Origin of the sequence: Paracoccus sp. PAMC 22219 (assembly GCF_000787695.1) — a bacterium.
Taxonomy (GTDB): domain Bacteria; phylum Pseudomonadota; class Alphaproteobacteria; order Rhodobacterales; family Rhodobacteraceae; genus Paracoccus.
In genome coordinates this window covers 1-55,462 of sequence record NZ_BBPH01000021.1, presented here as the reverse complement: position 1 = coordinate 55,462, position 55,462 = coordinate 1, and the positions used below count along the sequence as shown (strand labels likewise).

The following is a 55,462-nucleotide window of genomic DNA, read 5'->3' as shown; positions in this document are numbered from 1 at the left end:
GGTCTTGAGGTGGATGTACCCCTTGAACCCGTGTTCGATCCGCAGCATCCGCGCGATGCGGACCATATCGCCCATCGTCTGGTCCGGGCTGCGGATGATGCCCGACGACAGGAACAGCCCCTCGATCATGTTGCGCCGATAGAATTCCAGCGTCAGCCGGACAACCTCCTCGGGCGAAAACCGGGCGCGTTCCACGTTGCTGCTGACGCGGTTGATGCAATAGGCGCAATCATAGATGCAGAAGTTCGTCATCAGAATCTTCAGCAGACTGATGCATCGCCCGTCCGGCGTATAGGCATGGCAGATCCCCGTGCCCCCGCCCGAGCCGATGCCCCCCGATCGCGAATCGCGTCGCGTCGTTCCGCTGGACGCACAGGATGCGTCGTATTTCGCGGCGTCCGACAGGATCGCCAGCTTGTCCTGCAAGGTGCGCTGTGCCATGTCGGGAAAGATATGTTCCCCATGCGTTCTTCGCAAGGCGTCGCGGATGAAACAAATGATGCGGAACCGTCACGGACGCGCGATGGTTGGCACCGCGTTCATCCGCCAGACGTGATGTGCATCGCAACAGCGAAAGGATATGATCGGGACCATGAACATACGCACCCTCGCCCTTGCGCCCGCCCTTCTTGCCGCCATGGCCTTTCCGGCCCTGGCCGAACGCATCCCGTTGAACGAGATCTCGCGCTATCTCAACAGCCTGACCACGGTTACGTCCGAGTTCACGCAGATCAACCCGGACGGCACGGTGTCGACGGGAACGGTCTATATCCAGCGTCCCGGCCGGGTACGGTTCGAATACGACAACGACCCGACGCTGGTGCTGGCATCGGGCGGCAACGTGGCGATCTTCGACGGCAAGTCGAACGGCGGCCCGCAGCAGTATCCGCTGTCGCAGACCCCGCTGTCGATCATCCTGGACGCCAACGTGAACCTTGGCCGTCAGGGCATGGTCACCGGTCACAGCGAACAGAACAACGGCACCATCGTGACCGCGCAGGACCCGCAGCGGCCCCAGAACGGCACCATCCAGATGGTGTTCACCGCGCCGACCGAACTGCGCCAGTGGGTCGTCACCGACGATACCGGCCAAAAGACCACCGTGATCCTGGGAGAGATGTCCAAGGGCGGCTCTATCCCGTCGTCGCAGTTCTCGATCCAGTCGGAGATGGGGCGCCGCTGACGGCGTGATTGCATCCTGACAATTGCGTGATTGACGTACCCCCATGTCGGGGGCAACGCTGCGGCCGATCCTATCCAAGGCCGCAGCCATGCCTCATTCCCGCATCCTGACACCCGTGCTGATCGGCGGATCACTGATCCTGCTGATCAACTTTGCGCTGCGCGCCAGTTTCGGCGTGTTCCAGATTCCCATCGCCGAGGATTTCGGCTGGCCGCGGGCGGAGTTTTCGCTGGCCATCGCGATCCAGAATCTGGCCTGGGGCATCGGCCAACCGATCTTCGGGGCGATGGCGGAACGGTGGGGCGACCGGTGGGCGATCATCGTCGGCGCGATCCTGTACAGCGCGGGCCTGATCCTGACCGCCTTTGCCACCACCCCGGCAAGCATCCAGCTGCTGGAGATCATCGTGGGTTTCGGCATCGCAGGCACCGGGTTCGGCGTGATCCTGGCCGTGGTCGGCCGCGCCGCCAGCGACGACAACCGCAGCCTGGCCCTGGGCATCGCCACCGCCGCCGGATCTGCGGGCCAGGTGTTTGGCGCCCCCTTGGCAGAGGGGCTGCTGGCCTTTTATCCCTGGCAGACGGTCTTCATCATCTTCGGGGTCATCGTGCTGGCCACGATGCTGTTCCTGCCGATGCTGGGCGACGGCAAGCCCGCAACCCGGTCGCAGCTGGAAGACAGCATGGGCACCGTACTGATGCGCGCCTTCCGCGACCCGTCCTTCATGATGATCTTTGCGGGGTTCTTCTCCTGCGGCTATCAGCTGGGCTTCATCACCGCGCATTTCCCCGCCATGATCACCGAGATGTGCGGCCCCATCGACCCGGCCGGCATGCTGGCGGGCCTGGGCATCACCACGACATCGGCGCTTGGGGCGATCGCCATCTCCCTGATCGGGCTGGCCAATATCGGCGGGGCGATCCTGGCGGGGTATCTGGGCAAGCGCTATACCAAGAAATACCTGCTGGCGGGCATCTATACCCTGCGCACCATCGCCGCCGCGGCCTTTATCTTGACGCCGATGACGCCCGGCACGGTGGTCCTGTTCTCTCTGGTCATGGGGGGGCTGTGGCTGGCCACGGTGCCGCTGACCTCGGGTTTGGTCGCCTATATCTATGGGCTGCGCTACATGGGGACGCTCTACGGGTTCGTGTTCCTGTCCCATCAACTGGGCTCGTTCATGGGGGTCTGGCTGGGCGGCAAGCTGTATGACGCGTCGGGCGACTATTTCCTGGTCTGGTGGATCGGCGTGGGCATCGGGGCCTTCAGCGCCCTGATCCACCTGCCCGTCCGCGAGGCGCCGTACCGCATGCCCGTCCCCGCCGTGTGACGCCTCCTGCCACCAGACCGTCATTTGACCCGGCGGCGCGCGCGGCCTAGCAATGCTGCGCGCGACCAAAGGACAGATCATGCAGCCCACCCGCACGCCTCACGACCACGCCATCGCCGTCCGCTATCAGCAGGCTCGGCCGAGGTGCGCGCCCTGCAGCGGCAATGCTATGCGCTGGCCACCCTGCGCCTGCGGGCCGCCGTGGATCAGGCCGGAGGTGGCGCCGGTCTGGCGATCCTCAGCGACATCGACGAGACGATCCTGGACAACAGCGCCGTCATGGCCGCCGCCATGCACAACGAAGGGATGTTCCAGAACCTGGACACCTGGCTGCTGTGGGAGCGCGAGGGCAACCCCCACCTGATCCCCGGCGCCGCCGAGTTCTTTGCCTTGGCTGACAGCCTGGGGGTCACGATCTTCTACGTCTCGGACCGGTTCGAGGAGAACAAGCTGGCCACCATCGCGACCCTGTCGCGCCTCGGCCTGCCGCAGGTCTGCGCCGAACAGGTGCTGCTGTTCGGGCCGCCCAAGGCGCGCGCCGCGCGCAGGTTGAAAGCGGCCACCGGATCGTCCTGCAGCTTGGCGACACGCTGCACGATTTCCATGGCGCGTTCGCCGGCGCCGCGCTGGAGGATCAGCACCGCCTGACAGACGACCACGCCGACCGCTTTGGTCAGGACTGGATCGTCTTCCCCAACGCCGCCCACGGCACCTGGATGGAGGCCGAGCTGCGCCCCTGGCAGCGCGCCTAGGGCCGCAACCGGCGTGCTGCGCGCGAGACCGCCCGCAACGGCGCCGTCACGCGCCAGGAAGTGCTGGCCATCAGTTCCGCCTCGCGGGCGGTGCCCCAGTGCTGTGCGGAATCGCGTTCGGCCCGCGCTTCCGCCAAGGAGTGCAGAGCCTTTGCCAGATCGTCCCGCAGGCGCGCCCCCTCGGTGGCCATCGCCTCGGCTTCGGCCTGCAGGCAGTCGCGTTCCTTGTGATGTTCGGCGGTGGCCCGTTCCACGCGATCGGCCAGTTCGTCCAGTCTGTCCGCCATCGCATCCGGGTCGTCCAGCGCGATGGCCAGGCGCAGGCGTTCATGCATCTCGCGGGCGCGCTGTTCGGTCAGCTGGCGCAGCTGGACAGAGGCGACGTGCTGTCGACGATCCGTCGCCACCAGGCGCTGCGCCTGATCTGCGATCTCGGCGTCGCGGCGGCCCGCTTCAAGCCCGGCACGGGTCAGGTCCTGACGCACCTGCGCGACCTCTGCCCTCAGGCTTTCGACGCGGCCCGACAGATGCGCCACCTCGCGCGCACGATGCACCGTGCGCAGCGCAAGCCCGTCGAACAGCGGGCCGCTGGCGTCCAGGGCCGAACGCAGTTCATCCAGACGGCCCTGATCCTGCGCGGATCCCGCATCATGCACCCATGCGCCCAGAACATCCTGCAGTTCGGCCACCACCGGCGGCAGGGGCTGCCCGTCGGGCCCGGTCGCCGATGCCCCTCGAAAATGCTGGAGGTCGCGGCTGAGAAAGTCGTCCACCGCCGGTCCGGCCTGATCGGGCGCCTGTGGCCACTCCAGGCCGAGCGCCTGCGCGACGTGTCGCGCGACCGTGCGCCAATCGTCCATCAGCGCCTCGAAGCTGGTAAAGCAGCGCGGCAGCGCGCGGCTGTCGGCCTCGGCGTCAAGGACGTGCCGCGCCCACAGGACCAGGCCGAATTCCGGCTCGTATTCCGCCCAACGCGACAGGGATGCGGCAACGTCCCACGCGGCGCGGTGGGTGTGGACGATCCGCACCCGGGCGCCAAAGCGGTCCAGTGCGGCGATCCAGAACGGCAGCAGGCGACAGATCCTGGGGTCCTTCATGACGAACAGCCGCGCATCGCCGTAATCCGCCCTCAGCACCTCCACCGCCTCGTCCAGCAAGGCGTCCGCCTCGGGGGTGCCGAACCAGGTGGCTGGGAAGCGGCGGGGGTCCCACCAGGTGAACCCGGCCTGCGCCAGCAGGCGGTCGTTCAGCCCGGTGATGCGGTTGGATTCAAAGAACCCCTTGGCGTTCATGTCCGAGGGCGCCATCAGGTCCTGCGGCAGCGCCGCACCCAGATGCCCCAGCACGCCGGCCAGCGCCGAAGTGCCGGACCTGTGCATCCCCAGCACGATCAGGGCGGTTCTGACCGGTGAAACGGTCAGGTCGGTCTGCGGACGGGTCGAGGTCATCTGATGCGTCTCCGGTCGGGGTCAGGGTCAGCGCGCCCTTCCTCCCAAGGGTTGCCGGTCAGCCATTCTGAATGGCACTGCCGGCGGTCTGCCTGATGTTCTGCTGGCATGACAAATGGTTGCCGTGGTTTCAAGCGAAAGATGTCCGGCGCGCCGTACCCCTCATGAGGAATGGCCCAAGACGTCTGCGGCGATCCTATCGTAGTAGGAATAGCCAGACCGCCAGTTCGCGTTCATCTGAGCCGGATTGAGCATTTCGGAAAGGTTCGAGAAATTCCCTTCATCGGGATGAACGCTCATGAAACGCGAGTTGTTTTGAAGAAGAACATGGGTCGGCGCCACCTCCTTCAATAGTGAAACGTCTATGCGACCTGTTCCATGCAGGAATACGGTGCGTTTAAAAGACGGCGTCAGAAATTTGCTCATCCAGTGAAACGAAGAGCCGCCGCTGATAAACAGCGTGCCTTCAGCGCCAGCATCATCCGACTCCCAGATCATAAATCTGCCAGTATTGCCGCCCAGTACGGCATAGTTGTCAAAATTCAAATTAACGTTTTCATTTTGCAACGAAATACCGGGAAAAGCCGCATCATGCTGTCCCAAGAGCTTATCACTCAAATCACCGATGCCGATCGAGAATTCTACACCTATATTCGGCACGACTGTATTGGTCCTGCCGAATCTGTGAAGAACGTCCTTAGCAGCAATTGCTGCGCCTACATCGCTCCAGTGACTGTCCGAGGGCCAGTACGATATATTTGAGTATCGTTTGAACTGATCAATTGGGCACGACATAAACTCCGCAAACCGCGATCGACGTAAAAATACAGCAAGAAAATTATTATCCGACACTGGAAAGGGTGCAAGCTCTGGAACGATAAGCTCCTTGGACGGCGCAATGCAAAAGCGCCACTGGATCTGCATTTCCTGAGCAAGCATGTCGAACCGTTCGAGATAGTCGTCCCAGACCTTCAGGCCGGGCGCGGGATTGAAAGTCCCCGCAGCCTGCTCGAGAATTCCGTTCGATGAACTGAGAAACAGCCAGCCGTTGGCACCCAGCATGACGTTGTCCGGCGCCTCGACCTCTCCGGCAAGTTGCAGCTTGCGGGTGCCATCCTGGAACAGCGCATAGACCTGGAACGGCTGCGCCTCGGTCAGAACGGCGAAACCGTGGCAGTCGTCAGAGGTCTCGACGCCGATACGTCCCAAATGGGCAGTCACGTCGGGCCGCATCAGCGTTTTCGAAACAGCGACGCGATGGGTCGGAAACTCTATCTGCACCTCGGTTACCGAAGGGACGGCCCAACCCGAAAAGGCAAGCGCATCAAGATCCCGGAAAAGTCCGGACTTGGGCTTGTCCAGAAAGACGTCGGTACCGTGTCGGGTAATTCGAATTGCATGAACCATTGCGTTGCATCCGGGCCTATTTCAGACCCGCTCCTCATCGTCCTTGTGCAGAAATACCGACTCCAGCCCCATGCGCGCGGCGATGGCGGGCCACAGGCGCTCGATCAGGTGATACTCGGTGCCGTCGGTCGGGATGGGCTCGTTGGGCCAGGCGTGGTCCTCTCCGAACAGGTCCAGCATCTGCCGGGCGACATCGGCGCGGGTCCAGAACATGTTGCCCACCGGGAACAACAACGGATTCCGCGGCATCGGCCCCGGAAAGCGGTCGGCGATGCCCGGCAGCAGACGCCGCGAATCGTCCCAGGGGACGAAATGCGGTTCGAACGGGGCGACCAGCCCCACGCCGGGTTCGGCGATCCGGCTGATGGCCGACGACAGCATGTCCTGATCGCCCAGCAGGATGCGATGAAGGAAGCGGCGCCAGACGTCGCCATGCGACGTCGTCTGGACCGATTTCTTCTGGTGCAGGTGGCACCAGATCAGGTCGTCGCCCGCCAGCCCGTCGCGGCCGAACAGTCGCAGAAAAGGCAGGATGTCCCGGCCCTGGTTCGGCACCAGCTGCGTCTGGATGGTCAGGCCGCGGTCGGCACCCATCTGGCGGATCTGCGCGGCCTTGAGCTCGGTATCGGTGGTCACGACGATGCGCGAGGCGCGCGCAAAGGCCGCCTGGTCGCGCAGGGCGTCGTCCAGATCGTCGATGTAGAACGCGTGGACGTGGATCGCAAAGTCGCCCACCCCGGCGTCATCAGGCGCGATGGCGCGGTACTCCTCCAGGCGCAGGCTGCGGTGCACCCAGTTGTCCGATGCGGCGATGGTCGTGCGCGCGTCATCCACGTCGCGCCACAGCAGGCGGCGGTCATAGCGGAACAGCTTCTCGCGCTCTCGCTGGCGCAGGGGGCGATCGGCCGTTGATTTGGAGAACAGCAGCGGAATGTCGATCCGGCTTTCGCCGAGGACAAAGTTGCGCTGCCGCGCCAGCCGGTCCTGCAGGGCGCCGCGCATGCGATCGAACAGCAGCGGCCCATCGTTTCGGGCGGTGGTCGCGTCCTGATCGGGAGTGCCCGTCTTGCGGGGCAGCGTCAGCAGGGCCCGAACCGCCGCCGCCGGATCGGCATAGGGCGTGCGCGTGATCCGATCGGACCCGCGATACCGGTCGTCGGCAAAGCCTGTCGCGCCGTCGAAACAGACCATCGTCTGACCGCGCCGCACCGCGTCGAACACCACGTTCGGCAAAGGGTCCAGGCGCGACGACAGGAACATCGAATCAGCGGCGTCCATGAGGTCCAGATACAGCGGGCCCGCCGGCAGCATGAACAGGTTGCCATCCGGCCGGTTCGCACCAACCTGGCGAAGGTGATAGTCGAACCAGACCCCGAATCCCATGTCCTGATGGTTCTGGCCGTCGCCGATCCACACGAAGACGGTATCCGGGTCGGTGTCGGCGCAGATCTGTGCGGCCTGCACAAAGATGTCGGTACCCTTGCGCCACTGGACATGGCCCGCGCCGCAGACGATGCGCGCGTCCGCCAGATCGCGGCCCAGAGCGGAGGAAATCCTTTGCCGTGCCTCGACGAGGCGCTGTTCGGTGACCCGGCCGTCGATCAGCGGATGCTGGGGAATGATGGTGCTGTCATTTGCGGTATCAAAATCGACATCCGCCAGACGCCCCTGCCAGCTGTCGCGGACATGCTCGGACGAGAATATAAGAAGGTCCGCAAAGGCGGCCATGTACAGCGATTTCCACGACGGGAACGTATAGTCGGCATATTCGTGGATATAGGCCGCAAAGGGGATATCCTGGGCGACCAGCGGATGGATGAATGGCGCGCATTCGACCGAGTTGAGGATGGCGTGGTCGATCCCGCGGAACACGTCCGCGTTCACATAGGGCATCTCGCGCAGCGGGTTATCGGTGACCAGGGCACCGCAGCAATGCGGCAGGAACTGGTCCAGCAGATCGCCGCCGCGCAGGGCGGCCACCACAACGTTATGGGTGCGGCTTGCCTCACGGACCAGATCGCGGCCAACGACGGGTGCGCCGGTGCGCGACATCTCGTGAACGCAGATCAGAACGGTCGGCAGTTCGGGGCGAAACACCTGGCGTCCCGAGTGAAACCCCTTGCGCAGGTCCGCCAGCGTGCGGCGACCGCCTTCCATCGATCCAAAGCGCAGATAGTGCATCAGCGGGTTCATGCCCGCTGCCTCGATGTCCGGATACCACTCCAGATATGCCTGCATCGAGAAATCCGAGATGTCCGAATCGACGGGTGCGCCCAACTGGATCGCCTCGAATGCCAGATGCAGGGCATCGGGATGCCGGGCGTCAATCAACGTCCGGATATCGGGGTGGGTGATCAGCTTGTCCAGCGCAGCATCAATATGGGGCGCCTGCCTGCGCAGCAGGCTGTAATAGGTGCCATGGCGTCCCTCGGACCGTCCATGATCGGTATAGTGATGCAGCAATGTTGCATCGTCGCGTCCAAGCTCTGGATAGGTGCGCGCGTAGAATTCGGAATCGAAACGGAAATCGGGTCGTTGGTCGACGATCCCCGCTCGGCCGGCAAGCGTCGTCCAGATGTCGTTGGGATAAGGCATTCAGGCTCCTGCAAAGGCGGCGGCAAGAAAGGTAAAGCGCCGGTCGTCAGTCATCGTCCGCCCAGCAAGATCGCGTGATACCGTTGCCAGCAGCGGGCTGCTGGCGACCATCGGGGCCAAGCGAAATGCTGTCACGCTTCCGTCCGGCAGGGCCGACCATGCGACAGGAGTGTCATCATGTAAGGCGTCCTGTTCGTCCTGAGGTTGATAATAGCGCAATTCGCATAAATGTTCGGCAAGAAGCCGCTGACAGAGGCACAAGCATTCGGCCAACACTTCGAAGGCGGAATGTCTGGGGGTCAGGTGGGAGACACGCAGAACCGCGCCGCCGACCTCGCCCGGCGCAGTGTCCCAGCCGCTTGCATCGAATGCCCCCACCGGACCCGCCAGCACGATGAAATCGTTTTCTTTCAAAAGCTCAGCAGACAGCAATTGTACTGGCTGATCTGCTTTTGCATGTAAAATCACTACCATGCCTGCTCCTTCCAGTCGGCCTGTTCCGCAATGCGGTGCTGCCCAAAGACCCGGATTGCGGCGACCGCAGGGGGCTTATGGCCAGCCCTGCAGTTGTTTGCAATGCAGCATGTTTCCGGTATGGGTGATCTCGCCGAGGCCAGGTTGCGCCGCGCATGTCAGTCACGATCAGTCTGCGTTACGACGGAACACCGCGAAAAAACGGATACCTTATCATGACTCGAACCCTAGTAATTGGCGGCTGCGGCTTCATCGGATCCCATATCGTCGACGCGCTTATCGCCCACGGACACCGCGTGCGCGTGCTGGATATGAAGCCCGAGGCCTTTCGCCCTCCTCTGCCGGGGGTTGAGTACGTCAGGGGCAGCTTTTCATCCGAGGACGTTCTGAAGGTCGCCCTGCGCGACGTCGATTCGGTTATCCACAGTGCCAGCACAACGGTGCCTGCGACGTCGAACATGAACCCCTGCGCCGACATCGAAGGCAACCTGATCGCAACTGTCCGGCTGTTGCACGCGATGCGCACCCGGAACATCAAGAAGCTGGTGTTTCTGTCATCCGGCGGGACCGTCTATGGCGTGCCCCAGTGCGAGGAGGTTCCCGAAAGCCACCCGCTGGTTCCGATCAGCTCGTACGGCATCGTCAAGGTCGCGATCGAGAACTATCTGCACATGGAGCGCAAGCTTCATGGCCTGGACTTCGTCGCGTTACGTGCGTCGAACCCCTACGGCCCACGTCAGGGCAATGCCGGCCTGCAGGGCATCATTGGCACGTACCTTTGGAAGATTGCACAAGGCGAGCAGATCGAGGTCTGGGGCGACGGCAGCATCATCCGGGACTTCATTGATGTGCGCGACCTTGCAAACCTGTCGGCGATTGCCTTGGAAGCGCCGATCAACGGCTGTTTCAACGCCGGTTCGGGTGAAGGTGCTTCGGTCAAGCGCATCGTCGAGCTGACGGCGGAGATCACTGGCCGGGACCTGTCACCCCTCTATCGGCCGGGCCGCGGCTTCGACGTGCCCAGGATCATTCTGGACATCGCCAGGATTCGCAAGGCCGTCGGATGGAACCCCACCATCACGCTGGAACAGGGCATGCGGGACAGTTGGGACTGGATATCCCAGCAGCAGCGGGTTTCGGCCGTCGCCTAGGCGGCTGCCTGTTGGCCTGACCCCCGCACCTCGCTATATCATCGCGCAAGGCACGACGGAATGTCGAACCATGCGCAAAGGCGGGGCGGGGCAATGAGAATTCTATTGGTGGGCGCGGGACTGTCCGGTGCCGTGATCGGACGCGAACTGGCCGAGGCCGGGCATGACTGCCGCATCATCGATGCGCGCCCTCATATCGCCGGCAACTGCCATACGGAACGCGACGCCGATACCGGCGTCATGATGCATGTCTATGGCCCGCACATCTTCCACACCGACGACGAGGGCGTGTGGGATTACGTCAACCGCTTTGCGCGCTTCATGCCGTTCCAGAACCGGGTCAAGACGACCGCGCAGGGCCGGGTCTATTCGCTGCCCGTGAACCTGCTGACGATCAACCAGTTCTTCGGCACGACCCTGCGCCCCGAAGAGGCCCGCGCCTTCATCGAATCCAAGGCCGACACGACCATCACCGATCCGCAAAGCTTCGAAGATCAGGCCCTGCGTTTCGTGGGCCCCGAACTCTACGAGGCGTTCTTCAAGGGATATACCGAAAAGCAGTGGGGATGTTCGCCGACCGAGCTGCCGGCCTCGATCCTCAAGCGGCTGCCGGTGCGGTTCAACTATGACGACAACTATTTCTTCCATCGCTTTCAGGGGATGCCGCAGGACGGATACACCGCGATGGTCGCGGCCATTCTGGATCACCCGCGCATCAAGGTCGAACTGGGCACCGAATACAGCCCCGAGATGGCGTCGGATGCCGACCACGTCTTCTGGTCGGGACCGCTGGACGGGTATTTCGACTATCGCCTTGGCCGGCTTGGCTATCGCACGCTGGATTTCGAACGCTTCAATCATGACGGCGACCATCAGGCTGCGCGGTGATGAACTATGGCGACCGCGACGTGCCATTTACCCGGATCACCGAGCACAAGCATTTCAGCCCGTGGGAAAGCCATCAGGGGTCGGTCTGCTATCGCGAATTCTCGCGCCAGGCAGAGCCGGGCGACACGCCCTATTACCCGATCCGCCTGGTCGAGGAGAAATCCCTGCTGGAGCAGTATGTCGACCTGGCAAACGCCACCCCCGGCGTGACCTTCGTCGGTCGCCTTGGCACCTATCGCTATCTGGACATGGACGTGACGATCCGTGAGGCGCTGGAGACGGTCGCGGCCTTCGACCGGGATGGCGGCGCGATGCCCGCCTTCGTCAAATCCCCGATCTGAGAGGCGTATCATGTTCGGAAAGTCGTCATCCCGCCCATCGGTGGGTACCGCCGCCAAGGATTTCACCACCACGACACCCGGCCACCGCCTGCAGTTCCTGAAGGGCAGTGACACGCTGATCGTGTCTTTTGACAACGCGGCACGGGCCAAGAATACCCCATTCCAAGGTCGCACGATCTGGGGTGAAAAATTCTACCGCGAGGAAGGCCACTCACTGCTGGGTGTAATCGCGGCGACGAACGACTGGTTCCGCTGCCGCCATCTGATCACCGCGCTGGAAGATCTGTCCGGATCGGGATTTTTCCGACAGTTCGAAAACGTGGTGTTTGCCGGCAGCTCGATGGGGGCTTTCGGCGCCGCTGCATTTGCACCGCTTGCGCCGGGGTGCACGGTGCTGTCGCTCAGCCTCAGGCAACGCTGGACCGCGCTCGCGTTCCGTGGGAACGCCGATTCGCCGAAGGTCTGGATCAGGATTGGTCTTTGCCCTACGGGGATGCGGCCACAGGGCTCAGGGCGGCGAAGAACGCCTATGTCTTCTATGATCCGCTGAACCGTCCCGACAAGCGGCATGCTGACATGATCGCCGTCGCGCCGGCCACACGCATGGTGGCTGTTCCTGCCGGGGGCCATGGCGTCCCGCCCATGCTTGTCCAGACAGGCCTGATGAAGCGGATCAGCCGTCAGGTCATCGCGGGTCAATTCCAACTTCCGGAATTCGCCGCCGCCATCCGGTCGCGAAAGACCACCATCCGCTACTACAGAATGCTGGCGCGCGAGGCCCTGCTGCGCGGTCGTCCGTCGCTGTGCCTTCGTGTCTGCGCGGCCGGACTTGTGCGTTTTCCGCATTCCGACCTTAGCGAGACCCGTGCCCTTGCCCTTGCGGCACAGGGCAAACCGGTGCTGGCCTTGCGTGCGATGGACGACGCCCGCGACCGCCTGATGCGCAACGCCTGACAGGCGGCGTCAGTCTTTACTGAACCGCTTGATCATTTCGGCCACGAACGGCGCAACAAGTCGCTCCATGGCAGGACCCGAGAAACGCGGCAATTGCGGTGTCGTCACCGGCTGTGAGGCCTGTGGCAGAGGCGCCAGGAACAGGTCATCGCGACCAAAGAAACGCCGGGCGACCCGACTGTTGCCCGGAGCGTATTCCTGCATGATCGCCATGCGTTCTTCATGCGGGATCATCAGGGTCACTGGGTTTTCGGCACGGAGCTTGCGATCCACCCCTTCGGCCATCGCGATAAGGCGCAGGCGCAGCGGCATCGGCGCGTCGATCAAGGGCAGGTGCCGGACAAATTCGGACACTTCGGGTGTCAGGCTGATGTTCTCTCCGCCCGCCTTCTGCAGGCTTGCCCCATCGGTGAACCCGAACTGTCGGCAGAACGCCGCGATTGCACCATCAGGCATCTGCTCACGTTCGAACACATAGGGTCGGACGCTGCCCTCACCGAAGACGTCTTCGATGTGACGGATGTAACGGTCATAATCGATCCAGTGGAAATCGGCCCGGTTCTGCATGAAGTCCGGCCAGGACATGTGACAGTACCTGCGATCCCACTGCCCCTTCACGTTCTGTGCCCACCAGCTTTCCAGCCACAGGTCCTGTCGGCGCATCGCGAAGATCACCTTGACGTCGAAATCGTCCGCGAAATCGCGCAGGGCGCTGATGTCGCGACGCATGCTGACGTCTTCATCGCTCATGATCAGGGTGTGAATTTTGACCGGGTGCGATTCGGCTCGTGCCAGCAGGGTCTTTGAGACATCCTTGGCGGTCGTGTTGCCGAAAAAGATGTTGTTGAAGGTGCCGATATGCCGTTCGACGCCCAACGGGTACAGATAGCCTTCGTCGCGCAGCCGCGTCCAGTTCTTGAACATCGTCGCCTGGATGGCCGTCGTTGCTGTCCGGTGGACACCGATATGAAGGAACAGGGTTCTGCGGTCGCTCATGATGCTTTCGTGTTCTCTGGTATAGGTCTGGTCAAACGCGTTCGATGGCCGGGCGGAACCCAAGGCCCTTGATGATCGCGCCATAGATCTGGCGGCGCAGGGAGGACGGCACGTCGCCGCGGCGCATCTGCCCCCGCACGCCGTAGGCATAGGCGAGGACGCCCATAAGGCCCATCTCGCGCCGGCGCCATGAGGTTTCGTTGCGGGCGCCGTACTTGAACTTCCATAGGCTCTTGTCGTCGACCAGGCCGAAATTGACACCCCGGTTGTCGGGGGTGTCGTGGACCACGACGCTTTCCGGCACGAAGATGCCCGGATAGCTGCGCGCGATGCGGCGAGTGTATTCGGCGTCGTCGAACCAGATGAAATAATCCGGGATCGGCAGGCCGTGTTCGCTGACCGCCCAGCGCGGGATCATCACCGACACGAAGGACGCGCTGTCCACCAGCGCCCAGGGGCTGCCCGGCCGCACGAAGCGCGCCCAGTCCCAGACCGTGCGCGGACAGTTCATCTCGCACAGCGAGCCGTCGATCCACTCGACCCGCGAACAGGCAAAGCTGGGGCGCCAGCCGTTATCGGCCTGGAACCCGGTCAGGGCGGCGTGCAGGGCCTGGATGGCGTCGGGCCGGGGATAGGCGTCGTCGTCGGACACCCAGAAATACTGCGCGCCCATCTGATAGGCGGCCTTCATCCCGGCATGGAACCCCCCCGCCCCGCCGATATTGGTCGGCAGGCGCAGGTGGCGGATGGTCGGGTCGGCCTCGGCCCGCGCCTGGACCAGGGCGGCGGTATCATCGGTCGAGGCGTTGTCCACGACCAGCACGATGTCGGGGCGCATGGTCTGCGCGGCCAGCGCATCCAGCACGGCCATCAGCTTGCCCGACCGGTTGAAGGTGACGATGACCGCCGCCGTCTTGTTCAGCACGCTCATGCGGTATCCCCCTGCGACAGGCGGCGATAGACGGGCATCAGAACCTCCTCGGCGGTGGGATCGGCGGTCAGGCGGGTCCAGGCGGCCTGCAGGGCGTCCTTGTGCCGTGCCAGCGTCCCTGCGTCGCGCCACATCGCGTCGACGGCGGCCACGGTGCCCGCCACGGCCGCACGCGGCGCCAGCGGGACCAGCAGGCCGTCGGGCAGCACCTCATCCTGGGACCCCACGCGGGTCGAGATGGGGATGCAGCCATGGGCCACGGCCTCGTAGCAGACCAGCGCCAGCCCTTCGTTGTTGGAGGGCAGCAGCAGGATGTCGGACCGTTCCAGAAGTGCCGGAATGTCGGTGTTGCCGGGCAGCAGGGTGACTTTGGACGACAGCCCGTGCTTGCGCAGCAGGCGGGTCAGCGTGCCGTCATAGGGCCCCTCGCCCACGATGGTCGCGGTCAGGGTGACGCCGTTCCGCGCGGCCCAAGCATCCAGCGCGCGCAAGGTCTCGACCACGACCACGGGCCGTTTCTGATAGAACAGGCGCCCGATGAAGCAGGCATGCAGCGTCTTCTGCCCCGCCTGCAGCCGCAGCGGCGGCAGCGCACCGGCATCCTTGCGGTCCAGCATCCGGCCCAGGACCACCTTGCCCGCAGGGGCGTGGAACCGATCGCGGAAATAGCGCACCAGCTCTCCGCTGATGACGTGCTGCATGTCCAGATAGTTGGACCAGACGCCCGATATCCGCGGGTAGCCGCCATTGGCGTATTCGACGATATGCGTGCTGTCGATGGTCTGCACCCAAGGCAGATGCATGCACAGCATGGTCAGGCTTTCGTACAGCGGCGTGCAGTGGTGGATGTGCACGGCGCGGATGTTTTCCGCCATCGCAAGCCGCTGGACATAGCGCGGCCACAGATGATGGGGCAGATAGCGGTCGAGCCGGATGAAGGTCAGGTCGGGGTGGTCGGGCAGCTTGTCCGCCAATCGCTGGATCGCGGGAACCGAGGCCACGACGAACACCCGCAGTCCGGCCGCCAGCGCCCAATGCACGGTGTCGAAACCCAGCTTTTCCGCGCCGCCCATCTCCAGCCAATGCATGCCGATCAGGATCGCGGGACGCTTGTCGCTGTCGGGCGCCATGGGCGCGGGAAACAGCGCGGACCCGTCGCCCAAGGGCATGGCGCTTTGGTCGGTGCGTCGGTCGGCCTGCCGCTTGCGGGCCATCTCCGCGCCGTAGCGCAGCTGTTCGTACCAGAGCGGGCTGGCCCGGAACAGCGCGCCCAAGCCCCGCATGGGCTTCCACGGCGCATCGGTCTGCTTGACCTCTCCGGGCAGGGGCGCACGCGGGATGGCCAGGCGGATGGTCACCTGCGGCGCGCCGTCGTAGGCCCCGGGCCGGGTCAGCGTGCCCAGATAATCCGCGCCCAGGTCCTGGGGCCGCGGATTGTGCGGGCCCTCGATCACCTCGGGGTTGGCCCATATCGGGTTGTTGCCCTGCGACAGGACAAAGAACAGCTGCTGCGTGGGAAACAGCAGCTCATAGATCGCGCGGGCCTCGGCAATGCCGGCGGCCAGATCGGCCACCAGCGCAGGATCTGCGGGCGTGTGCGAGGCAAGGTCGGACATGGGCGTGGTCAATCCGTCTGTCGGGAAGAAGGGTCAGTCGATCAGACGCAGCAGATAGGCCCCATAATCGTTCTTGGCAAACTTTGCCGCACGCGCCCGCAACTGGTCAGGCGAGATCCAGCCGGCCTCGAAGGCGATTTCTTCGGGGCAACCGGTCTGCAGGCCTTGGCGGTTCTCCAGCGTGCGCACGAAATTGCCCGCGTCCAGCAGGCTGGCATGGGTGCCCGTGTCCAGCCAGGCAAAGCCGCGGCCCATGCGTTCGACGGTCAGCGACCCGTCATGCAGATAGCTTTCCAGCAGGGTCGTGATCTCCAGCTCTCCGCGGTCGGAGGGCTTGACGGCGCGGGCCCGTTCCGGCGCGGTGCCGTCCAGGAAATACAGTCCCGTCACGGCATAGTCCGACGGCGGCACGGTGGGCTTTTCGACGATGGCGCGGGCGCGCATCTGGTCGTCGAAATCGACCACCCCATAGCGTTCCGGGTCCGACACGCGATAGCCGAAGACCGTGCCGCCGCTGTCGCGCTGATCGGCCGATGCCAAGAGTTCCGGCAGGCCGTGCCCGAAGAAGATGTTGTCGCCCAAGACCATCGCGGACGGGCTGCCCGCCAGGAAATCCTCGGCCAGGATATAGGCCTGCGCCAGACCGTCGGGGCTGGGCTGGATGATGTAGGTGAAGCTGACGCCCCACTGGCTGCCGTCGTCCAGCAGGCGGCGGAACTGGTCCTGATCCTCGGGGGTGGTGATGATCGCGATCTCGCGGATGCCGGCCAGCATCAGCACGCTGATCGGATAGAAGATCATCGGCTTGTCGTACAGCGGCAGCAGCTGCTTGGACACGCCCATGGTGATCGGATACAGCCGGGTGCCCGATCCACCGGCCAGAATGATGCCCTTGCGCTGTGTCATGCCTTGTCCTTCAGTTGATCCAGAACGCGGGCCAGCCCGGCCCGCCAGTCGGGGCGCACGATCCCGAAATCGCGCGCGATGCGCCCGCAATCCAACCGCGAATTCAGCGGCCGCGCGGCAGGCGTCGGATAGTCGGATGACGGGATGTCGGCAACCTGGGCGGCCAGACCCGCCTGCGCCATGATCTCGCGCGCGAAATCGGCCCAGGACGCGTCGGGGGCGCCTGCGAAGTGATAGATCCCGCCCGTGGTGTCGGGACGGTCGCGCATCACGCGGATCATCCGCAGGGCGGCGCTTGCGATGTCGGCGGCGGGGGTCGGTCCGCCGATCTGGTCCGCCACCACCGTCAGGCGGTCGCGTTCCGCCCCAATGCGCAGCATCGTTTTGACGAAATTCGCCCCGTGAGCGGAGAACACCCAGGACGTGCGCATGACAGCCCAGTTCCCGCCCGCGGCGGCCACGCCCTGTTCGCCGGCCAGCTTGGTGGCGCCATAAACGCCCAGGGGCGCGGTCGGCGCATCCTCGGCCCGCGGCTGATCGCCCGATCCGTCAAAGACATAATCGGTCGAGATGTGCAGGAGCGGGATGCCCAGATCGGCGCAGGGCTGCGCCATCGCGGTGGGGGCGTCGGCATTGACCAGACGGGCGATGTCCGTATCCGTCTCTGCCCGGTCCACGGCGGTATAGGCGGCGGCGTTGATCACCGCGCGGGGACGCGCCGCGCGTATCGCCGCGGCGCAGGCGGCGGGGTCGGTCAGATCGGCCCGGTCACGGCCCAGAAAGGTCGCCTCCGGGGCCAGCGCGGCCAGTTCCCGCGCGACCTGGCCGGTGCTGCCAAAGACCAGCAATCCCTGCATCACGCGGTCCCCAGGCGCTTGCCCACGCCGTCGCGGTCCAGCAGCGGCTGCCACCAGTCGCGATTGGCCAGATACCATTCGACGGTGCGACGCAGACCCTCCTCGACCGTCACGGACGGGCGCCAGCCCAGTTCGGTGCGGATGCGCGTCGGGTCGATCGCATAGCGGCGGTCATGGCCCGGACGGTCGGTGACGAAGGTGATCAGGTCGGCATGGGGGGCGCCCGCGGGGTGCAGGTCGTCCATATGCGCGCAGATGGTGCGGACTAGGTCGATGTTCGTGGCCTCGTTCTCTCCGCCGATGTTGTAGCTGCGGTTCAGCTGGCCCTTTTCCAGGACCAGCAGCAGCGCGTCGGCATGATCCTCGACATAGAGCCAGTCTCGAATGTTGCCGCCGTCGCCATAGACCGGGATCGGCTGGCCCGACAGCGCCTTGAGGATCACCACCGGCACCAGCTTTTCGGGGAAGTGATAGGGGCCGTAATTGTTGGAACAGTTGGTCAGGACGACCGGCAGGCCATAAGTCTCGGCCCAGGCGCGGACCAGGTGGTCGGAGCCCGCCTTGCTGGCCGAATAGGGGCTGCGCGGGTCATAGGGGGTGGTTTCCGTGAACTGCCCCGTCTCGCCCAGCGAGCCGAAGACCTCATCGGTCGAGATGTGGTGAAAGCGGAAGCTGTCAGGCTTGCCTTGGGCGATCCAATAGGCGCGCGCGGCCTCCAGCATGTTGAAAGTGCCGATCACGTTCGTCTCCACGAACGCCGCGGGGCCGTCGATGGACCGGTCCACATGACTTTCCGCGGCCAGGTGCATGATCGCGTCGGGGCGGTGTTGTGCCAGGATGCGGTCCAGCGCGGCGCGGTCGCGGATGTCGGCATGCTCGAACGCATAGCGGTCGGACTGTGCGGCATCGGCCACGTTCTCCAGGTTAGCGGCATAGGTCAGCACGTCCAGGTTCACGACATGATGGCCGCGCGCGATGGCCAGGCGCACGACGGCCGAGCCGATGAAACCGGCGCCGCCGGTGATCAGGATTTTCATGCCTGTTCCTCATAGGTGAAGGGCGATTTCAGGTCGGCCAGCCGTTGCGCGGCGCGGTCCTTGTCCGACAGCAGCGGGTCGGTGACGTCCCAGTCGATGCCGACGCTGTCCCAGGCGACCGCCCCGTCCGAGGCGCGGTCGTAATGCGCCGTGCACTTGTACACGATCTCTGTATCGGGCTCGCGGGTGACGAAGCCGTGCAGGAACCCCGCCGGGATCCACAGCTGGCGACCGTTCTCAAAGCTCAGCTCGGCCCCGAACCACTGGCCATAGGTCGGACTGCCCACGCGCACGTCCACCGCCACGTCGAACAGCCGGCCGCGCCCGCAGCGCACCAGCTTGCCCTGCGCGAAAGGCGGCGCCTGATAGTGCAGGCCCCGGACCGTGCCGGTCTGCGCGGACATGGAATGGTTGTCCTGCACGAATTCCGGCAGCACCACCCCGGCATCGGCCAGCGTCTTGCGGTTCCAGCTTTCGGAAAAGAAGCCGCGCGCATCGCCATGACGGGCCGGTGTCAGCAGCAGCACTCCGGGCAGCGGGGTTGTTTCGATCTGCATCTTTGCCTCGGATGGTTGTTCTTCTGGTTGTCTAGGGGCATCGGCGCGCCTTGTCAGCCCCGTCCGGCACGGAAATCCCGGGATGGCGGCGGTTGCTGCGGAAACGCGCTTCGTGGTATCGCGCTGACCGACCCGGCGACCGCCTGCCGGCAGATGACAGGATCGGCACCGCATGCCCCAGACCCGACCCTCGATCGCCGCCGTGGTGGTCACGCATGACCGGCTGGACAAGCTGACCGTCACCGTGGCCCGCCTGCTGGACCAGCCGGTGGACCACGTGATCGTCGTCGACAACGCCTCGGCCGACGGGACGGCGGCCTGGCTTGCCACGCTGGACGACCCGCGCCTGCGGGTACATCGCAGCGCCACGAACCAGGGCGGCGCGGGCGGGTTCTCGGTCGGCATGCAACTGGCGCGCGACGTGGCCGACGCCGACTGGACCGTGGTCATGGACGACGACGGCCGCCCCGCCCCCGGCGCATCGACGCGTTCCGGGCGATGGATCTGTCGGGATGGGACGCGATCGGCGCGGCGGTGCATCACCCCGACGGCCGCATCTGCGAGATGAACCGCCCCTATCGCAACCCGTTCTGGAATCCGGGCGCGTTCCTGCGGACGCTGGCGCGGATGCCCCTGGGGCGCGGCCGTGCCGGGTTCCACCTAGGCGACGACGACTATCGCGCCGGCGCGCCGGTCGTGCCGGTGGACATGAGCAGCTTTGTCGGCCTGTTCCTGTCCCGCGCGGCGCTGCATCGGGCCGGGCTGCCCGACCCGCGGCTGTTCATCTATGGCGACGATCAGCTGTACACGCTGCAGATGCGCCGGGCGGGGCTGCGCATCGGCTTTGCGCCGCAGGTGCGGTTCGATCACGACACCACCGCCGCGCAGGGAAAGGGTGGCGTCGTGCTGCGCCCGATGTGGAAGGTGTTCTACATGTACCGCAATGCGCTGATGGCGTACCGGGTCGCGGCGGGACCGTGGTTCTGGCCGCTGGTGCCGGTGCTGCTGCGCAAATGGCGGCGCAACGGCGGCGATTACGGCCCGGATGCCGCGCTGTTCAGGACCATCCTGGATCAGGCGGTGCGGGACGGGCTGGCCGGGCGGCTGGACCGCAGCCATGACGACATCCTGCGCCTGTCGCGGTCTGACGCGCCCTAGTCCAGCTGACCCGCGATGGCGCGGCCCAGGGTGAAGACCCGCTGTTCCAGGATCACCGGCGTCTCGCAGACATAGGTCAGCGACTGCTGGCGTTCGGTAAAGATGCGCTGATCCCAGTCCAGGGCCTTTTCCTCGGCGTCGATGGCGTCGAAATCGGGGCTGTCGGCGGCCTCCATCTCGGCCATGCGGGCGCGGCGTTCCTCGATCCGTTCGGACAGGTCCAGTTGCGACTGGCCGTATCGCGCGATGCCCGCGATCAGCGCGCTGCGGTCGGTGTCGATGCGGTCGAAGATCGCCTGCATCAGCGCCACCAGATGCGTGTCGGGGGCCTGGGCGCCGAATTCGGCGATTTCCACCTCTGCCTCCTCGACCGGCAGGCGGCGCTGTTCCAGGCGTTCGGCCAGGCGGGCGATGTCGGGGTCGCGGGCCAGGGCCAGCGTGTCCTCGTCGGGGATCGGGCCGGTCCAGACCTGGCCCATCGACAGATGCGGCTGCTTGCGCTGGATGCAGGGCCAGTCCGGATCGATGCCTGCGGCGCCGAAGGCGGGACCGGCCAGCAGTGTCAGGGCCAAGGCGATGCGGATCATGCGGGACCTCCCTTCCGTCGGGCCCACAGGCCCTTTTGTGGATCATACATGAAGACCGCCGCGCCAAAGAACCCCGCCAAACATCCTAGGACCACCGCCAGCGCCGTCCAGTTCACCTGCATGTACAGCGCAAAGCGGATCAGCTCGACCGCGTGGGTGAAGGGATTGAAGGCGCAGATGTCGTGCAGCAGCGGGCTGCTTTCGCGCATGCGCCACAGCGGGTACAGCGCGGATGACGCAAAGAACATCGGGAAGATCACGAAGTTCATGACGCCCGCGAAATTCTCCAGCTGGCGTATGGCGCTGGACAGGAAGAGCCCCATCGCGCCCAGCATCAGCCCCGACAGGATCAGCGCGGGAATGACGGTGACATAGCCCCAACCCGGCGGGCGGATGCCCCACCAATACGCGATGGCCAGAAAGGTGAAGACCTGGATGATCGACACGATCACCCCCGCGATCAGCTTGGACCCCAGCAGGTACCAACGCGGGAACGGGCTGACCAGCAGCGTGCGCATCGCCCCGGTTTCCCGGTCATAGACCATCGACAACGACGACTGCATCCCGTTGAACAGCTGGATCATCGCGACCAGGCCGGGCGTCACGTAGACCTCGTACAGCACATAGGTCTGATAGGGCGGCGTGATCGACAGGCCCAGCACGGCGCGGAATCCGGCAGCAAAGATGAACAGCCAGACCAGCGGGCGCACAAGGGCCGCCAGGAACCGCCCGCGCTGGTTGACGAACCGCAGCGTTTCTCGCCGGGCGATGCCCAGAAACGCGGTCAGCCAGCCGCGGGCGCGGTCGGTGGGTGCGGTCATGGCGCGACTCCGGTCAGGTCCAGGAAGGCACGCGTCAGCCCGTGCGGTCCCGCGATGTCGGCGGCGCGACCGTCGCGCAGCACCCGGCCGCTATGCAGGATCACCAGGTCGTCTGCGGGGTCGATCTCGTCCATGATATGGGTGGCCCATAGGGCGGACACGCCGTCCCGGGCGATCAGGCGGCGGGTCAGGGCCAGCACCTCGGCCCGCGACTTGACGTCGAGCCCCACCGTCGCCTCGTCCAGCAGCAGCAGGTCGGGGCTGTGGATCAGGCGCGCGCGATCTCGGCCCGTCGGGACTGGCCGCCGGACAGGGCGGTGACGCGGGCATCGGCCTTGTCGGCCAGATCGACCTGGTCCAGGACCTGGTCGATGCGCGGCCGCGCCAGGCGGCCCGGGATCCCGTGCAGGCTGGCGTGATAGATCAGGTTCTGGCGGACCGTCAGGTCGGCATCCATCGCACGGCTTTGGAACACCACCCCCAGACGGGCCAGCGCCTGCGACGGTTCGCGCCGCAGGTCGTGCCCCGCCACCCGGATCGTCCCGGATCGGTTGTTGTAAAGCCGCGTGACCAGAGAGAACAGCGTGGTCTTGCCCGCACCGTTCACCCCCAGAAGGGCGGTGAACCCGCCGCGCGGCACCGTCAGTGACACATCGTCCAGCGCCTGCACGGCACCGAAATTGTGGCTGACATGGTCGATCTGCAACGCGGCGGTCAATGAACCCTACTGGATGTTGAAGACGGCTTGCAGACTGTCGCCCGAAGAGCCTGGCACTGACAAGGTATATCGACCGGGCAGCACCGCGACAAAGCTGAGGACCGCCGTGCCGTCGGCATCGAATTCGATGCTGTGCACGCCCATTGGCCGGATCTCGGTGTCGCCGATGACGATCTCGTTGATCCAGATCGCGCGGAAGAAATCGCCGCCCGACAGGGCCAGCTCCTGGCTGCCATCAGCCACGATGTTGATGCGATAGTAGCCGCCCGACTTGATCGTATATTCCCCACCCGCGACCGGCTGTCCGGATGCCAGGGTCAGGGGTGCCAGGTCAGTACGGTTCTCGCGGGCCAGAAGGCCGGAAAAGCCATATTCGTGCATGCCCGACGCCTCAAAGACGCCATCGCTTGCGGCCTCCTCCTCCTCGTCATCATCGTCATCCGCCTCGACGGCCTCGCCCGATTGGGTGCCTGCCTCGGCCGGTTCGCCCACGACGGCATCGCCACCCGGGACCTGTTCGGCGGCGGCGTCCTGGGCCACGGCGGGCACCGCCAGGATCAGGGCCAGCGCGGCGCCGGACATCAGTTTCGTCAGCGTGGTCATGGAAAGTCTCCTCCTCAGGAATGTGCAGGGATGCCGGATCAGTCCGGGGCGACGACGACACCCCAGGGCTGCTGCCCCACGGGAACCGAGCGGACGACCTCGTTGGCGGCCACGTCGATGATCGACACGTCGTTGGAATTGCCGTTGGTGGTGTACAGGTATTTTTCGTCCGGGCTGAAGGCCAGCTGCCAGACGCGCTGCCCGACCAGCAGATAGTCGATCACCTCGTCGGTGGCGGCATCGATCACCGCGACCCGGTTGGCCGGCCCCAGCGCCACGAACAGCTTGGTCCCGTCAGACGTGACACGCGCGCCCACCGGCTGGATCGCCTCGGGCAGGACGCCCGGAATCTCAAAGCTGATCTTCTTGGTGATGGTCCGGGTCTCGGGGTCGATGACGCTGACCGTGCCGCCGATTTCGGACGTCACGTACAGCTTGGACCCGTCGGCGGTGTACTGGGCAAAGCGGGGACGGCTGTCGACCAGCACGTTCGCGACGATCTCATAGGTTGATGTGTCGATGAAATGCGCCATGTTCGTCGTTTCCGACGTGTTGATGACAAAGGCACCATCGGGGCTGACGCCCATGCCCTCGGGTTCGACGCCCACGGGGACTTCTGCCAGGACCTGGTGGGTCTGGGTGTCGACCACGGTGACGATGTTGTCGTCCTCGTTGGCGATGAACAGCGGGTTTCCGGACGGGTGCAGCACGAACAGTTCCGGGTCGGGCCCGGACGGCAGGGTGTGCAACTCCTCCATGGTGTTCGGGTCGAACACGCGCACCAGGTTGTCGTCGGACGCGCAGACATACAGTTCCGTCCCGTCGGGGCTGATGGTGATGCCGCGGGGGCGGTTGCCGACGGGATAGGTCCCGATGACCTCGAATGTCTCTCCGTCCAGGACGGTGACGTCGTTGCTGCGCTCGTTGGTGACGAAGACGCGGTTGGCAAGGGCAGGTCCGGCGGCAAGCAGGACGGCAAGCCCGGTGGTGGCACTTAGAAGATGTCGCATGCGGCCTCTCAGAATTGACATTGGGTTTCGGGGCGGTCGATGCCCAGCGTGTCCAGCTGGCTGGTCTGGTGCAGATACTGGTCCTGCGGACTGACCGAGGTGGTCAGCACGCCGGTGGTCAGCAGGATCGGCTGGCGCACCTGGTGGTCCCAGTCGCGCACCGTCAGGGCCTGGCCCTTGAATCCCGCCACGTCGAAATCGGGGGACAGGATGAAGTCCTTGAGCGCGGCGGGATCGCCGGAATTCGTGCGGGTCGCCGCCTCTCCGACGATGCGCAGCGACAGCCAGGTCTGATAGTCCTCCTCGCGGATCGGGCGGGCGGCCAGCTTTTCAAAGCGGTTCTGGAACTGGGTGCCGCCCCAGGCCTCCATCGCGGGGTGCCAGCTGCGCGGGACCAGCCCGGCGGACCCCGCGACCGGGCGCGCGTCCCAAGTCAAATAGGGCAGGTAGGCGGCAAAGACGTCGGCCTCGTCGGCGGTGATGACGACGTCATGTTCGGCGGCGCGTTGGGTGAAGACGGGCATCTGCGCCTGGACCTGTACATGGCCGCTGTCGGTGCGGCGTGCGCCGCCGGTGTCGGTGTATTCACGCTCCTCGACGATCTGGGCGCCGAACTTGGCGGCGCTGGTCCGCCAGGCCTGGGCCAGGGCCTGGTCCTCGGGGTGGCTGCCGTGAATCAGGAACCAGCGGGGCCAGTTCTTCCACATCAGGAATTGCGTCAGGGCATCGGTCATCATGGCGCGGCTTGGCGCGACGTGGATGGTGTTGAACCGGCAATCGGCTCCGCGCAGGTTGTCGCCGCGCGCCATCGCGTTGAAGACCATCGCCCGGTCGCCCGCCTGATCGGCCAGCGTCAGGGTCGTCGCGTCATCGGCCAACAGGACGATGAACTGCACCCCGTCGTCCAGCAGGCGGGCCATCTCGGCCTCCGCGGTTTCGGGGGTGGCGGCCACCTCCTCGGCCTCGAAGTCCTGGCCCATGAAGCGGCCGGTCGTGTCGTTGTCCTCGATCGCCAGGCGGCGCCCGCGAATCCCAGATCGGCGGGCGGCAGATCCAGCCGCGAGATCGGCGGCAGACCGGGGTCGTCGACCCGCAGGACCGCGGCGCGGATCTGCACCGGTTCAGGTGCCTGGGCCGCAGCGGGCTGGGCCAGTGCCACGGCACCAGCCAAAAGTCCTATGATTCCCTTGAACATTTCGTCTCTCCCTGACGGCATGGTGCGGGGCGATTCGGGATGCGGCAACCCGGTTATTGTTCCCGTTTCGTGCGGGAACTTTTCCCTCAACCCAAAGTCGGGGGCGGTTGCACCTTTTGTCTTAATGGACGCGTGGGCGACCCCGGCGCATGGTCGGGGGATGACCCGTTTTGGCCTGATATCGATCCTGTTGCTGGCCCCCGTGGCCGCCCTTGCCCAGCCGGCACCGCCCGCCGGGACGGCGACCTGGTTCGGCCTGCATTACATCGACACCTCGACCGAGGGCGACATCAACGGCGTCCGCGCCGACGAGACCGCCCGCATCGCCATGGTCGAGGAATTCATCGCCGACGACCTGACCCAGCGCGGCTTTGTCCTGACCGCACCCCCGCCTGATGCGGTGGCAAGCATCCTGAACCCCGTTCGGTCGAACGGCGCCGATGCCAGGATCGCCCGCGACATGGGGTCGGACTATGCCATCGCCGGAGAGGTGCAGAAGGTGTCCAACCTGATCCAGTCGATCAATCTGCAACTGCGCGACGCCGAAACCGGAGAGACGCTGCGCGCCGGTTCGGTCGAGATCCGCGGCAACACCGACGACGCGTTCCGGCGCGGCTACAGCTATTTGCTGAGAAATGTGATCTTTCGGGAGGAACGGAAGGAATGAGGACGACGACAGTTCTGGCTGGCGCGCTTGGTGCGGTGCTGGCCTTGACGGGGATGGCGGGGGCGCATGGCCCGTCGCGCCTGAAGACCGAACAGACCGTGACGCTGGACGCCACCCCTGCCGAGGTATGGGAGGTGATCGGTCGTTTCGACGACATGAGCTGGCACCCGGTGATCGCCTCGACCGCGATGACGCCGGAAGGGGCCGCCGCGGATGTTCCCGACGAATCGACCCGCGTGCTGACGCTGAACGGCGATGGCGCGCCCACGATCACCGAACAACTGATGGCCATCGACAACGACAAGATGAGCTACAAATACATGATCACCGAGGTGGACACCGCCGTCCTGCCGGTGACCAACTATTCCTCGACGCTGCAGGTCAGCGACAAGGACGGCAAGGCCGAGGTCCTGTGGAAGGGCGGATTTTACCGCGGTTTCCCGAACAATGAACCCCCGGCGGAACTGAACGACGACGCAGCCATCGCCGCCGTCGACGGCGTCTATCAGGCCGGTCTGGATGCGCTGGCCGAGCGTTTCGGCCGCGTCGAATAGGTGCTGCGCCCGTTTCTGGTGCTGTTGCTGACAGGGTCCCCGGTCCAGGCCGGGGATCTTGCGTTCGTGACCTCGCAGAATGGCGATGCGCTGTCGGTGGTCGATCTGGAAACCGGAACCATCGTGGCAGAGGCCGACATTCCGGACGCGCCTGCCCCTGTGGCCTATGACCCACAGGCCGGGCGCGTCTATGTCATCGCCGCCGATACCGGTCGCCTGCACGTGCTGGACGAAGACGCCCAGCCCTTGACCCATCGCGACCTGGGCGCCGGGGCATTCGGGCTGGCCGCAGGCGATGGCGGCGTGTTCGTCACGGACTGGTACGGCGCGCGCCTGACGCGGCTGGACGCCGATCTGCAGCCGGTCTGGACCGCGCCGACCGGGGCCGCGCCCGCAGGCGTGGCCATCGACGGCCAAGGCCTGGTTGCGACCGCCGACCGGGATGCGGATCAGGTCAGTATTTTCGACGCCGCGACCGGCGCGCTGTTGCATCGCGTGGCCACGGCGGGGGCGCATCCCTTTGGCGTGACGTTCCATGACGGGCGGCTGTTTTCGGCCGATGTGCAGGGCGACGTGGTGTCGGTCATCGATCCGGTCGCGGGGCGCCTGACGGGTCAGGTTCCGACCGGCAGCCACCCCTATGCCGTGGCCTTTGCCGCAGGGCGGGGGTTCGTCACCGACCAGTATGACGGCACCGTCACCGTGTTCGACGCCGCCACGCTGGCCCCCGTCGCAACCGTTCCGGTGGGCGACTATCCCGAAGGCATCGCGCCCTTGCCCGACGGCAGCGGGGTGGCGGTGGCAAACTGGGATTCAGACACATTGGTGGTGCTGGATGCCACGACGCTGGCGGTGACACGCACGATCGACATGCCGTCAGGCCCGCGCGCCTTCGGCAGCTTTACGGGGCGACAGGGTCCACCGTGACAAGGGGCTGACCGGCCTGTTCCCAGGCATCCGTGCCGCCGGGAAACCAGATCACCGGGTCGAACCCCCATTCGATCGCCCGCCGCGCGGCATTCCAGCTCATCCAGCAATCGGCGCGACAGAAGATCACCACGGGCCGGGTCGGGTCGCCGGCCTTGGCTTGGGTCAGACCGTCGCGCAGGCGCGTTTCTTCGGCGGGGGACAGCGCCTGATAGCCGGTGTCCCACAACCAAACCGCACCGGGAATCGAGCGGTGCGGGGGTTCGTTCCAGATCGTGCCTTCGGGCAGACCCGCGGGCTTGGCCTTGGGCCGCGGCAGAACGTCCAGAAACGCCGCCTGACCCTGAAGGGCGATGGCCTGATCCACGTCGACGACCTGCGCCCCCGCCAGCGTCGCAGGCACGGCCCCGCGATAGGGCTCGCCCCGATAGGTATCGGGTTCGGGCACGCTTTCGGCCCGCGCTGCGGGTGCCAGCAACAGCGCCAGCACCAGCAGCCGGATCACGGCAGCACTTCCTTGCCATAGTCGTCGACCAGCGGGACGCCGGCCTCGTGCAGGATCTGGTTGATGCCGTCCTGATTGCGCCGGATCATGCTGTTCAGGTCGCGCTTCCATTCCTGCTCCTCGGGGCGCACGCCCATGGTGATGCGGAAGAACAGCCGCGGCGAGGCCTCTTCGTGCAGCAGCGGCACGAACTGCAGGTCCGGGTCGTCCTTGACGCGCGGCCCGGCCAGCGGTCCCCACAGCACGGCGGCGCCCGTCTCTCCGCTGCGGACATCGTCCAGCAGATCCCCCATCGGATCCTCGACCCGGCGGTCGACGAACAGATCGACGCCGCGCATGTTGGGCGCCAGGCCTGCGCGGGCCAGATGCGTGGCAGGCGGCGTCCCCGCCACCACGCCGATGCCGTGATCCTTTAACGCCGGGTCGGTCAGCCGGTCCACCTGCGCCAGCGGCCCGTCTTTGCGCGTCACGATGCCATAGACCGACGTGTAATAATGGTTGGTGTTCTGGACCAGCTCGTCCCCCTGGGCATAGCCGATCACCACGTCGCAGTTCCCCTCGCGCAAGGTGCGCTGGACGAACCCCATGCCCGATGGAAACCAGTAATACGTGACCGGCAGTCCCAGCTGTTGGCCGAAGAAATCGGCCAGCGTGTTCTCGAAGCCGCTGCCGTCGCGGCTGGACATCGGGGAATTGGCAGGGTCGGCGCAGACGCGGAACTGGGTGGTGGACCGCAGGTCCGCCACCTGTGCGGCTGCGGGGGTGGCCAGCACCCCCGCAGCCAGCATCAGTCCTGCAAGGCGTCCCAGGACCGTCAACTGGACATGCAGGAATCTTCCTGCGCGGTATAGTCCTCGGACTTGTCGGCGCGTTCCGCCGGGCGGCCGCGACCGATCGTGTCGGTGCCATGCGCCAGCAGATAGACATAGATGTCGTCGATATAGCACCAGACGTTCTTGTTGGTGCCGAACGCGGGCATCACGGAATTCGACCCCTGCCGACCGGACGCCACGACCTGCATGAAGTCGTAGTAATCCATGCGCAGCACCGATTCCTTCAGTGCGGGGGCATAGGTCGACCCCTCGCCGTCGGGACCATGGCAGACATGGCATTCCGCGTGATAACGGCGGAAACCATTGAAGGTGGCGAAATCGACGACGCCGTCCTCGACCTTGAAGGTCGGAATATCCTCGGCGTTGCGCCAGCGGCCATCCACCTCGGTCACGGCGGTCATGTCCTGGCCATTGGGCAGGACATGGGCGCCCGCTGCGGCGGTATCGGTGGGTTCGGCCGCCGGATCGGCGGCAGCGCCGGCCGGTGCCTCGGCCGCGGTATCGCCCGACACGGCGGCGGCCGCACCAGCGCCCGCATCCGCCGGGGGCGTCGTTTCGGTCTGCGCCCAGGCCATGCCGGCCAAGGATGCGCCCAGGACCAGCGCCGTGAGGCTGGTGATGGCTTTCATGTCGGAAGTCCTCCCAAAGTCGTCTGTCTCCTCAGACGGTTCCGCCCCAGTCTAAGGCTGGGGCGGCGCCGTCATAGGTCACGCTTGCGTATGCGGAACGAAAGTATGAGACGCCCCGCGGCCGGAAAGATCAGTCCGGCAGTTCGAACACGGTCAGCTGACCGCCCAGTTCGGTGTAGTCGCTGAGGGCCGCATAGCCGCCCACGGCACCCAGACCGTCATTGGGGTTGGTCAGGCCCGCGGCCAGACCGATCCCGGCCCATCCGCCGACTCCCGACAGAACCGCGACATATTGCTTGCCGTTGTTCTCGTAGGTCATCGTGTTGCCGATGATGCCCGACGGGGTCTTGAAGCTGTACAGCTCCTCTCCCGTTTCGGCGTCGACGGCCTTCAGGTAACCTTCCAGCGTGCCGTAGAAGACCACATCGCCCGCGGTCGCCAGGGCGCCCGACCAGACAGAGAACTGTTCCGGCAGCGACCACTTGATCTCGCCCGCGACGGCGTCCCAGGCGATGAAGTTGCCCATGCCGCCGTGGCTTTCGGGGGCCGGGTACATCGACAGGGTCGCGCCGACATAAGGCTGGCCGGCGGTGTAGGCGACACGGAAGGGCTCATAGTCCATGCAGACGTGGTTCGTCGGCACGTAGAACAGACCGGTCTTGGGCGAATAGGACGCCGGCTGCTGGTCCTTGGTGCCAAGGGCCGCGGGGCAGACGCCGGTGGTGTTCGTGTCCTCGCCGTTCTGGGCGGTCGAGAATTCCGACACGACCAGCGGACGACCATAGGTCTCCGAGTCCTTGTTCATGTCGACTTCGGTCGCCCAGTTGACGGCCGGGTCGAACTTTTCGGCGACCAGCAGTTCGCCCGTCTCGCGGTCCAGCGTATAGCCGAAACCGTTGCGGTCGAAGTTCACCAGCAGCTTGCGCATCTGGCCGTCGATCTCCTGGTCGACCAGGATGTTCTCGTTCACGCCGTCATAGTCCCATTCGTCATGGGGCGTCTTCTGGTAGAACCACTTGGCCATGCCGGTATCGGCGTCGCGGGCCATGATGGTCATGGACCAGCGGTTGTCGCCCGGACGCTGCGACGGGTTCCAGGTCGAGGGGTTGCCGGTGCCGTAATAGATCAGGTTCAGGTCCGGATCATAGGAATACCAGCCCCAGGTCGAACCGCCGCCGATCTTCCACTGATCGCCTTCCCAGCTATTCAGCGAGCTGTCGGCACCGATGGGCTTGCCCAGATGCATGGTGGTTTCGGGGTCGACCAGCATTTCTGCGTCGGGGCCGGTGGAATAGGCTTTCCACGCCTCGGTGCCGTCGGCCAGGTTATAGGCCGTGATGCGGCCGCGCACGCCGTATTCGCCGCCCGACACGCCCACGATCACCTTGTCGCCCACGGGCATAACGGTGGCGGTGTTCGTCTCGCCGATGGCCGGGTCGCCGGTCTTGACCGACCATTTGACTTCGCCGGTCTTGGCGTCCAACGCCAGCAGCGTGGTGTCAGCCTGGTGGCTGATGATCATCCCGTCGGCATAGGCCGGGCCGCGATAGACGGTGTCGCAGCACATGACCGCGATGACCTCGGGGTCCTGCTGGGGCGTGTGCCGCCACAGGATCTTGCCGTTGTCGTTCAGGTCCAGCGCAAAGATGTTGTTCGGGAACGGCGTGTGGACATACATCACGTTGTCCACGACCAGCGGGCCACCCTCATGTCCGCGCAGCACGCCGGTCGAGAATGTCCAGGCGACGCGCAGGTCGCCCACGTTCTCGCGGGTGATCTGGTCCAGTTCCGAATACCGCTGGTTGGCATAATCGCCGGTCTGGATCGCCCACTGCCCGGCTTCGGCGGTTTCGGTCAGGACGCTTTCATTCGCGTAAGCCGATGCGCCGGTCAGAAGCAGCGCAATAGCCGCGCTGTTCAAGAGATGTTTCATCGAGTGCTCCTCCGCTCCCTTGGATAAGTGCCGCGGATTTCCTCCCCCCGCGGCGCTCCATATCCAAGTTGTTGGTCGGGCACCCCCTTGCGTCAATCGCGGCCCCTGCCCTTTGCCCCTAAAGTCTTATGGGAAAATGGCAGGGGCATCGGGAATGTTCGGCAATCGGATCAGACCAGCCGTTCGGCGTGCCAGAAGACGTGGTCGGCCATGAAGCTCTGCACGAAGAAGTAGCTGTGGTCGTAACCCGGATGCATCCGGAACTGGCCGGGCTGGCGGCGCGCCATCATCGCATGGGCCAACGATTCGGGACGCAGCAGGTCCAGGAACTGATCGTTGCGCCCTGGTCGATCAGCACCTCTCCGGGATAGCCCTTCTCGGTCATCAGCAGGGTCGCGTCATGGGCGCGCCAGGTGTCGCGATCGTCGCCCAGATAGGCCGTGAACTGTTTGCGGCCCCAGTCCGATTCCGTCGGGTTCGCGATGGGGGAAAACGCCGAGACCGACTTGTAGCGGTCGGGATGGGTCATCGCGATGGTCAGCGCGCCGTGCCCGCCCATCGAATGGCCGGTGATCCCCATTGCGTCGCGGTCGATGGCGAAATTGTCGGACACCAGTTCGGGCAGTTCGTGGACGATGTAATGCCACATCTGGAAATGCGGCTTCCACGGGTCCTGCGTCGCGTTGACGTAAAAGCCCGCGCCCTGGCCCAGGTCAAAGGCCTCGTCATTGGCCACACCCTCGCCGCGGGGCGAGGTGTCGGGAAAGATGATGGCGATCCCGGCCTCGTCGCACCATTGCTGGGCGGCGGCCTTGGTCATCGCGTTCTCGTGGTTGCAGGTCAGACCGGACAGGTACCAAAGCACCGGCACGGGCCCGTGCAGCGCCATTTCCGGCAGGTAGACCGCAAAGGTCATGTCGGTGCCGGTCGCCTGCGACTTGTGGCGATAGACGCCCTGGGTGCCGCCGAAGCTGCGGGTTTCGGACAGGGTCTCAAGGCTCATCGGGCTCTCCCTTCAGGGTGTGGAACATGACCAGCGCGTCGACCGGCCCAAGCTGGGGATGACGAAACGCCCCCGGCAGCCGGCCCACAATGGCAAAACCGGCCTTCTGCCACAAATGGACGGCATCGGCGTTGGTCGAAACCACGAAATTGAACTGCATCGCGGTGATCCCTGCGCCGCGGCCCAGGATTTCGCGTGATCGACCAGCGCGCGCGCGACGCCACGGCCGCGCGCATCGGGATGGGTGGCAAAGGACGCGTTGGCGACATGCGATCCGCCGGCCGGGCGGTTCGCGCCGACATGGCTGGTCCCCAGGATGCGACCGTCCAGGACCGCGACGAACCCCGTGAAGGGAGGCGCGAACCAGTCGGCGATCGCCTCGGCCCGGGTGACATCGCGGGGGATGCAATAGGTCTCTCCGGCGCGGTACACGGGCTCCAGGATGGCCCAGATCGCGTCGTGGTCGTCGGGGGTGGCGGGGCGGATCACCACCCCGCCAGACCCGCTCATTTCAGGTCGTCCACGGTGCGGATGATCTGGCCCAGAAGGCCGTAATCCAGCGCCTCCTTGGTGTTCAGCCAGAAGTCGCGCTGCGTGTCCTTCTCGATCCGCTCGACCTTCTGGCCGGTCGCCTCGGCGAAGATCTGGTTCAGGCGGTCACGCATCAGGCGCACCTGCTCCGCCTGGATCATCATGTCCGACGACGTGCCGCCGATCCCGCCCGAGGCTGGTGGATCAGGAAGCGCGTGTTGGGCAGGCAATAGCGGTTTTCCTTCTTCGCCGCGACGAAGATCAGCGCGCCGGCGCTGGCGACCCAGCCCGACCCGATGGTGCGCACGGTGGGGCGGATGAACTTGATCACGTCGTGGATCATGTCGCCCGATTCCACGTGCCCGCCGGGGGACGAGATCAGCATGTTGATCGGCTTGTCGCTTTCCTCGGCCAGGGCCAGCAGGTGGGCCACGGTGCGCTGCGCCAGCTTGTCGTTGATGGCGCCCGCCACGATCACCGTGCGCGACTTGAAGTACAGCTTGCCGATCTTGTCGCCTTCGGGCAGGCCCAGCCCGCCCTCTTCCTTGTGGCGGCGGTCGTCTTCTTGCGGTTCGTCGTCGTCATCGTCCAGCCACTGGTGACGCATCGGCCTGCTCCTTGTTCTCTCTCATGGCGACGGCGGGGCCCGGAGGTCCCGCCGTTCTTTTACCTAAGCAGCCATGAAGGATCAGTAAAGGACGACCGAGCGAATGGATTCGCCATGATGCATCAGATCGAAGCCCTTGTTGATGTCGTCCAGCGGCATCGTGTGGGTGATCATCGGGTCGATCTCGATCTTGCCGTCCATGTACCAGTCGACGATCTTGGGCACGTCGGTCCGTCCGCGCGCACCGCCGAATGCCGTGCCCTTCCAGACCCGGCCGGTGACCAGCTGAAACGGGCGGGTGCTGATTTCCGCGCCCGCCGCCGCCACGCCGATGATGACCGAAACGCCCCAACCCCGGTGGGTGCATTCCAGCGCGTCGCGCATGACCTTGGTGCTGCCGGTGGCATCAAAGCTGTAATCGGCGCCGCCGATCTGGTCGAAGGGGGTCTTGGTCATCTCGACGATGTGCTGGACGATGCCGCCGTCGATTTCCTTGGGGTTGACGAAATGCGTCATCCCGAAGCGTTCGGCCATCTCCTTGCGGTCATTGTTCAGATCGACGCCGATGATCATGTCCGCGCCCGCCAGCCGCAGGCCCTGCACGACGTTCAGCCCGATTCCGCCCAGACCGAAGACGACGGCCTTGGCGCCGATCTCGACCTTGGCGGTGTTGATCACCGCGCCGATGCCGGTCGTGACGCCGCAGCCGATGTAGCAGATCTTGTCGAAGGGCGCGTCGTCGCGGACCTTGGCGACCGCGATTTCCGGCAGGACCGTGTGGTTCGCGAAGGTCGAGCAGCCCATGTAGTGATAGATCGGCGTGCCATCCAGCATGCTGAATCGGGTCGTGCCGTCGGGCATCAGCCCTTTCCCCTGGGTCGCGCGGATCTTGGTGCACAGGTTCGTCTTGCCGGACAGGCAGGACGCGCATTCGCGGCATTCGGGCGTGTACAGCGGGATCACGTGATCGCCGACCTTGAGCGAGGTGACGCCGGGGCCGACCTCGACCACGACGCCCGCGCCCTCATGGCCCAGGATGGCCGGGAAGATGCCTTCCGGGTCGTCGCCCGAGCGGGTGAATTCGTCGGTGTGGCAGATTCCGGTGGCCTTGATCTCGATCATGACCTCGCCGGCCTTGGGGCCTTCCAGGTTGACCTCCATCACTTCCAGCGGTTTGCCGGCCTCTAGGGCCACGGCGGCACGGGTTCTCATGGCAATTCTCCTGTTCCCTCACGGGCTTGTCGGTCGGGCGTTTCAGTCAGGTCGAAGGGGCCGACGAAGCGGCCCCTTGGCTGTTCTTCCCGTCTAATGCGCATCCCCGTCAAGCGGGCAGCGCACCGGAACGCTTGGCGACGCTGGTGGCGATCGCGTCCATCAGCGGGGGCGACAGCGCGTCATAGGGCTCCAGCCCCAGTTCGCGCAGACGCGAGCGGATGCCGTCCATACGGCCCGGCTCCACCCCCGATTCGATGACGGAGCTCACGAAGGCCGCGAATTCCGGCGCCGCCCAGCCCTGTTCCCCGGACAGTTCGGTATGCACGAAATCCAGTCCGTAGAACGGATGATCCTTGTTCTCGATCCGGCCATACATGTGCACGCCACAATCGCGGCAACGGTGGCGCTGGATGGCGGCACCGGCATCGACGATCTCCAGCTTGTCGGCGCCTTCCAGCACCTCGACGGAATCGCGCGACACGACGGCGATCTGGCTGAACACCGCATCGTCCGGTTTCCAGCACTTGGTACAGCCGCAGACGTGGTTATGGGCGGTCTGTGCGCTGACCCGGACCTTGACCGGGTTTGTTGCGCAATGGCACGTCAGGACTCCGCCCGAGAAACCCGGACTGCCTTTCGCGATGCCGTGATCGACGGCAGGGTGGATATGCACCCCCTGAGTGCTGGTCATCATCCCCTCCTCTGGCTGACCGGATGTGACCAAGCGTCACGCCATCGGGAACTTTCAGCAAGTCAGCGGAAGGTAGCAGCCCGGCGCACCGGCCGGGCTGCGAATCACTCAGCTGGCGGGGGTCGAGGACACGCCGACCTTGGCCGGGCGCAGCAGCCGGTCATGCAGCATGAAGCCGTTGTCCATCACCTGGATGATGTGACCCGCGACGGTGCCGGGGACCGGGGCCTCGAACATCGCCTCGTGGTGGGTGGGGTCGAACTTGTCGCCGGCCTCGGGGCGGATGATCGTCACGCCGTGCTTGATGAACACGTTGGACAGCTCGCGCAGGGTCAGCTCGACACCCTCGATCAGGGCTGCGGCGGCGGTGCGCTGTTCGTCGCCCGCGGCGTCCAGCGCGCGGGTCAGCGCATCATGCACGGGCAGCAGGTCGCGTGCCAGGCGCGATCCGCCGTAATTCTCGGCGTCGCGGCGGTCCTTGTCGGCCCGCTTGCGCGAGTTCTCGGCATCGGCCAAGGCGCGCATCCACTTGTCGCGCAGTTCGTCGCGCTCGGCGGTCAGCCGGGCCAGGGCGTCATCGGGATCGGCCAAGGGGTCGTCCATGAATTCGTCCATGGGCTGTTCATTCTGCTCGGTCATTTCACTTCATCCTTTCCGGCCGGACAGCACCCGCCCGACCAGCTGCGCGGTATAATCGACGATCGGCACGATCCGGCCGTAATTCAGCCGGGTCGGACCGATGACACCCACCGCGCCCACAATTTTCCGGTCGGCATTCATATAGGGTGAAACCACCAGAGCGGAACCCGAAAGTGAAAAAAGCTTGTTCTCGGAGCCGATGAAAATGCGCACACCCTCTCCGCGTTCGGTCAGTTCCAGGAACTCGACGATGTCGCGCTTGCGTTCCAGATCGTCGAACAGCACGCGGATGCGGTCCAGATCGGCGGCCTCGCGGTCCAGCAGGTTGGCGCGGCCCCGCACGATCAGGCGCGGATCGGCGGCCTCGGCCCCCCACAGCGCGATGCCCGATTCCACCAGCTCGGCCGCCAGAACGTCCAGTTCGCGCCTGCGGACGTTGATCTGCTGGGACAGATGGCCGCGCAGTTCGGCCAGTGTCTTGCCCTCGGCCATGGCATTCAGGAAATTCCCGGCCTCGCGCATCGAGGACGGGGTCTGGCCGGGTGGCGGGGTGAAGATGCGGTTCTCCACATGCCCGTCGGCAAAGACCAGCACCACCAGCGCCCGGTCCGGCCCCAGGCTGACGAATTCGATATGACGGATCGGCGCCTCGTGCTTGGGCATCAGGACCAGCGACGCGCCGCGCGTGATCGACGACAGCGCGGTGCTGACACGGTCCAGCAGCACCCCGGTTTCGGGGTCGTCATTGCCAAGCGTCTGGTCGATGGCGGCGCGGTCGGTCGAATTGACGGCGTCGATCTCCATCATGCCGTCCACGAACAGGCGCAGGCCCATCTGCGACGGCAGACGCCCGGCCGATGCGTGCGGGCTGTCCAGCAGGCCCATGAATTCCAGGTCCTGCATCACGTTGCGGATGGTCGCGGCGCTGACCTTTTCCGACAGCGCGCGCGTCAACGTGCGAGAGCCGACCGGCTCTCCGGTTTCCAGATAGGATTCGACGACCCGGCGGAACACTTCGCGGGAGCGGTCGTTCATCTCGTGCAGCAGTGATTCCTGGCTCATGCGCCCTGTCTTGTGACCCCCGGTGGGGTTGCGTGATGGTGCCCCCGGGCGGTATGGGCATCCTAACTTCACGAAAAGGAACAGTCATGCGCCCGTCCGGCCGGAATCTAGCCCAAATGCGTCCGATTTCAATTGAAACCGGGGTGATGCGCCACGCCGAGGGGTCGTGCCTGATCAAGTGCGGCGACACGCATGTCCTGTGCACCGCCACCATCGAGGACAATCCGCCGCGGTTCCTGAAGGGCACCGGCCTAGGCTGGGTCACGGCCGAGTACGGCATGCTGCCACGCGCGACGAACACGCGCAACCGCCGCGAGGCCGCACAGGGCAAGCAATCCGGCCGCACGCAGGAAATCCAGCGGCTTATCGGGCGCAGCCTGCGCGCCGGCATCGACCGCAGCGCGCTTGGCGAACGCCAGATCAGCATCGACTGCGACGTGATCCAGGCCGATGGCGGCACCCGCTGCGCGTCGATCACCGGGGGCTGGGTCGCGCTGCGGCTGGCCGTGAACAAGCTGCTGAAGGCCGGCGCGATCTCCAGCGACCCGATCCTGGACCACGTGGCCGCGGTCAGCTGCGGCATCTATGCAGGCCAGCCGCTGCTGGATCTGGACTATGCCGAGGACAGCGAGGCGGGGACCGACGGCAATTTTGTGCTGACCGGCGCGGGTCGCCTGATCGAGGTGCAGATGTCGGCCGAGGGCGCGACCTTCTCGCGTGACGAGATGGGCCGCCTGCTGGACCTGGCCGAGGCCGGGATGGCCGATCTGGTCGCAGCCCAGAAGGCCGCCGTCGCATGAGGCAGTTCACCGACAAGCGCCTGCTGGTCGCCACCCACAACGCGGGCAAGCTGGACGAGATGCGCGCGCTGCTGTCCCCCTATGGCGTCGAGGTGGTCGGTGCGGCCCAGATGGGCCTGTCCGAACCTGCGGAGACCGAGGACAGCTTTGTCGGCAATGCCCGCATCAAGGCCCGCGCCGCCATGCAGGCGACCGGCCTGCCCGTCCTGTCGGACGACAGCGGCATCTGCGTCGATGCATTGGGCGGTGCGCCCGGGGTGCAGACCGCGGATTGGGCCGAAACGCCCCAAGGGCGCGATTTCGCCATGGCCATGGAGCGCACGTGGCGCGAGCTGGAGGCCGTGGACGCCCCTGCCCCGCGCCGTGCGCAGTTCCGCTGCACGCTGGTGCTGATGTGGCCCGACGGCCACGAAGAGGTGTTCGAAGGCGTCCTGCCCGGCCAGGTCGTCTGGCCGCCGCGCGGTGCCGAGGGTCACGGCTATGACCCGATCTTCCAGCCCGACGGACACCCGGTCACCATGGGTGAGATGCCCGCCAAGACCAAGAACAGCCTCAGCCACCGCGCCCGCGCCGTGGCGCGCATGATCGAGGCCTGCTTTGCATAGGCTGACCACCGGATCGCCCTTCGAGGCGCGGCTGGCCTACAGCCGTGCCGTGGTCAAGGGCGACTGGTGTTTCGTGTCGGGTGTGACCGGCTATGACTATGCCGACATGACCATGCCGAACGACGCCTGCCAGCAGGCGCGCAACTGTTTCACGACGATCTTCTCCGTGCTGGATCAGGCGGCCTTTGCGCCCGCCGACATCGTGCGGGTGCAGTACACGATCACCGATGCCGCACTGGTCGACGTGATAGCCCCTGCCCTGTCAGACGCGCTTGGCAACATCCGGCCCGCCGCGACGATGGTTGTGGCGGGCCTGATCCGCCCGGAAATGCGCGTCGAGATCGAAGTCACGGCGTTTCGCGGATGACGGTTCCGGATGAGGACTGGCGCGCCGGGGGGTTCGGCCTGTACGTCCACTGGCCATTTTGCGCGGCCAAATGCCCCTATTGCGATTTCAACAGCCATGTCGTGGCCCATGTTGATCAGCGCCGATGGGCCGATGCCCTGTCGTCGGAGATCGCCCGCTTGGCCGCCGAGACGCCGGACCGGCATCTGGGCAGCATCTTCTTTGGCGGCGGCACGCCGTCGCTGATGCTGCCAGAGACGGTCGATGCGGTGATCCGCGCGGCACAGGCCGGGTGGGGCTTTGCCAACGATATCGAGATCTCGTTGGAGGCCAATCCGACCAGCGTCGAAAAGGGGCGCTTCCGCGGCTTTGCCGATGCCGGCGTGAACCGCCTGTCGATGGGCATCCAGGCGCTGAACGACACCGACCTGCACCGGCTTGGCCGCATGCACTCCGTGGCCGAGGCCCGAACGGCGTTTGATGTCGCCCGCAGCGTGTTCGACAGGGTCAGCTTTGACCTGATCTATGCCCGTCAGGGCCAGGATCGCGCCGCATGGCGGGCAGAGCTGCACGAGGCGCTGTCCATGGCGGTGGATCACCTGTCGCTGTACCAGCTGACGATCGAGCCGGGCACGGCCTTTGGCGCGCGGGCTGCGGCCGGAAAGCTGCGCGACTTGCCCGATGACGACCTGTCCGCAGACATGTATTTCGACACGCAGGACCTGTGCGACGCGGCCGGCATGGGCTGCTATGAGATTTCGAACCACGCCCGCCCCGGCGCAGAGAGTCGCCACAACTTGGTCTATTGGCGCCAAGGGGACTGGGCAGCCGTCGGTCCGGGCGCGCATGGTCGTCTGACCCTGCCTGGCGGTCGCGTTGCGACCGAAGCGCATCACATGCCCGGTGCTTGGTTGCAGGCGGTGGAGTCGGCTGGAACAGGGGAGATGCCGCGGGACATGGTTCCCGCCGCGGAACAGGCGACCGAGTATCTGCTGATGTCCCTGCGCCTGACCGAGGGTCTTGACGAGGCCCGCTATGCGGGCATTTCTGGCCAGCATTTGGACGAGGACACCCTGAAATCGTTGATCGACCTAGAAATGATCGAACGCAGCGAAGGCCGGATCCGAGCCACCGGGCAAGGGCGACCCGTGCTGAACGCGATCTTGCGCGAATTGGCGGCCTGACAGATGCGGCGCAGGATCTGGCTGATGATCGGCTGGCTGTTCGCCCTGTTCGGGATCGTCGGCGTCGCCTTGCCCGTGGTGCCGACCGTTCCCTTCCTGCTGGTTGCGGCTTGGGCCTTCGCACGGTCCTCTCCGGCGCTGGAACGGCGCATCTTGGATCACCCGACCTATGGCCCCCCCGTGCGTGCCTGGCAGGAGCGTGGGGTTGTCGGGCCGCTGGCGAAGGTCTGGGCCATCACTGCGATGACATCCGGCGTGGGGATATCGTGGTGGGTCGGGATGCCGCTATGGGTGGTCGGCACACAGGCGGGCGTGTGTGGTTTGGTCGCTGTGTTTCTGGTCACGCGTCCTAGCCGATAACCAAGATATAGTGGTTCTGACCCTAGTTGGCACTAGATGTGCCTATCGGTTCCCGCCCAGAAGCTGACAAAGCTCGTCCAACTGGTCCAGATCACGATAGGTGATCGTCAGTTGACCCCCGTCCGTTCCAGCATGCGAAATCTGTACCCGCATCTTGAGATGCGCCCCCAAATCAGCTTCCAGAGCCTTGGTGTCGGCATCCTTGGCAAGGGTCCGCGAACCCTTTCGCGGCTTTTCACCATCGGTCTGCGAGAGCTTGCGGACCATCTCTTCGGTATCGCGCACCGAAAGGCCCTTTTCACTGACCCGGCGCGCAAGCTGTGCCGCATTGGGCGCCGTGATCAACGCCCGGGCATGACCGGCGCTGAGCTTGCCGTCCTTGACCATGTCCTGCACTGAATCGGGGAGTGACAGGAGCCTGAGCAGGTTGGCAATATGGCTGCGGCTTTTGTTCAACGCTTCGGCCAGCTTTTCCTGCGTGTGGCCGAACCGATCCATCAGTTGGCGAAACGATGCCGCCTCCTCGATGGCATTGAGGTCGGCGCGCTGGATGTTTTCGATGATGGCGACTTCCAGAACCTCGGTGTCCGACATTTCACGGATGATGGCCGGCATTTCGTGCAACTGCGCCATCTGACCGGCGCGCCAGCGCCGCTCACCAGCGACGATCTGAAACAATTCTTTGTCCTGGGGGTGCGGACGAACGATCAGCGGCTGAAGAACACCCCGTTGACGCAGTGACGCGGCAAGTTCCTGCAGGGCATCGGGATCAAAGCTGCGGCGCGGCTGATCGGGGTTTGCTGTAATTTGCTCGATCGGGATCATCATCCGATCCCGTGTCGGGGCTGCAGGCGGATTGTCCCCGAGATCCATGTCCGCCATCAATGCCGAAAGACCTCGTCCGAGGCCCCGTTTTGCAATCTTGTTGTCCGACATCACGCAATCTCCGGGATCAGTTTCAGGCGTGCCGTGAATTCGGCCGCGAATTGACGGTAGGCGATACTGCCCTTGGAGGTAGGATCGTAAACAAGTACGGGCTGCGCATGGGACGGTGCCTCAGATACCCGAACATTCCGGGGAATTACCGTGGGATATACAAGATCACCTAGGGTTTCGCGTGCATCCGCCTCAACCTGCTGGGACAGGTTATTGCGGTAATCTGACATCGTCAGCAGAATGCCGTTGATCCGGAGCCTTGGGTTGGCCCCTTGTCTGACCTGTTTGACCGTTCCGAGCAGTTGCGACAACCCCTCCAACGCGTAGAACTCCGCTTGCAACGGAACGAGCACACTGGACGCCGCAACCATGGCATTGACCGTCAGCAGACCAAGCGCCGGAGGGCAATCGATCAGCACAATCGTTCCCGCAGGCGCAGCAGCCAACTGCTTCTCCAGCAGCTTGGTGCGATCTGCAACTTGGGCCAGCTGCACATCGGCAGATGCCAGATCCGACGTTGATGGAACAACCCTGAGATTAGGCAAGGATGTCGCCACAGCCGCCGACATGAGATCAGTCTCGCCAGTCAAAAGATCGTAGACTGTGTAGTCGCGTTTATCCGCCGTGATTCCCAGCCCTGTAGAGGCGTTTCCCTGGGGATCCAGATCAATGAGGATAGTCGGATAACCAGCTTCGGCCAAAGCCGCGCCCAGATTTACAGCAGTCGTGGTTTTACCAACGCCACCCTTCTGGTTTGCGATTGCCACAATGTGTTGGTCAGGCATGCGAGACTCCGCTGATTTTCAGAATGGCCGCTTCTGGGTCGGTTTTACTTTGAAAGCTGCGGAGATCAAATTGCCAATGTTTTCGAGCGTCCGCACATTCACTCTCCCACGCACGTCCTTTCATCAGCAGGGCTGTGCCATCTGAGAGCATATGCCTGTCCACCATGGACAAAAGAACGGAAAGTGGCGCTAATGCGCGCGCGGAAATATAGTTGGCTTCTAGCGGCTGTAGCTGCTCAATACGCTCGGAAATCACGGACGTATTATGCAATGACAATTCGCGTATTACAGTCCGCAAGAACGCAGACTTTCTTAGGTCACTTTCGACCAGAGTTACCTTCAATTCGTCTCCGGCCATGATTGCGACGACAACTCCTGGAAGTCCACCCCCACTACCAAGGTCAGCCCAGTGGCCCGATAAATCGTCAAGATGGTCGAGGATCTGAACGCTATCAGCAACGTGCCGAGATGCAAAGTGAGGTATCGTTGTCGGGGATACAAGATTTATCTTTGTATTCCATTTCTCGACCAACGATTGGTAACTTGAAAGTTTCTCAAGTGTTTCACGTGAAACATCCATCATGCAACGTCGACCTTTTTCGACCGGGATGCCGCTATCAAAAGCGTCAAGGCCGCAGGGGTCACACCTTCGATCTTAGCCGCCTCCGCCACATTGCGCGGACGAACAGCCGACAACTTGGCCTTTAGTTCGGTGGAAAGACCGCCGAGCGTTCTGTAATTCAAGTGCGGGTCAAGTACCACTTGCTCACTATCTTTCAATGCGGCAGCATCACGAGCTTGGCGTTCAGTATATTGGCTATACAGCGCGTCGGTTTCCAGCTGAGAAAGTGTTACAGAAGAGATATCTTTCAGCTCAGTAACAATCTCAGCAAGTTTGTTGGTATCAATATCGGCTTGACCGAGAAGACTGAAGACAGACTTTCTTTGTCCGTCCTGCGTAACATTGAACCCAGCACGCAAAAGCTGCGAAGGCGAAAGAAGAATTTTCTCAGTCGTGCTGCGTGCCTTCGCATAAGCAGTTTGGCGCAACTCAAATGCCTCTATTCGCTCATTCGAAGCGCACCCCAATGCCACTGCAATTGGGGTAAGTCGCTGGTCCGCGTTATCTGCTCTGAGCGAGAGTCGGAATTCCGCGCGGGACGTAAACATCCGATATGGTTCTGTAACACCACGAGAGACAAGGTCATCGATCATCACGCCGATGTAACTTTCTGCTCGGCTAAAGGTAACCGATGGTCTTTCAAGCGCTGCACAGGCGGCGTTCAATCCAGCAACCAATCCCTGAGCAGCCGCTTCTTCGTATCCCGTCGTGCCATTAATCTGGCCAGCAAGGAACAGTCCGGAAACTGACTTCACTGCCAAAGTTGCATCGAGTGCGGTAGGATCAATGTAGTCGTACTCTACGGCATAGCCAGGCTGAGTGATTTCAGCATTCTCCAAACCGCGAATGGACCGTACATAGTCCAATTGCACTGCTTCCGGGAGCGACGTCGAGATTCCGTTGGGATATATGATATCACTATCGACACCCTCCGGTTCGAGGAAGATTTGATGCGAACTTTTGTCCGCAAATCGAATAACCTTGTCCTCGATAGAGGGGCAATACCGCGGACCACGGCCGCTAATATGCCCTCCATACATTGCAGATTTCATGATGTTGTCACGAATAATCTTGTGCGTCGTTTCGTTCGTATGGGTGATCCTGCACTCTATCTGCTGCGCCAGTCGGCCTGCCGGAAGATAGGAAAACGTTACCGGAACCTCGTCACCTGGCTGCGCCTCTAGGGATTCCCATGCGATTGAGGACTTTTTCAATCTGGGTGGCGTGCCCGTTTTCAGGCGACCGCGCGGAAGATCGAATTTGGAAAGACTATCCCCCAGACGATTCGCAGCTTTATCGCCCCACCGACCGGCTGGCCGGCTAACATCACCTACATGTATTGTCCCGTTCAGAAAGGTTCCACTGGTCAGGATCACGCACTGAGCAGGAACCTTCGTGCCGTCACCCAAACGCAGCCCATTGACTCTTCGTGTGTCACCAAGAAGGTCAGTAACCTCCCCAAAAACAATATCAATGCCCTTGTACTTGGATACCAGTGACCACGCCGCTGCGCGATAGAGACCACGATCCATCTGTGCCCGAGGTCCGTGCACGGCAGGTCCCTTACGACGGTTCAGCAGCCTGAACTGAATACCGGCTTGGTCAGCCAGGCGGCCCATGACACCGTCCATTGCGTCGATCTCACGGACCAGATGGCCCTTACCAAGCCCACCAATGGCCGGATTGCAGGAGAGTGTTCCGATATCCTCCTGACGCATGGTGACCAAGGCGACGCTCGCGCCAAGGCGGGCTGCGGCCGTTGCCGCCTCCAGACCGGCATGTCCAGCGCCGATCACCGCTACGTCATAATGTTTCACGTGAAACAGCCTCACTTACCGATGCAAAAGGATGAGAAGATCAGATCAAGATAGTCATCCGCGCCGATTCTGCCAAGAAGCCGGTCCAAAGATCCGTTTGCCATCCTTAGCTTTTCGGCGACAAGCTCTCCGGGCAGACCTTCAATGCCATCCAATGCCGCCACTGCATCGATGAGTTCCGCCCGTTGCCGTTCGTGGCTAATCAGCCCGGCAGATGATACCCGGTGTGACAGAGCGCCCGCGACCGCGTCCAACAATTCGCCGATACCCTGCCCGGTCACTGCAGAGATGGCCAGACTAGATCCGACGCGACCAAGATCAGCATGACCTGAAACAACGATGTCGCCATCCTGCCACAGGTCTTTGACAGCCGTCGCATCGTCCGACAAATGAATTCGAAGATCAGCACATCTGGCCCGCTCAAACGCGCGGCCAATGCCGATCTCCTCAATTTCGTCAGCTGCCTCTCGAAGACCCGCCGTATCCAGAAAGCTAACTGCCAAGCCATTCAGATCATATTGCAATTCGATCACATCGCGTGTCGTTCCAGCGCGATCAGATACGATAGCGACGTCGCGTTTCGCCAATCTGTTCAGGAGGCTCGATTTTCCGGCGTTCGGAGGTCCGATGATCGCCACCTCGAACCCTAGGCGAATGCGTTCCGCAGACGAAAACCCATCCAACTCCGCTTGCAGTGCCAACCGCAGCTCCGCAACGGCATCGAACACGCGGTCAGGAATGTCATGCGGAACATCCTCATCGGCGAAATCGACGCTGACCTCGACCAATGCTCCTGCTTCGATCAGCAGCCACGCCAGGCCTCCGCTTTCCGAGCTAACTCACCGCTGGTTGTACGCAGCGCCAGCTTGCGCTGCGCTTCCGTTTCGGCAGCCAGAAGATCGCCAAGACCCTCGATCTCCGCAAGATCCATACGGCCGTTCAGAAACGCCCGGCGCGTGAATTCGCCTGCTTCCGCCGGCCGCGCCCCCATGCTCAACAATGCAGAACCAACGCGACGCACAATGACGGGTGCACCATGCAGGTGCAGTTCGGCCACTTCTTCTCCGGTAAAGCTTTGTCCCTTGGGAAACCACATCGCCAGAACCTGGTCGATGGGTTCTTCGTTATCAGCCAAGGTCCGGAAGTACGCGTGGCGGGCCGTTGGCATTTCCCCGACAAGGCGCTCAGCGGCATGCCGCGCACCTTCGCCGCTCAGACGAATGACGGCAACTCCCCCCCGCCGGCGGGGTGGCTTCCGCAAAGATCAGGTCCATGGCTGCCTCGTCAGGCGTTCATCGAGTCGAAGAACTCGGCGTTGCTCTTGGTCTGTTTCATTTTCGAGATCAGGAATTCCACCGCATCGGTGGTGCCCATCGGGTTCAGGATCCTACGCAGCAGATAGGTCTTCTGCAGGTCCTTGCTGTCGACCAGAAGTTCCTCTTTCCGGGTGCCGGACTTCAGGATGTCCATCGCCGGGAAGACGCGCTTGTCGGCAACCTTGCGGTCCAGCACGATCTCGCTGTTACCGGTGCCCTTGAACTCCTCGAAGATCACCTCGTCCATGCGCGACCCGGTATCGATCAGCGCTGTCGCGATGATGGTGAGGCTGCCGCCCTCTTCGATATTGCGCGCTGCGCCGAAGAAGCGCTTGGGGCGCTGCAACGCATTCGCATCGACGCCGCCGGTCAGCACCTTGCCCGAGCTTGGGACAACAGTGTTGAACGCCCTACCAAGTCTTGTGATCGAATCCAGAAGAATCACAACATCTCGTTTGTGCTCGACCAGACGCTTGGCCTTTTCGATGACCATCTCGGACACGGCCACGTGACGGCTGGCCGGTTCGTCAAAGGTTGACGACACAACCTCGCCGCGCACGCTGCGCTGCATGTCAGTGACTTCCTCGGGACGCTCGTCGATCAGCAGGACGATCAGATAGCATTCCGGGTGATTCTTCTCGATCGAATGCGCGATGTTCTGCAACAGGACCGTCTTGCCGGTCCGCGGCGGTGCCACGATCAGCGACCGCTGGCCCTTGCCGATCGGCGCGACCAGGTCGATGATCCGCGCGCTGCGGTCCTTGGTCGTCGGATCCTCAAGCTCCATGTTCAGGCGCTCGTCAGGGTACAGCGGCGTCAGGTTGTCGAATGCAACCTTGTGACGAGCCTTCTCCGGATCCTCGAAGTTGATCGTCTCGACCTTGGTCAGCGCAAAGTAGCGCTCGTTGTCGCCCGGTGCGCGGATGACGCCATCGACCGTGTCGCCGGTGCGCAGCGAATGCTGCCGGATCATGTCAGGGCTGACGTAGATGTCGTCCGGTCCGGGCAGATAGTTCGCCTCGGTCGACCGCAGGAAGCCGAAGCCGTCCTGGACGACCTCCAGCACGCCGCCGCCACCGATTTCCCAGCCCTCTTCCGCATGCTCCTTCAGGATCGAGAACATCATCTCGCCCTTGCGCATGGTCGAGGCGTTCTCGATCTCCCATTCCTCGGCCATCGACAGCAGGTCGGCGGGGCTTTTTGCCTTGAGGTCGGACAGATTCAGGCGTTCTTCGGTCATTCTGATGCAAACTTTCGGCCGCGCGACGTATCGGACGGAGCAGACAGGTGTTCAAGGGAATCCCGCACCGGACGGCCGGGGTTGGGGGCGCAGATAAGGCCCCGTCGGTCGTGAGTCAATCTTTTCGATCAGAACTTGACGATCACCGCGGTCACGATCCCGACCATCAGCAGGGTCGGAACCTCGTTCATCATCCGGTATGACCGCCCTGTCCGCGCGGTTCCGACCGACAGACGCCGCCGCTCGCCCGCGCACCACATGTGGAACACGCTCATCGCGATCACGCAGGCCGCCTTGACCCAAGGCCAGGTCATGTCCCAGCTGACGATGCCCGGTGTCATCACCAGGGCCAGCCCGCTGATCCAGGTGGCGATCATCGCCGGGTTCATGATCACGCGCAGCAGCTTCTCTTCCATGATGACGAAGCTGGCCACAGGCTCTGTCGATCCGGCCCGCCGTTCGGCGTGATAGACGAACAGCCTGGGCAGATAGAACAGCCCCGCCATCCACGAGATGACAGCCATGACGTGGAACGCCTTCACGTAGGGATAAATCAGCGCCAGTCCGTCGAACATCGCGAAACCTCTCTTCGGTCTTCTCTTAAATAAGAAAGATAAAGAAAGGAATGTTGTTGAAGTAGGGCCTGTGGATAGCAGGAAATGGACTCTGTTCACCGTGATTTCCTCAGAATCGGTCGTTGTGGACAAGCATGTGCGAAAGCGGCAAGGCGACCTGAAAATCGTTTGTAAACAAAGCGATCATATGTGGATAACTTTGCGGATAATGATTTGACCGCTGATTCCTCCACAGGACGCCCGATCGAGCCGCCCGATTCGTCCCCCTGTGGAAAAGCCTCTGCCGTTTTTGCTTTGTTCCAGGGCGAAATCAGTGCACGACGGGGATTGACGCCAGTTGCCACCAAGCCCGGCGCCGATTCCCCCGAAGACTTGTCCACAGCGGGTCCGCGCCGTCGCTACCACAGAAAGATCGCGGCATGCCGACAGGGGCTTTCGCCACGCCCTGACTGTGCCTAGTCTGCCCCGAAAGACGCCATGTGATGATCAAGCCGATGCAAGACGACCTGCCTGCCAGCCAGATCACCCACGCGCCCCTGGCGGGCGTGATCGGCATGCCCATCGCCCATTCCCGCTCTCCGCGCCTGCACGGGCACTGGCTGGCGCGCTATGGCCTGCCCGGCCATTACGTGCCGATCCCGGTGATGCCCGAACACTTGGCCGAGGTTCTGCGCATCCTGCCGCGCGCCGGCTTTGTCGGTGCCAACGTCACAATTCCGCACAAGGAGGCCGTGCTGACCCTGGCGGACACTGTCACCGACCGCGCCGCCCTGATCGGGGCCGCCAACACGCTGATCTTTCGGGCCGACGGCAAGATCCATGCCGACAACACCGACGGCTATGGCTTCATCGCGAACCTGCGGCAGAACGAACCCGACTGGCAGCCCGATCTGGGTCCTGCGGCGGTGATCGGCGCGGGCGGCGCGGCACGCGCTGTGGTCGCGTCCTTGCTGGACAGCGGCGTCAAGGAACTGCGCATCGCCAACAGGACGCGGTTGCGGGCGGAACAGATCAAGGCCGAATTCGGCGCGCGGCTGGTCGTCTATGACTGGGCGCAGGTCGGCAACATGCTGGAAGGCGCCACGACCGTGGTCAACGCCACCTCGCTTGGCATGCAGGGCAAGCAGCCGCTGCGTGTGCCGCTGGACGCGCTGTCACCCGACGCATTGGTCACCGATCTGGTCTATACCCCCCTGATGACCCCCTTCCTGACCGAGGCGCAGGCCCGCGGATGCCGGGTCGTGGACGGCTTGGGGATGCTGCTGCATCAGGCGGCGCCTGGCTTTGAACGCTGGTTCGGCCAACGCCCCGATGTCGACGACGAAGCGCGGCGGGTCGCGCTGGAATGACCTTCCGCCTTGGCCTGACCGGCAGCATCGGCATGGGCAAATCGACCACCGCGCAGATGTTTCGTGACCTTGGGCATCCGGTCTGGGACGCCGATCAGGCCGTCCATCGCCTGTACGCCCCCGGCGGGTTGGCCGTGGCGCCGGTCGCCGCGGCCTTTCCGACTGCGCTCTGTGACGGTGGCATCGACCGTGGCGCGCTAAAGACCGCGCTGGCCGCCGATCCCGGCGCGCTGGCCCGGCTGGAGGGGATCGTCCACCCCCTGGTGGCCCAGGACCGGCAGGATTTCCTGGCGCGACATGTCGGCGCACCCCTGGTCGTCCTGGACATCCCGCTGCTGTTCGAAAGCGCGTCGCCCCCGGACCTGGACGGGGTGGCGGTGGTGTCCACCGACCCCGAAACCCAGGCCGCCCGCGTGCTTGCGCGTCCGGGGATGACGGGCGATACGCTGGCCATGATCCTGACGCGCCAGATGCCCGATGCGGACAAGCGTACGCGTGCAGACTGGATCATTCCGACCGACAGCCTGGACGGCACCCGTGCCGCCGTCGCCCGCATCGTGAACGAGGTTGCCCCCCATGCGTGAGATCGTCCTGGACACCGAAACCACCGGATTCGACGCCGAAGGCGCCGATCGCATCGTCGAGATCGGCGCGCTGGAACTGATCAACCACCTGCCCACCGGGCGCACGTTCCACGTCTATATCAACCCCGAACGGTCGATGCCGAAAGAGGCGTTCGACGTCCACGGCCTGGGCGACGACTTTCTGCGCGACAAGCCGAAATTCGCGGCAATCGTCAAGGATTTCATCGATTTCATCGCCGATGACGCCAAGCTGGTGATCCACAACGCCAGCTTCGACATGAAATTCCTGAACGCCGAACTGAAACGCGCCGGGCACAAGCCGCTGCCTTGGGCGCGGGCGCTGGACACGCTGATGCTGGCGCGCGAGAAATTCCCGGGATCGCCCGCGACGCTGGACGCATTGTGCCGCCGCTTTGGCGTGGACAATTCGGGCCGCGAACTGCACGGCGCGCTGCTGGACAGCGAATTGCTGGCCGAGGTCTATCTGGAACTGATCGGCGGCCGCCAGCCCGATCTGGTGCTGGACAAGCCCGGTGCACAGGACGACGCCGACCGCAGCCCCGATGGCCAGATGCGTCCGCGCGCCGCACGTCCCCGCCCCCTGCCGTCCCGCCTGACCCCGGAAGAGGCGCAGGCCCATGCACAGTTCGTCGCCAAGCTGGGTGACGACGCGGTCTGGGCGCGCTTCGCCGCGACCTGACGGCAGTCTTGCGCGGGCGCATTTCGCGGACCATGCTGACAAAAAGGGATGCGGGGCGGGATGCTGGACTGGCTGCGGGATCTGGGATCGTTCTGGGGCGCCATCTTCGAACGGATGGACAAGACCCACATGACGCTGATCGCGGCGGGAGTCGCGTTCTATGCGATGTTCGCGGTGTTTCCGGGCCTTGCCGCCATCATCGCGTTGTGGAGCCTGTGGTTCGATCCGCTGGTGGTCCTGACCTATCTGGATGTGGCGCATGAATTCCTGCCCGACGGTGCGTCCGACATCGTTGACGACCAGGTGACGACCCTGACCCAGAACGGCCAGACATCGGTCGGCTGGACGTCGTTCATCTCGTTCATGATCGCGACAATCGCGGCGCGGGCCGGGGTGGACGCGCTGATCCGGGGGCTGAACGCGGCCTATGGCGTGCGGGCGCATTCGACGATCTTCGGTTTCGTGCTGGCCTATGCCCTGACACTGGTGATCGTGGGGATCTCTCTGGCGGGGCTGGCGACCATCGTGGTGGTGCCGGTGCTGCTGAATTTCATGGTATTCGCGCCGGTGCGGGCATCGCTGCTGACGGTGCTGCCTTGGGCGGGGATGTTCCTGCTGGTGATCGTCACCATCGGCGTGCTGTATCGCTATGGTCCCAACGTCAAGACGCCGCGGACGCCGATCTTCACCTGGGGCGCGCTGTTCGCGGCCGTGCTGTGGTCGGCGGGGTCGATCGCGTTTTCGGCCTATCTGGGCAGCTTCAACAGCTACAACCGCATCTATGGCTCGATCGGGACCGTGGTGGCGCTGCTGATGTGGTTCTATCTGGCGGGGTTTTCGGTACTGCTGGGCGCGCTGATCAACGTGGAACTGGCGCGACGCCGCCGGATGCGTGCGGCACGCGAGGCGCGGCGCGGCTTTGACGAGCTGCTGGCCGAGAAGGCCAAGTGAAAAGGGGCGCCCGGTCGGGGCGCCCCAGTCCTTATCTTCAGGCGCTGAGCCCTGCGGTCGAGGCAAAGAACATCGCCTGGCTGACCGCCGAACGCACCTGCTCCTCGCTGTAGGGCTTGGAGATCAGGAAGGCCGGCTCAGGACGGTCGCCCGTCAGCAAGCGCTCCGGGAAGGCGGTGATGAAGATCACCGGAATGTCGCCCATGCTGCCCAACAGCTCGTTGACCGCGTCCACGCCCGACGATCCGTCGGCCAGCTGGATATCGGCCAGGATCAGATCCGGGCGATGCTTGCCCGCCAGCTCGATCGCGGCGGTGTGGGTGCGGGCGACGCCGGTGACGTCATGGCCCATCGCCTGCACGATGCCCTTCAGGTCCATCGCGATGATCATCTCGTCCTCGATGACCATGACCTTGCCGCGCAGGGCCTGGCCCATCTCGTTCAGGGCGATCTGGACCAGCTCTTCGGCCTCGGCGGCGTCGATCTGCATCACGCGGGCGATCTGGTCGGCGCGCAGCTCCTCGATCGTGCGCAGCAGCAGCGCCTCGCGCGAGTTGGGGGTCAGGCCGCGCAGATGGCCTTGGGCGCGACGCTCGCGTTCGGACATGTCGGCATCATCCACCGGCTGGCCCGAGCTTTGCCAGATCACGTGGAACGTCTTGAACAGCGCGATGCGCAGGTCGTCTTCGCCGTCCAGAACGCTGCGATCGGTCAGGATCGCCTCCAGCGTGGCGGCTGCATAATTGTCGCCGGCGCGCTGGCTGCCGGTCAGGGCGCGCGCATAGCGACGCAGAAACGGAAGCTCGCGCCCGATGGATTGGGCCAGATCGGCAACAGTCATTACACAGTCCTCTTAAATCGCGTATTGCAGGGAACCAACTGAACCCCCTATCGGTTGCATGCTGTGCGCACAAGTTTGTCGGGACTGACACCAATATGACACCAAAGCGAGACGACCGCAGGAGAGCGGCTGTGGAAAAGCAGATCGATGAAAACCTGAAACGCGTCTATGAACAGGACGCAACGGACCAGATCCCGGATCGGTTTCTTGAACTGCTGAAGAAGCTGAAGGAACAGGAATGATCCGTTTCCCGGCCCGGCGTTCCTCGATCCCCAAGCTTACCGGTGTTTCATTTCCATGACCAATCCTTCCTCGGTTCACCCGCGCGACCAGCTGGTCGATCACCTGCCCGCCCTGCGGGCCTTCGCGCTGTCGCTGACCCGCGAGGGGGCGTCCGCCGACGATCTGGTCCAGGACACGATCGTCAAGGCGTGGACGAACATGGACAAGTTTCAGGCAGGCACCAACTGCGCGCCTGGCTGTTCACGATCCTGCGCAACACCTTCTATTCGTCGCGTCGCAAGACGAAACGCGAAGTCAGCGACAGCGACGGCATTCATGCCGCCCGTCAGGCGACGCGGCCCGACCATGACGGCCGCCTGGCCCTGCGCGATTTCCGCGTGGCCTTCGACAAGCTGCCCGACGAACAGCGCGAGGCGCTGATCCTGGTCGGCGCATCGGGTTTCTCCTATGAGGAAGCGGCCGAGATGACCAAGGTCGCGGTCGGCACCGTCAAGTCTCGCGCCAATCGCGGGCGCCGCAAGCTGGCCGAACTGCTGCACCTGGAACAGGGCGAGGAGTTGAGCATGACCGACCAGGCGACCCTGGCCGTCATGGCGCAAAACAACTACAGTTCTCGCTGAGGCAGGGGGTGTGCTGAGGCGGATCACCCAACGGATGGAATTCACGCGGCGTCTCGGGTTTCGGCTCGGGGCGCTGTTGTCCATCGCGATCCTGCCGATCGGCCTGATCTCTCTTGTCCAGAACCTGCACCTGTCCCGCGAGGCCGAACGCAGCGCGGAAATCGCCCTGCTGGGCCGCACGGCCTCCGCCGCCGCCGGGGAACGGGCGCTGCTGCAAAGCGCCCTTGGCGCGGCCGACGCCTTGGGGCCCGCCATTCTGGAAAGCACCGGCCAGCCCGGCATGTGTTCGGACCTGCTGCGCAATTTCGTCCAGCGCAGCGGCACCTATCGCCATGCGGCCTTCGTGCCGGTGGATGGTCGCGTCGGCTGCAGCTCGGCCGGTCCGGACGACCTGCAGCTGGACCTGTCGGACAGCGACATGCTGCGTGACTTCATGCAGAACCCGATGACCGCCGTGACCGCCATGGCCCAGGGGCCGGTCAGCAACGAACCCGTCGTGGTCGTGCTGCAGCCCCTGTATCGGGACCGCGAATTCCTGGGCCTGACCGCCCTGTCGCTGACGCAGGAGCTGCTGCGGTCGACCCATGCGATGGATTTCGGGACCGAAGGCGCGCGCATCCTGACCTTCAACAATTCGGGCCGGGTGCTGATCGCCGATACCACCCAGGGCGACGATCCGGCCGACCTGCTGCCCCGCGACGTGCCCCTGGTCAGCCTGCCCGGACAGGGAGAGGCAACCTTCCGCACCCGCGCCAACAACGGAGAGATGCGCGTCTTTACCGTCGTGCCCGTGGTCCCCGGCCTGGTCTATGCCCTTGGCAGCTGGAGCCCCAGCATCGCCGGCGTGGGCCTGTTCCAGCTGTCACGGTTCGGCGCGGTCATGCTGCCGGTGGCGCTGTGGGTGGTGTCGCTGGCGGTCGCGTATTTTGCGGTGTTCCGGCTGGTCCTGCGCCACATCACCGTCCTGCGCGGGCAGATGCGGCGCTTTGCCATCGGCAACCGCGACAGCCCGCCGCCTGTCCTGACGGACGCGCCGACGGAAATCGCCGATGTCAGCCAGACGTTCCACAACATGGCCCGCATCCTGATCCGCGATGAAGAGGCGATGGAACAGGCTGTCGCCGAAAAGACCGTCCTGCTGAAAGAGGTCCATCACCGGGTCAAGAACAACCTTCAGCTGATCGCCTCGATCATCAACATGCAAAGCCGCCTGATCGATGACCGCGACGCCAAGCGCGTGCTGCGCTCGGTCCAGGACCGTGTGGCGGCGCTGGCCACGATCTATCGCAACCTGTACCAGGCCGAGCAGCTGGATCAGGTCTATGCCGACCGGCTGATCACCGACATCATCGCCCAGCTGACCACCGCATCGGCCAGCGCAGGTCGCCACTTGAAGGTGCAGACCGACATCCAGCCGCTGACGATGCTGCCTGACCAGGCCGTGCCGCTGACCCTGCTGACGACCGAAGCCTTTACCAACGCCATGAAATACGCGGGCACCCCCGCGGACGGAAGCGATCCGTGGGTGCGCGTGTCGCTGACCTCGCCCACGCCGGGACAGGGCCTGCTGGAGGTCGTGAACTCCACCGGCCCGGACGAGGCCGCGGGCGGCACCGGTCTGGGCAGCCAGCTGATCGAGGCGTTCTCGATGCAGCTGGAGGGCGACGTGTCATCCGACAGCCAGCCCGGCTGCTATCGTCTGGCGCTGGCCTTCAGGCTGGGTCAGGGCAGTTCGGCGGCGGGCAACAACCCCAGACAGGTCGTCCTGACATCGGCCGCCCGTGCCGGATCGCGGCATTAGCGCCGCGCCTGCGTGCAATTCTGCGTGCCCTGTTCGCGCCATGCTTGCACCGCGGGCCGGCGGGCTTATCTTCGGGCGCATGGAACGCGAACAAACATACGACCTGTCGACCGGAGAGGGGCTGATCGCCTGCCCGCTGTGCGACGCCCTGCACGTCCAGGAGGATCTGGACGCCGGAGAGACGGCGCGCTGCATCCGCTGCGGCACGGTGCTGGCCAAACCGCGCGACGGTGCATTCGCACAGCTGATCGCGCTGGCCTTCACCTCGATGGTGCTGCTGGTGGGGGCGGTGTTCTTTCCGTTCCTGGAAGTGTCTGCGATGGGCTTCGGCAACGCCAGCTCTCTGTTCGACGTGGCGCTGGCCTTTGCCGACGGGGTGCTGCTGCCGCTGGTGCTGGCCGTGCTCGCGATGATCATCGGCCTGCCGATCCTGCGGTCGTTCCTGCTGCTTTACACGCTGGTGCCGCTGGCGCAGG

57 protein-coding genes and 6 pseudogenes (1 of these 63 cut by a window edge) are annotated in these 55,462 nt (G+C 64.4%); 25 read left to right on the top strand and 38 right to left on the bottom strand.

Annotation, left to right across the window (positions count from 1 at the left end):
- A protein-coding gene (locus tag TY51_RS03685; protein WP_042246013.1) for a putative DNA modification/repair radical SAM protein crosses the window boundary here: on the bottom strand, positions 1–441 show its beginning. It extends 792 nt beyond the left edge of the window; 441 of the gene's 1,233 nt are visible here — the first part of the coding sequence; the start codon lies at positions 439–441; its stop codon lies off the left edge, out of view.
- A gap of 151 nt (positions 442–592) precedes the next feature.
- Between TY51_RS03685 and TY51_RS03680 the strand changes: the two genes are divergently transcribed.
- From TY51_RS03680 to TY51_RS03670, 3 genes are all read left to right on the top strand, one after another.
- The gene (locus TY51_RS03680) at positions 593–1,183 is read left to right on the top strand and encodes an outer membrane lipoprotein carrier protein LolA (protein ID WP_042246044.1); all 591 of its coding nucleotides are present in this window, start codon (positions 593–595) and stop codon (positions 1,181–1,183) included.
- A gap of 88 nt (positions 1,184–1,271) precedes the next feature.
- Entirely contained in the window at positions 1,272–2,513 is a 1,242-nt protein-coding gene (locus tag TY51_RS03675) for an MFS transporter (protein ID WP_042246010.1), read from the top strand.
- 144 nt (positions 2,514–2,657) lie between these two features.
- A complete protein-coding gene (locus TY51_RS03670) occupies positions 2,658–3,161 on the top strand; it encodes an HAD family acid phosphatase (RefSeq protein WP_052649738.1) in 504 nt (167 codons plus the stop codon).
- Positions 3,162–3,261: 100 nt separating this feature from the next.
- Here TY51_RS03670 and TY51_RS03665 read toward each other — a convergent pair whose 3' ends face one another.
- From TY51_RS03665 to TY51_RS03650, 4 genes are all read right to left on the bottom strand, one after another.
- On the bottom strand, positions 3,262–4,713 hold the full coding sequence (locus TY51_RS03665; RefSeq protein WP_042246007.1) for a sulfotransferase family protein: 1,452 nt from the start codon (positions 4,711–4,713) through the stop codon (positions 3,262–3,264).
- A 162-nt stretch (positions 4,714–4,875) separates the two neighbouring features.
- Positions 4,876–6,120, bottom strand: a complete 1,245-nt coding sequence (locus tag TY51_RS03660; RefSeq protein ID WP_042246004.1) for a hypothetical protein — start codon at positions 6,118–6,120, stop codon at positions 4,876–4,878.
- A 21-nt stretch (positions 6,121–6,141) separates the two neighbouring features.
- A complete protein-coding gene (locus tag TY51_RS03655) occupies positions 6,142–8,715 on the bottom strand; it encodes a rhamnan synthesis F family protein (protein WP_042246001.1) in 2,574 nt (857 codons plus the stop codon).
- Positions 8,716–9,189 (bottom strand): hypothetical protein, encoded by a 474-nt coding sequence (locus TY51_RS03650; RefSeq protein ID WP_042245998.1) that lies wholly within the window; start codon positions 9,187–9,189, stop codon positions 8,716–8,718. It abuts the gene before it with no gap.
- 215 nt (positions 9,190–9,404) lie between these two features.
- On the opposite strand from TY51_RS03650, the gene TY51_RS03645 reads away from it, so the two are divergent.
- The 4 genes and pseudogenes from TY51_RS03645 (at position 9,405) to TY51_RS03635 (ending at position 12,523) form a co-directional block, all read left to right on the top strand.
- Positions 9,405–10,340 (top strand): NAD-dependent epimerase/dehydratase family protein, encoded by a 936-nt coding sequence (locus tag TY51_RS03645; protein ID WP_052649736.1) that lies wholly within the window; start codon positions 9,405–9,407, stop codon positions 10,338–10,340.
- A gap of 93 nt (positions 10,341–10,433) precedes the next feature.
- Positions 10,434–11,569 (top strand): annotated as a pseudogene (glf, locus tag TY51_RS03640) (UDP-galactopyranose mutase).
- A gap of 10 nt (positions 11,570–11,579) precedes the next feature.
- Complete coding sequence (locus TY51_RS21645; protein WP_197054630.1) at positions 11,580–12,119, top strand: hypothetical protein; 540 nt, start codon at positions 11,580–11,582, stop codon at positions 12,117–12,119.
- A gap of 92 nt (positions 12,120–12,211) precedes the next feature.
- Positions 12,212–12,523: a hypothetical protein gene (locus tag TY51_RS03635; protein WP_197054629.1), complete on the top strand. Its 312-nt coding sequence runs from the start codon at positions 12,212–12,214 to the stop codon at positions 12,521–12,523.
- Positions 12,524–12,532: 9 nt separating this feature from the next.
- Here TY51_RS03635 and TY51_RS03630 read toward each other — a convergent pair whose 3' ends face one another.
- From TY51_RS03630 to rfbC, 7 genes are read right to left on the bottom strand one after another with little or no spacing between them, the layout of a single operon-like run.
- Positions 12,533–13,519: a hypothetical protein gene (locus tag TY51_RS03630; RefSeq protein WP_042245990.1), complete on the bottom strand. Its 987-nt coding sequence runs from the start codon at positions 13,517–13,519 to the stop codon at positions 12,533–12,535.
- Between the two features lie 31 nt (positions 13,520–13,550).
- Positions 13,551–14,450, bottom strand: a complete 900-nt coding sequence (locus tag TY51_RS03625; protein ID WP_052649734.1) for a glycosyltransferase family 2 protein — start codon at positions 14,448–14,450, stop codon at positions 13,551–13,553.
- The gene (locus TY51_RS03620; protein WP_042245987.1) at positions 14,447–16,066 is read right to left on the bottom strand and encodes a glycosyltransferase; all 1,620 of its coding nucleotides are present in this window, start codon (positions 16,064–16,066) and stop codon (positions 14,447–14,449) included. The genes TY51_RS03625 and TY51_RS03620 overlap by 4 nt, the downstream gene beginning before the upstream one ends.
- A gap of 33 nt (positions 16,067–16,099) precedes the next feature.
- Positions 16,100–16,972, bottom strand: a complete 873-nt coding sequence (gene rfbA, locus TY51_RS03615) for a glucose-1-phosphate thymidylyltransferase RfbA (protein ID WP_042245985.1) — start codon at positions 16,970–16,972, stop codon at positions 16,100–16,102.
- Positions 16,969–17,829, bottom strand: a complete 861-nt coding sequence (gene rfbD / locus TY51_RS03610; RefSeq protein WP_042245982.1) for a dTDP-4-dehydrorhamnose reductase — start codon at positions 17,827–17,829, stop codon at positions 16,969–16,971. The genes rfbA and rfbD overlap by 4 nt, the downstream gene beginning before the upstream one ends.
- A complete protein-coding gene (gene rfbB, locus TY51_RS03605) occupies positions 17,829–18,866 on the bottom strand; it encodes a dTDP-glucose 4,6-dehydratase (RefSeq protein ID WP_042245979.1) in 1,038 nt (345 codons plus the stop codon). Before rfbB ends, rfbD begins: the two co-directional genes overlap by 1 nt.
- Positions 18,863–19,423 carry a dTDP-4-dehydrorhamnose 3,5-epimerase gene (gene rfbC, locus TY51_RS03600; RefSeq protein ID WP_042245976.1) on the bottom strand — a complete coding sequence of 187 codons (561 nt, stop codon included), beginning with the start codon at positions 19,421–19,423 and terminating at the stop codon, positions 18,863–18,865. Before rfbC ends, rfbB begins: the two co-directional genes overlap by 4 nt.
- A 172-nt stretch (positions 19,424–19,595) precedes the next feature.
- On the opposite strand from rfbC, the gene TY51_RS23140 reads away from it, so the two are divergent.
- Together TY51_RS23140 and TY51_RS03595 are read left to right on the top strand one after the other, a co-directional pair.
- Positions 19,596–19,991, top strand: a complete 396-nt coding sequence (locus TY51_RS23140; RefSeq protein WP_231558897.1) for a glycosyltransferase — start codon at positions 19,596–19,598, stop codon at positions 19,989–19,991.
- The gene (locus tag TY51_RS03595) at positions 19,922–20,581 is read left to right on the top strand and encodes a hypothetical protein (protein ID WP_231558896.1); all 660 of its coding nucleotides are present in this window, start codon (positions 19,922–19,924) and stop codon (positions 20,579–20,581) included. The genes TY51_RS23140 and TY51_RS03595 overlap by 70 nt, the downstream gene beginning before the upstream one ends.
- Here TY51_RS03595 and TY51_RS03590 read toward each other — a convergent pair.
- The 6 genes and pseudogenes from TY51_RS03590 to TY51_RS03565 all read right to left on the bottom strand — a co-directional run bounded on the left by TY51_RS03590 (position 20,578) and on the right by TY51_RS03565 (position 25,515).
- On the bottom strand, positions 20,578–21,168 hold the full coding sequence (locus TY51_RS03590; RefSeq protein WP_042245974.1) for a hypothetical protein: 591 nt from the start codon (positions 21,166–21,168) through the stop codon (positions 20,578–20,580). The two genes, TY51_RS03595 and TY51_RS03590, sit on opposite strands and share 4 nt — an antisense overlap.
- Complete coding sequence (locus TY51_RS03585; protein ID WP_042245971.1) at positions 21,165–21,989, bottom strand: ABC transporter permease; 825 nt, start codon at positions 21,987–21,989, stop codon at positions 21,165–21,167. The genes TY51_RS03590 and TY51_RS03585 overlap by 4 nt, the downstream gene beginning before the upstream one ends.
- Positions 21,986–22,707 (bottom strand): annotated as a pseudogene (locus TY51_RS03580) (ABC transporter ATP-binding protein). The gene TY51_RS03585 and the pseudogene TY51_RS03580 overlap by 4 nt, the downstream one beginning before the upstream one ends.
- 6 nt (positions 22,708–22,713) lie before the next feature.
- Positions 22,714–23,088: a hypothetical protein gene (locus tag TY51_RS24475; RefSeq protein WP_373960314.1), complete on the bottom strand. Its 375-nt coding sequence runs from the start codon at positions 23,086–23,088 to the stop codon at positions 22,714–22,716.
- Between the two features lie 260 nt (positions 23,089–23,348).
- Positions 23,349–24,320, bottom strand: coding sequence for a YVTN family beta-propeller repeat protein (locus TY51_RS03570; protein WP_042245968.1), 972 nt, complete (start codon positions 24,318–24,320; stop codon positions 23,349–23,351).
- Between the two features lie 8 nt (positions 24,321–24,328).
- Positions 24,329–25,515: pseudogene (locus TY51_RS03565) on the bottom strand (ABC transporter substrate-binding protein).
- Between the two features lie 160 nt (positions 25,516–25,675).
- Here TY51_RS03565 and TY51_RS03560 point away from each other — a divergent pair.
- The 3 genes from TY51_RS03560 (at position 25,676) to TY51_RS03550 (ending at position 27,663) form a co-directional block, all read left to right on the top strand.
- Positions 25,676–26,182 (top strand): DUF3280 domain-containing protein, encoded by a 507-nt coding sequence (locus tag TY51_RS03560; RefSeq protein ID WP_042245965.1) that lies wholly within the window; start codon positions 25,676–25,678, stop codon positions 26,180–26,182.
- Positions 26,179–26,736 (top strand): SRPBCC family protein, encoded by a 558-nt coding sequence (locus TY51_RS03555; protein ID WP_042245962.1) that lies wholly within the window; start codon positions 26,179–26,181, stop codon positions 26,734–26,736. Before TY51_RS03560 ends, TY51_RS03555 begins: the two co-directional genes overlap by 4 nt.
- Before the next feature lie 66 nt (positions 26,737–26,802).
- Positions 26,803–27,663, top strand: a complete 861-nt coding sequence (locus TY51_RS03550; RefSeq protein ID WP_231558894.1) for a PQQ-binding-like beta-propeller repeat protein — start codon at positions 26,803–26,805, stop codon at positions 27,661–27,663.
- On the opposite strand, the gene TY51_RS03545 is transcribed toward TY51_RS03550, so the two are convergent.
- The 11 genes and pseudogenes from TY51_RS03545 to hrcA form a co-directional block, all read right to left on the bottom strand.
- Complete coding sequence (locus TY51_RS03545; RefSeq protein ID WP_373960312.1) at positions 27,638–28,165, bottom strand: PQQ-dependent catabolism-associated CXXCW motif protein; 528 nt, start codon at positions 28,163–28,165, stop codon at positions 27,638–27,640. The two genes, TY51_RS03550 and TY51_RS03545, sit on opposite strands and share 26 nt — an antisense overlap.
- Positions 28,165–28,956 carry a quinoprotein dehydrogenase-associated putative ABC transporter substrate-binding protein gene (locus TY51_RS03540; RefSeq protein WP_042245953.1) on the bottom strand — a complete coding sequence of 264 codons (792 nt, stop codon included), beginning with the start codon at positions 28,954–28,956 and terminating at the stop codon, positions 28,165–28,167. Before TY51_RS03540 ends, TY51_RS03545 begins: the two co-directional genes overlap by 1 nt.
- A 26-nt stretch (positions 28,957–28,982) precedes the next feature.
- The gene (locus TY51_RS03535; RefSeq protein ID WP_042245949.1) at positions 28,983–29,630 is read right to left on the bottom strand and encodes a c-type cytochrome, methanol metabolism-related; all 648 of its coding nucleotides are present in this window, start codon (positions 29,628–29,630) and stop codon (positions 28,983–28,985) included.
- 130 nt (positions 29,631–29,760) lie between these two features.
- Positions 29,761–31,563, bottom strand: a complete 1,803-nt coding sequence (locus TY51_RS03530; RefSeq protein WP_042245946.1) for a methanol/ethanol family PQQ-dependent dehydrogenase — start codon at positions 31,561–31,563, stop codon at positions 29,761–29,763.
- A 170-nt stretch (positions 31,564–31,733) separates the two neighbouring features.
- Positions 31,734–32,566, bottom strand: a pseudogene (gene fghA / locus TY51_RS03525) (S-formylglutathione hydrolase).
- A 12-nt stretch (positions 32,567–32,578) separates the two neighbouring features.
- Positions 32,579–33,076 carry a GNAT family N-acetyltransferase gene (locus TY51_RS03520; protein ID WP_231558893.1) on the bottom strand — a complete coding sequence of 166 codons (498 nt, stop codon included), beginning with the start codon at positions 33,074–33,076 and terminating at the stop codon, positions 32,579–32,581.
- Positions 33,073–33,704, bottom strand: a pseudogene (locus TY51_RS03515) (ATP-dependent Clp protease proteolytic subunit). The gene TY51_RS03520 and the pseudogene TY51_RS03515 overlap by 4 nt, the downstream one beginning before the upstream one ends.
- A gap of 81 nt (positions 33,705–33,785) precedes the next feature.
- Positions 33,786–34,916: an S-(hydroxymethyl)glutathione dehydrogenase/class III alcohol dehydrogenase gene (locus tag TY51_RS03510; protein ID WP_042245943.1), complete on the bottom strand. Its 1,131-nt coding sequence runs from the start codon at positions 34,914–34,916 to the stop codon at positions 33,786–33,788.
- A 109-nt stretch (positions 34,917–35,025) separates the two neighbouring features.
- Positions 35,026–35,613 carry an S-(hydroxymethyl)glutathione synthase gene (gene gfa, locus TY51_RS03505; RefSeq protein ID WP_042245939.1) on the bottom strand — a complete coding sequence of 196 codons (588 nt, stop codon included), beginning with the start codon at positions 35,611–35,613 and terminating at the stop codon, positions 35,026–35,028.
- Between the two features lie 105 nt (positions 35,614–35,718).
- Entirely contained in the window at positions 35,719–36,249 is a 531-nt protein-coding gene (locus TY51_RS03500; RefSeq protein ID WP_042245936.1) for a nucleotide exchange factor GrpE, read from the bottom strand.
- 6 nt (positions 36,250–36,255) lie between these two features.
- On the bottom strand, positions 36,256–37,311 hold the full coding sequence (hrcA, locus tag TY51_RS03495; protein WP_042245933.1) for a heat-inducible transcriptional repressor HrcA: 1,056 nt from the start codon (positions 37,309–37,311) through the stop codon (positions 36,256–36,258).
- Positions 37,312–37,397: 86 nt separating this feature from the next.
- On the opposite strand from hrcA, the gene rph reads away from it, so the two are divergent.
- From rph to TY51_RS03470, 5 genes are read left to right on the top strand one after another with little or no spacing between them, the layout of a single operon-like run.
- Positions 37,398–38,111, top strand: coding sequence for a ribonuclease PH (gene rph / locus TY51_RS03490; protein WP_042245930.1), 714 nt, complete (start codon positions 37,398–37,400; stop codon positions 38,109–38,111).
- The gene (gene rdgB / locus TY51_RS03485) at positions 38,108–38,716 is read left to right on the top strand and encodes an RdgB/HAM1 family non-canonical purine NTP pyrophosphatase (RefSeq protein ID WP_042245926.1); all 609 of its coding nucleotides are present in this window, start codon (positions 38,108–38,110) and stop codon (positions 38,714–38,716) included. The genes rph and rdgB overlap by 4 nt, the downstream gene beginning before the upstream one ends.
- Entirely contained in the window at positions 38,709–39,083 is a 375-nt protein-coding gene (locus TY51_RS03480; RefSeq protein WP_042245922.1) for a RidA family protein, read from the top strand. The genes rdgB and TY51_RS03480 overlap by 8 nt, the downstream gene beginning before the upstream one ends.
- Positions 39,080–40,246, top strand: coding sequence for a radical SAM family heme chaperone HemW (hemW, locus tag TY51_RS03475; protein WP_042245915.1), 1,167 nt, complete (start codon positions 39,080–39,082; stop codon positions 40,244–40,246). Before TY51_RS03480 ends, hemW begins: the two co-directional genes overlap by 4 nt.
- Before the next feature lie 3 nt (positions 40,247–40,249).
- Positions 40,250–40,606, top strand: a complete 357-nt coding sequence (locus tag TY51_RS03470) for a YbaN family protein (RefSeq protein WP_042245913.1) — start codon at positions 40,250–40,252, stop codon at positions 40,604–40,606.
- 42 nt (positions 40,607–40,648) lie between these two features.
- Here TY51_RS03470 and TY51_RS03465 read toward each other — a convergent pair whose 3' ends face one another.
- The 8 genes from TY51_RS03465 to TY51_RS03445 form a co-directional block, all read right to left on the bottom strand.
- Entirely contained in the window at positions 40,649–41,542 is an 894-nt protein-coding gene (locus TY51_RS03465; RefSeq protein ID WP_042245911.1) for a ParB/RepB/Spo0J family partition protein, read from the bottom strand.
- Positions 41,542–42,327, bottom strand: coding sequence for a ParA family protein (locus TY51_RS03460; RefSeq protein ID WP_042245908.1), 786 nt, complete (start codon positions 42,325–42,327; stop codon positions 41,542–41,544). Before TY51_RS03460 ends, TY51_RS03465 begins: the two co-directional genes overlap by 1 nt.
- A complete protein-coding gene (rsmG, locus tag TY51_RS20775) occupies positions 42,320–42,910 on the bottom strand; it encodes a 16S rRNA (guanine(527)-N(7))-methyltransferase RsmG (protein ID WP_081994689.1) in 591 nt (196 codons plus the stop codon). Before rsmG ends, TY51_RS03460 begins: the two co-directional genes overlap by 8 nt.
- Positions 42,907–44,766, bottom strand: a complete 1,860-nt coding sequence (gene mnmG, locus TY51_RS20770; RefSeq protein ID WP_081994688.1) for a tRNA uridine-5-carboxymethylaminomethyl(34) synthesis enzyme MnmG — start codon at positions 44,764–44,766, stop codon at positions 42,907–42,909. The genes rsmG and mnmG overlap by 4 nt, the downstream gene beginning before the upstream one ends.
- An 11-nt stretch (positions 44,767–44,777) precedes the next feature.
- A complete protein-coding gene (locus TY51_RS24230) occupies positions 44,778–45,554 on the bottom strand; it encodes a GTPase (protein WP_307534388.1) in 777 nt (258 codons plus the stop codon).
- Positions 45,555–45,568: 14 nt separating this feature from the next.
- Positions 45,569–46,027 carry a hypothetical protein gene (locus TY51_RS24225; RefSeq protein ID WP_307534386.1) on the bottom strand — a complete coding sequence of 153 codons (459 nt, stop codon included), beginning with the start codon at positions 46,025–46,027 and terminating at the stop codon, positions 45,569–45,571.
- Positions 46,028–46,050: 23 nt separating this feature from the next.
- Positions 46,051–47,322 (bottom strand): transcription termination factor Rho, encoded by a 1,272-nt coding sequence (rho, locus tag TY51_RS03450; RefSeq protein ID WP_042245905.1) that lies wholly within the window; start codon positions 47,320–47,322, stop codon positions 46,051–46,053.
- A gap of 128 nt (positions 47,323–47,450) precedes the next feature.
- A complete protein-coding gene (locus TY51_RS03445; RefSeq protein WP_042245903.1) occupies positions 47,451–47,897 on the bottom strand; it encodes a CopD family protein in 447 nt (148 codons plus the stop codon).
- Positions 47,898–48,391: 494 nt separating this feature from the next.
- On the opposite strand from TY51_RS03445, the gene TY51_RS03440 reads away from it, so the two are divergent.
- Genes TY51_RS03440 through TY51_RS03425 form a run of 4 tightly spaced genes read left to right on the top strand, consistent with a single transcriptional unit; the run spans position 48,392 to position 51,481 of the window.
- Positions 48,392–49,246 (top strand): shikimate dehydrogenase, encoded by an 855-nt coding sequence (locus tag TY51_RS03440; protein ID WP_042246037.1) that lies wholly within the window; start codon positions 48,392–48,394, stop codon positions 49,244–49,246.
- Positions 49,243–49,830, top strand: coding sequence for a dephospho-CoA kinase (gene coaE, locus TY51_RS03435; protein ID WP_042245901.1), 588 nt, complete (start codon positions 49,243–49,245; stop codon positions 49,828–49,830). The genes TY51_RS03440 and coaE overlap by 4 nt, the downstream gene beginning before the upstream one ends.
- Positions 49,823–50,530, top strand: a complete 708-nt coding sequence (dnaQ, locus tag TY51_RS03430; protein WP_042245898.1) for a DNA polymerase III subunit epsilon — start codon at positions 49,823–49,825, stop codon at positions 50,528–50,530. Before coaE ends, dnaQ begins: the two co-directional genes overlap by 8 nt.
- A 60-nt stretch (positions 50,531–50,590) precedes the next feature.
- Complete coding sequence (locus TY51_RS03425; protein ID WP_231558892.1) at positions 50,591–51,481, top strand: YihY/virulence factor BrkB family protein; 891 nt, start codon at positions 50,591–50,593, stop codon at positions 51,479–51,481.
- A 37-nt stretch (positions 51,482–51,518) separates the two neighbouring features.
- Here the strand turns inward: TY51_RS03425 and TY51_RS03420 are convergent, their stop codons facing one another.
- Positions 51,519–52,322, bottom strand: coding sequence for a response regulator (locus TY51_RS03420; protein WP_042245896.1), 804 nt, complete (start codon positions 52,320–52,322; stop codon positions 51,519–51,521).
- Between the two features lie 131 nt (positions 52,323–52,453).
- Here TY51_RS03420 and TY51_RS03415 point away from each other — a divergent pair, with 131 nt between their 5' ends.
- The 4 genes and pseudogenes from TY51_RS03415 to TY51_RS03400 form a co-directional block, all read left to right on the top strand.
- Positions 52,454–52,564 carry a NepR family anti-sigma factor gene (locus tag TY51_RS03415; RefSeq protein WP_231558891.1) on the top strand — a complete coding sequence of 37 codons (111 nt, stop codon included), beginning with the start codon at positions 52,454–52,456 and terminating at the stop codon, positions 52,562–52,564.
- A 55-nt stretch (positions 52,565–52,619) separates the two neighbouring features.
- A pseudogene (locus TY51_RS03410) lies at positions 52,620–53,185 on the top strand (RNA polymerase sigma factor).
- Between the two features lie 34 nt (positions 53,186–53,219).
- Positions 53,220–54,986 (top strand): sensor histidine kinase, encoded by a 1,767-nt coding sequence (locus tag TY51_RS03405; RefSeq protein ID WP_231558890.1) that lies wholly within the window; start codon positions 53,220–53,222, stop codon positions 54,984–54,986.
- A 40-nt stretch (positions 54,987–55,026) separates the two neighbouring features.
- A partial coding sequence (locus TY51_RS03400) for a paraquat-inducible protein A (protein ID WP_231558889.1) occupies positions 55,027–55,462 on the top strand: 436 nt, incomplete at its 3' end.

Coding starts and splice junctions, on each gene's coding strand:
- TY51_RS03625 (WP_052649734.1), bottom strand. CDS start 14,450: ATGAGCGTGCTGAACAAGACGGCGGCGGTCATCGTCACCTTCAACCGG.
- TY51_RS03660 (WP_042246004.1), bottom strand. CDS start 6,120: ATGGTTCATGCAATTCGAATTACCCGACACGGTACCGACGTCTTTCTG.
- TY51_RS03510 (WP_042245943.1), bottom strand. CDS start 34,916: ATGAGAACCCGTGCCGCCGTGGCCCTAGAGGCCGGCAAACCGCTGGAA.
- TY51_RS03535 (WP_042245949.1), bottom strand. CDS start 29,630: ATGAAAGCCATCACCAGCCTCACGGCGCTGGTCCTGGGCGCATCCTTG.
- TY51_RS03520 (WP_231558893.1), bottom strand. CDS start 33,076: ATGAGCGGGTCTGGCGGGGTGGTGATCCGCCCCGCCACCCCCGACGAC.
- rfbA (WP_042245985.1), bottom strand. CDS start 16,972: ATGACACAGCGCAAGGGCATCATTCTGGCCGGTGGATCGGGCACCCGG.
- TY51_RS03585 (WP_042245971.1), bottom strand. CDS start 21,989: ATGACCGCACCCACCGACCGCGCCCGCGGCTGGCTGACCGCGTTTCTG.
- dnaQ (WP_042245898.1), top strand. CDS start 49,823: ATGCGTGAGATCGTCCTGGACACCGAAACCACCGGATTCGACGCCGAA.
- TY51_RS03560 (WP_042245965.1), top strand. CDS start 25,676: ATGACCCGTTTTGGCCTGATATCGATCCTGTTGCTGGCCCCCGTGGCC.
- TY51_RS03665 (WP_042246007.1), bottom strand. CDS start 4,713: ATGACCTCGACCCGTCCGCAGACCGACCTGACCGTTTCACCGGTCAGA.
- TY51_RS03420 (WP_042245896.1), bottom strand. CDS start 52,322: ATGACTGTTGCCGATCTGGCCCAATCCATCGGGCGCGAGCTTCCGTTT.
- TY51_RS03675 (WP_042246010.1), top strand. CDS start 1,272: ATGCCTCATTCCCGCATCCTGACACCCGTGCTGATCGGCGGATCACTG.
- TY51_RS03460 (WP_042245908.1), bottom strand. CDS start 42,327: ATGCCTGACCAACACATTGTGGCAATCGCAAACCAGAAGGGTGGCGTT.
- gfa (WP_042245939.1), bottom strand. CDS start 35,613: ATGATGACCAGCACTCAGGGGGTGCATATCCACCCTGCCGTCGATCAC.
- TY51_RS03570 (WP_042245968.1), bottom strand. CDS start 24,320: ATGCGACATCTTCTAAGTGCCACCACCGGGCTTGCCGTCCTGCTTGCC.
- TY51_RS03405 (WP_231558890.1), top strand. CDS start 53,220: ATGGAATTCACGCGGCGTCTCGGGTTTCGGCTCGGGGCGCTGTTGTCC.
- rfbC (WP_042245976.1), bottom strand. CDS start 19,423: ATGCAGATCGAAACAACCCCGCTGCCCGGAGTGCTGCTGCTGACACCG.
- TY51_RS24475 (WP_373960314.1), bottom strand. CDS start 23,088: ATGCACGAATATGGCTTTTCCGGCCTTCTGGCCCGCGAGAACCGTACT.
- TY51_RS03630 (WP_042245990.1), bottom strand. CDS start 13,519: ATGAGCGACCGCAGAACCCTGTTCCTTCATATCGGTGTCCACCGGACA.
- TY51_RS21645 (WP_197054630.1), top strand. CDS start 11,580: ATGTTCGGAAAGTCGTCATCCCGCCCATCGGTGGGTACCGCCGCCAAG.
- TY51_RS03645 (WP_052649736.1), top strand. CDS start 9,405: ATGACTCGAACCCTAGTAATTGGCGGCTGCGGCTTCATCGGATCCCAT.
- TY51_RS03440 (WP_042246037.1), top strand. CDS start 48,392: ATGCAAGACGACCTGCCTGCCAGCCAGATCACCCACGCGCCCCTGGCG.
- rph (WP_042245930.1), top strand. CDS start 37,398: ATGCGCCCGTCCGGCCGGAATCTAGCCCAAATGCGTCCGATTTCAATT.
- TY51_RS03425 (WP_231558892.1), top strand. CDS start 50,591: ATGCTGGACTGGCTGCGGGATCTGGGATCGTTCTGGGGCGCCATCTTC.
- TY51_RS03635 (WP_197054629.1), top strand. CDS start 12,212: ATGCTTGTCCAGACAGGCCTGATGAAGCGGATCAGCCGTCAGGTCATC.
- TY51_RS03530 (WP_042245946.1), bottom strand. CDS start 31,563: ATGAAACATCTCTTGAACAGCGCGGCTATTGCGCTGCTTCTGACCGGC.
- rfbD (WP_042245982.1), bottom strand. CDS start 17,829: ATGCAGGGATTGCTGGTCTTTGGCAGCACCGGCCAGGTCGCGCGGGAA.
- rho (WP_042245905.1), bottom strand. CDS start 47,322: ATGACCGAAGAACGCCTGAATCTGTCCGACCTCAAGGCAAAAAGCCCC.
- TY51_RS03540 (WP_042245953.1), bottom strand. CDS start 28,956: ATGCTGGCTGCGGGGGTGCTGGCCACCCCCGCAGCCGCACAGGTGGCG.
- rfbB (WP_042245979.1), bottom strand. CDS start 18,866: ATGAAAATCCTGATCACCGGCGGCGCCGGTTTCATCGGCTCGGCCGTC.
- TY51_RS03620 (WP_042245987.1), bottom strand. CDS start 16,066: ATGTCCGACCTTGCCTCGCACACGCCCGCAGATCCTGCGCTGGTGGCC.
- TY51_RS03680 (WP_042246044.1), top strand. CDS start 593: ATGAACATACGCACCCTCGCCCTTGCGCCCGCCCTTCTTGCCGCCATG.
- TY51_RS03445 (WP_042245903.1), bottom strand. CDS start 47,897: ATGTTCGACGGACTGGCGCTGATTTATCCCTACGTGAAGGCGTTCCAC.
- coaE (WP_042245901.1), top strand. CDS start 49,243: ATGACCTTCCGCCTTGGCCTGACCGGCAGCATCGGCATGGGCAAATCG.
- TY51_RS03470 (WP_042245913.1), top strand. CDS start 40,250: ATGCGGCGCAGGATCTGGCTGATGATCGGCTGGCTGTTCGCCCTGTTC.
- hrcA (WP_042245933.1), bottom strand. CDS start 37,311: ATGAGCCAGGAATCACTGCTGCACGAGATGAACGACCGCTCCCGCGAA.
- TY51_RS03500 (WP_042245936.1), bottom strand. CDS start 36,249: ATGACCGAGCAGAATGAACAGCCCATGGACGAATTCATGGACGACCCC.
- TY51_RS03655 (WP_042246001.1), bottom strand. CDS start 8,715: ATGCCTTATCCCAACGACATCTGGACGACGCTTGCCGGCCGAGCGGGG.
- rsmG (WP_081994689.1), bottom strand. CDS start 42,910: ATGATGGATGTTTCACGTGAAACACTTGAGAAACTTTCAAGTTACCAA.
- TY51_RS03650 (WP_042245998.1), bottom strand. CDS start 9,189: ATGGTAGTGATTTTACATGCAAAAGCAGATCAGCCAGTACAATTGCTG.
- TY51_RS03590 (WP_042245974.1), bottom strand. CDS start 21,168: ATGATCCGCATCGCCTTGGCCCTGACACTGCTGGCCGGTCCCGCCTTC.
- TY51_RS03595 (WP_231558896.1), top strand. CDS start 19,922: ATGGATCTGTCGGGATGGGACGCGATCGGCGCGGCGGTGCATCACCCC.
- TY51_RS03555 (WP_042245962.1), top strand. CDS start 26,179: ATGAGGACGACGACAGTTCTGGCTGGCGCGCTTGGTGCGGTGCTGGCC.
- hemW (WP_042245915.1), top strand. CDS start 39,080: ATGACGGTTCCGGATGAGGACTGGCGCGCCGGGGGGTTCGGCCTGTAC.
- rdgB (WP_042245926.1), top strand. CDS start 38,108: ATGAGGCAGTTCACCGACAAGCGCCTGCTGGTCGCCACCCACAACGCG.
- TY51_RS23140 (WP_231558897.1), top strand. CDS start 19,596: ATGCCCCAGACCCGACCCTCGATCGCCGCCGTGGTGGTCACGCATGAC.
- TY51_RS03465 (WP_042245911.1), bottom strand. CDS start 41,542: ATGTCGGACAACAAGATTGCAAAACGGGGCCTCGGACGAGGTCTTTCG.